The sequence below is a fragment of the Enterococcus sp. C65 genome (assembly GCF_040887165.1).
In the GTDB taxonomy this organism is placed as follows: Bacteria; Bacillota; Bacilli; order Lactobacillales; family Enterococcaceae; genus Enterococcus_B; species Enterococcus_B hirae.
Genome location: NZ_JBFOFG010000001.1, coordinates 288,358 through 346,028 on the forward strand (window position 1 = coordinate 288,358; position 57,671 = coordinate 346,028).

The 57,671-nt window shown below is 37.0% G+C and carries 55 protein-coding genes and 1 tRNA gene (1 of these 56 running past the window's edge); 48 read left to right on the plus strand and 8 right to left on the minus strand.

The annotated features are described in order from the left end of the window. The 5 genes from AB3I12_RS01200 to AB3I12_RS01220 form a co-directional block, all read right to left on the minus strand. Positions 1–152, minus strand: partial view of an AI-2E family transporter gene (locus AB3I12_RS01200; RefSeq protein ID WP_010737621.1) — the start only. The gene continues 874 nt to the left of window position 1, outside the view; the window shows 152 of its 1,026 coding nt (coding positions 1–152); it begins with the start codon at positions 150–152; its stop codon lies beyond the left edge, outside the window. 131 nt (positions 153–283) lie between these two features. Next, complete coding sequence (locus tag AB3I12_RS01205; protein WP_053765991.1) at positions 284–715, minus strand: MarR family winged helix-turn-helix transcriptional regulator; 432 nt, start codon at positions 713–715, stop codon at positions 284–286. A 58-nt stretch (positions 716–773) separates the two neighbouring features. Further along, positions 774–1,184 carry an organic hydroperoxide resistance protein gene (locus AB3I12_RS01210; protein WP_063627141.1) on the minus strand — a complete coding sequence of 137 codons (411 nt, stop codon included), beginning with the start codon at positions 1,182–1,184 and terminating at the stop codon, positions 774–776. 208 nt (positions 1,185–1,392) lie between these two features. Beyond that, entirely contained in the window at positions 1,393–2,241 is an 849-nt protein-coding gene (locus AB3I12_RS01215; protein ID WP_010719119.1) for a YitT family protein, read from the minus strand. A gap of 289 nt (positions 2,242–2,530) precedes the next feature. Beyond that, complete coding sequence (locus AB3I12_RS01220) at positions 2,531–2,920, minus strand: PaaI family thioesterase (RefSeq protein WP_010719120.1); 390 nt, start codon at positions 2,918–2,920, stop codon at positions 2,531–2,533. Between the two features lie 127 nt (positions 2,921–3,047). Between AB3I12_RS01220 and menB the strand changes: the two genes are divergently transcribed. The 38 genes from menB to AB3I12_RS01410 all read left to right on the plus strand — a co-directional run bounded on the left by menB (position 3,048) and on the right by AB3I12_RS01410 (position 42,995). Then, positions 3,048–3,863 (plus strand): 1,4-dihydroxy-2-naphthoyl-CoA synthase, encoded by an 816-nt coding sequence (gene menB / locus AB3I12_RS01225; protein WP_063627140.1) that lies wholly within the window; start codon positions 3,048–3,050, stop codon positions 3,861–3,863. Further along, positions 3,808–5,334 carry an o-succinylbenzoate--CoA ligase gene (gene menE / locus AB3I12_RS01230; protein ID WP_081248813.1) on the plus strand — a complete coding sequence of 509 codons (1,527 nt, stop codon included), beginning with the start codon at positions 3,808–3,810 and terminating at the stop codon, positions 5,332–5,334. The genes menB and menE overlap by 56 nt, the downstream gene beginning before the upstream one ends. Beyond that, positions 5,315–6,676, plus strand: coding sequence for an isochorismate synthase MenF (locus tag AB3I12_RS01235; protein ID WP_063627138.1), 1,362 nt, complete (start codon positions 5,315–5,317; stop codon positions 6,674–6,676). Before menE ends, AB3I12_RS01235 begins: the two co-directional genes overlap by 20 nt. Next, positions 6,673–8,421 carry a 2-succinyl-5-enolpyruvyl-6-hydroxy-3-cyclohexene-1-carboxylic-acid synthase gene (gene menD / locus AB3I12_RS01240; protein ID WP_063627137.1) on the plus strand — a complete coding sequence of 583 codons (1,749 nt, stop codon included), beginning with the start codon at positions 6,673–6,675 and terminating at the stop codon, positions 8,419–8,421. The genes AB3I12_RS01235 and menD overlap by 4 nt, the downstream gene beginning before the upstream one ends. Then, a complete protein-coding gene (menH, locus tag AB3I12_RS01245) occupies positions 8,414–9,250 on the plus strand; it encodes a 2-succinyl-6-hydroxy-2,4-cyclohexadiene-1-carboxylate synthase (RefSeq protein ID WP_053765996.1) in 837 nt (278 codons plus the stop codon). The genes menD and menH overlap by 8 nt, the downstream gene beginning before the upstream one ends. Further along, the gene (gene menC, locus AB3I12_RS01250) at positions 9,240–10,349 is read left to right on the plus strand and encodes an o-succinylbenzoate synthase (protein WP_063627701.1); all 1,110 of its coding nucleotides are present in this window, start codon (positions 9,240–9,242) and stop codon (positions 10,347–10,349) included. Before menH ends, menC begins: the two co-directional genes overlap by 11 nt. A 331-nt stretch (positions 10,350–10,680) precedes the next feature. After that, positions 10,681–12,450, plus strand: a complete 1,770-nt coding sequence (locus AB3I12_RS01255) for a glycoside hydrolase family 13 protein (RefSeq protein WP_053765997.1) — start codon at positions 10,681–10,683, stop codon at positions 12,448–12,450. A 98-nt stretch (positions 12,451–12,548) separates the two neighbouring features. Next, positions 12,549–13,808 (plus strand): extracellular solute-binding protein, encoded by a 1,260-nt coding sequence (locus tag AB3I12_RS01260; RefSeq protein ID WP_010737611.1) that lies wholly within the window; start codon positions 12,549–12,551, stop codon positions 13,806–13,808. A 393-nt stretch (positions 13,809–14,201) separates the two neighbouring features. Next, positions 14,202–15,500 (plus strand): carbohydrate ABC transporter permease, encoded by a 1,299-nt coding sequence (locus AB3I12_RS01265; RefSeq protein ID WP_053765998.1) that lies wholly within the window; start codon positions 14,202–14,204, stop codon positions 15,498–15,500. A 3-nt stretch (positions 15,501–15,503) separates the two neighbouring features. Beyond that, entirely contained in the window at positions 15,504–16,355 is an 852-nt protein-coding gene (locus AB3I12_RS01270) for a sugar ABC transporter permease (RefSeq protein WP_010719130.1), read from the plus strand. Positions 16,356–16,367: 12 nt separating this feature from the next. Continuing rightward, positions 16,368–17,183, plus strand: coding sequence for a maltodextrose utilization protein MalA (locus AB3I12_RS01275; RefSeq protein WP_034698022.1), 816 nt, complete (start codon positions 16,368–16,370; stop codon positions 17,181–17,183). Positions 17,184–17,332: 149 nt separating this feature from the next. Next, positions 17,333–18,499 (plus strand): class I SAM-dependent methyltransferase, encoded by a 1,167-nt coding sequence (locus AB3I12_RS01280; protein WP_010719132.1) that lies wholly within the window; start codon positions 17,333–17,335, stop codon positions 18,497–18,499. A 38-nt stretch (positions 18,500–18,537) separates the two neighbouring features. Further along, positions 18,538–18,717 (plus strand): hypothetical protein, encoded by a 180-nt coding sequence (locus tag AB3I12_RS01285; RefSeq protein ID WP_063627136.1) that lies wholly within the window; start codon positions 18,538–18,540, stop codon positions 18,715–18,717. Between the two features lie 460 nt (positions 18,718–19,177). Then, positions 19,178–20,527, plus strand: a complete 1,350-nt coding sequence (gene prdC, locus AB3I12_RS01290; RefSeq protein ID WP_178243843.1) for a proline reductase-associated electron transfer protein PrdC — start codon at positions 19,178–19,180, stop codon at positions 20,525–20,527. A 26-nt stretch (positions 20,528–20,553) separates the two neighbouring features. Then, on the plus strand, positions 20,554–22,449 hold the full coding sequence (gene prdA / locus AB3I12_RS01295) for a D-proline reductase (dithiol) proprotein PrdA (protein ID WP_063627135.1): 1,896 nt from the start codon (positions 20,554–20,556) through the stop codon (positions 22,447–22,449). 13 nt (positions 22,450–22,462) lie between these two features. Then, positions 22,463–22,771 (plus strand): CBO2463/CBO2479 domain-containing protein, encoded by a 309-nt coding sequence (locus AB3I12_RS01300; protein ID WP_010719135.1) that lies wholly within the window; start codon positions 22,463–22,465, stop codon positions 22,769–22,771. Then, positions 22,772–23,497: a D-proline reductase (dithiol) protein PrdB gene (gene prdB, locus AB3I12_RS01305; RefSeq protein ID WP_081248811.1), complete on the plus strand. Its 726-nt coding sequence runs from the start codon at positions 22,772–22,774 to the stop codon at positions 23,495–23,497. It begins immediately after the preceding gene. Positions 23,498–23,509: 12 nt separating this feature from the next. Further along, on the plus strand, positions 23,510–24,247 hold the full coding sequence (gene prdD / locus AB3I12_RS01310) for a proline reductase cluster protein PrdD (RefSeq protein WP_063627133.1): 738 nt from the start codon (positions 23,510–23,512) through the stop codon (positions 24,245–24,247). Between the two features lie 21 nt (positions 24,248–24,268). Continuing rightward, entirely contained in the window at positions 24,269–24,748 is a 480-nt protein-coding gene (locus tag AB3I12_RS01315; protein ID WP_063627132.1) for a glycine/sarcosine/betaine reductase component B subunit, read from the plus strand. Positions 24,749–24,761: 13 nt separating this feature from the next. After that, a complete protein-coding gene (locus AB3I12_RS01320; protein ID WP_063627131.1) occupies positions 24,762–25,778 on the plus strand; it encodes a proline racemase family protein in 1,017 nt (338 codons plus the stop codon). A gap of 116 nt (positions 25,779–25,894) precedes the next feature. After that, positions 25,895–26,767, plus strand: coding sequence for a sulfite exporter TauE/SafE family protein (locus AB3I12_RS01325; RefSeq protein ID WP_010737601.1), 873 nt, complete (start codon positions 25,895–25,897; stop codon positions 26,765–26,767). Positions 26,768–26,966: 199 nt separating this feature from the next. Then, complete coding sequence (gene selD, locus AB3I12_RS01330) at positions 26,967–27,998, plus strand: selenide, water dikinase SelD (RefSeq protein WP_080704582.1); 1,032 nt, start codon at positions 26,967–26,969, stop codon at positions 27,996–27,998. A gap of 69 nt (positions 27,999–28,067) precedes the next feature. Next, entirely contained in the window at positions 28,068–28,667 is a 600-nt protein-coding gene (gene yedF / locus AB3I12_RS01335; protein ID WP_063627130.1) for a sulfurtransferase-like selenium metabolism protein YedF, read from the plus strand. 10 nt (positions 28,668–28,677) lie between these two features. Continuing rightward, a complete protein-coding gene (locus AB3I12_RS01340; RefSeq protein ID WP_010737598.1) occupies positions 28,678–28,935 on the plus strand; it encodes a DUF3343 domain-containing protein in 258 nt (85 codons plus the stop codon). Between the two features lie 12 nt (positions 28,936–28,947). Further along, a complete protein-coding gene (selB, locus tag AB3I12_RS01345; RefSeq protein WP_063627129.1) occupies positions 28,948–30,843 on the plus strand; it encodes a selenocysteine-specific translation elongation factor in 1,896 nt (631 codons plus the stop codon). A gap of 1 nt (position 30,844) precedes the next feature. After that, entirely contained in the window at positions 30,845–31,969 is a 1,125-nt protein-coding gene (locus AB3I12_RS01350) for an aminotransferase class V-fold PLP-dependent enzyme (RefSeq protein ID WP_063627128.1), read from the plus strand. Positions 31,970–31,983: 14 nt separating this feature from the next. Beyond that, positions 31,984–33,384 carry an L-seryl-tRNA(Sec) selenium transferase gene (selA, locus tag AB3I12_RS01355; RefSeq protein ID WP_063627127.1) on the plus strand — a complete coding sequence of 467 codons (1,401 nt, stop codon included), beginning with the start codon at positions 31,984–31,986 and terminating at the stop codon, positions 33,382–33,384. Beyond that, positions 33,381–33,881 (plus strand): CD3072 family TudS-related putative desulfidase, encoded by a 501-nt coding sequence (locus AB3I12_RS01360; RefSeq protein WP_034697986.1) that lies wholly within the window; start codon positions 33,381–33,383, stop codon positions 33,879–33,881. Before selA ends, AB3I12_RS01360 begins: the two co-directional genes overlap by 4 nt. Further along, entirely contained in the window at positions 33,874–34,416 is a 543-nt protein-coding gene (locus tag AB3I12_RS01365) for a CD3073 family putative ECF transporter S component (protein ID WP_010737592.1), read from the plus strand. Before AB3I12_RS01360 ends, AB3I12_RS01365 begins: the two co-directional genes overlap by 8 nt. A gap of 110 nt (positions 34,417–34,526) precedes the next feature. Continuing rightward, a tRNA-Sec gene (locus tag AB3I12_RS01370) sits at positions 34,527–34,623 on the plus strand. A gap of 413 nt (positions 34,624–35,036) precedes the next feature. Further along, positions 35,037–35,915, plus strand: a complete 879-nt coding sequence (locus AB3I12_RS01375; protein WP_063627126.1) for a methionine ABC transporter ATP-binding protein — start codon at positions 35,037–35,039, stop codon at positions 35,913–35,915. Next, positions 35,908–36,561: a methionine ABC transporter permease gene (locus AB3I12_RS01380; protein ID WP_063627125.1), complete on the plus strand. Its 654-nt coding sequence runs from the start codon at positions 35,908–35,910 to the stop codon at positions 36,559–36,561. Before AB3I12_RS01375 ends, AB3I12_RS01380 begins: the two co-directional genes overlap by 8 nt. Before the next feature lie 12 nt (positions 36,562–36,573). Then, complete coding sequence (locus AB3I12_RS01385; protein ID WP_063627124.1) at positions 36,574–37,422, plus strand: MetQ/NlpA family ABC transporter substrate-binding protein; 849 nt, start codon at positions 36,574–36,576, stop codon at positions 37,420–37,422. A gap of 240 nt (positions 37,423–37,662) precedes the next feature. Beyond that, a complete protein-coding gene (locus AB3I12_RS01390; RefSeq protein ID WP_063627123.1) occupies positions 37,663–38,295 on the plus strand; it encodes a PepSY domain-containing protein in 633 nt (210 codons plus the stop codon). A 75-nt stretch (positions 38,296–38,370) separates the two neighbouring features. After that, positions 38,371–39,303 carry a dihydroorotate oxidase gene (locus AB3I12_RS01395; protein ID WP_010719146.1) on the plus strand — a complete coding sequence of 311 codons (933 nt, stop codon included), beginning with the start codon at positions 38,371–38,373 and terminating at the stop codon, positions 39,301–39,303. Between the two features lie 324 nt (positions 39,304–39,627). Beyond that, positions 39,628–41,076, plus strand: coding sequence for an amidase (locus tag AB3I12_RS01400; RefSeq protein ID WP_063627122.1), 1,449 nt, complete (start codon positions 39,628–39,630; stop codon positions 41,074–41,076). 233 nt (positions 41,077–41,309) lie between these two features. Continuing rightward, positions 41,310–41,999 carry a hypothetical protein gene (locus tag AB3I12_RS01405; RefSeq protein WP_063627121.1) on the plus strand — a complete coding sequence of 230 codons (690 nt, stop codon included), beginning with the start codon at positions 41,310–41,312 and terminating at the stop codon, positions 41,997–41,999. Between the two features lie 6 nt (positions 42,000–42,005). After that, on the plus strand, positions 42,006–42,995 hold the full coding sequence (locus tag AB3I12_RS01410) for a sce7725 family protein (RefSeq protein WP_063627120.1): 990 nt from the start codon (positions 42,006–42,008) through the stop codon (positions 42,993–42,995). Positions 42,996–43,069: 74 nt separating this feature from the next. Here the strand turns inward: AB3I12_RS01410 and AB3I12_RS01415 are convergent, their stop codons facing one another. The 3 genes from AB3I12_RS01415 to AB3I12_RS01425 form a co-directional block, all read right to left on the minus strand. Next, positions 43,070–43,627, minus strand: a complete 558-nt coding sequence (locus AB3I12_RS01415) for a guanylate kinase (protein ID WP_063627119.1) — start codon at positions 43,625–43,627, stop codon at positions 43,070–43,072. 202 nt (positions 43,628–43,829) lie between these two features. Then, on the minus strand, positions 43,830–45,011 hold the full coding sequence (locus AB3I12_RS01420; protein ID WP_010719151.1) for a NupC/NupG family nucleoside CNT transporter: 1,182 nt from the start codon (positions 45,009–45,011) through the stop codon (positions 43,830–43,832). A gap of 230 nt (positions 45,012–45,241) precedes the next feature. Further along, positions 45,242–46,744, minus strand: a complete 1,503-nt coding sequence (locus tag AB3I12_RS01425; protein ID WP_063627118.1) for a DUF1846 domain-containing protein — start codon at positions 46,742–46,744, stop codon at positions 45,242–45,244. Positions 46,745–46,900: 156 nt separating this feature from the next. On the opposite strand from AB3I12_RS01425, the gene AB3I12_RS01430 reads away from it, so the two are divergent. The 10 genes from AB3I12_RS01430 (at position 46,901) to AB3I12_RS01475 (ending at position 57,415) form a co-directional block, all read left to right on the plus strand. Continuing rightward, on the plus strand, positions 46,901–47,092 hold the full coding sequence (locus AB3I12_RS01430) for a hypothetical protein (protein WP_010719153.1): 192 nt from the start codon (positions 46,901–46,903) through the stop codon (positions 47,090–47,092). 329 nt (positions 47,093–47,421) lie between these two features. After that, positions 47,422–48,321, plus strand: coding sequence for a hypothetical protein (locus tag AB3I12_RS01435; RefSeq protein WP_053766018.1), 900 nt, complete (start codon positions 47,422–47,424; stop codon positions 48,319–48,321). Continuing rightward, positions 48,318–49,385 (plus strand): hypothetical protein, encoded by a 1,068-nt coding sequence (locus AB3I12_RS01440; protein WP_063627117.1) that lies wholly within the window; start codon positions 48,318–48,320, stop codon positions 49,383–49,385. Before AB3I12_RS01435 ends, AB3I12_RS01440 begins: the two co-directional genes overlap by 4 nt. Positions 49,386–49,523: 138 nt before the next feature. After that, the gene (locus AB3I12_RS01445) at positions 49,524–50,456 is read left to right on the plus strand and encodes a cation diffusion facilitator family transporter (RefSeq protein ID WP_063627116.1); all 933 of its coding nucleotides are present in this window, start codon (positions 49,524–49,526) and stop codon (positions 50,454–50,456) included. 192 nt (positions 50,457–50,648) lie between these two features. After that, the gene (locus AB3I12_RS01450; RefSeq protein ID WP_010719157.1) at positions 50,649–51,437 is read left to right on the plus strand and encodes an AzlC family ABC transporter permease; all 789 of its coding nucleotides are present in this window, start codon (positions 50,649–50,651) and stop codon (positions 51,435–51,437) included. Further along, entirely contained in the window at positions 51,430–51,747 is a 318-nt protein-coding gene (locus AB3I12_RS01455) for an AzlD domain-containing protein (protein ID WP_010737579.1), read from the plus strand. The genes AB3I12_RS01450 and AB3I12_RS01455 overlap by 8 nt, the downstream gene beginning before the upstream one ends. A gap of 154 nt (positions 51,748–51,901) precedes the next feature. Then, positions 51,902–53,515, plus strand: coding sequence for a polysaccharide biosynthesis protein (locus tag AB3I12_RS01460; RefSeq protein WP_010737578.1), 1,614 nt, complete (start codon positions 51,902–51,904; stop codon positions 53,513–53,515). Positions 53,516–53,672: 157 nt separating this feature from the next. Beyond that, positions 53,673–54,521, plus strand: a complete 849-nt coding sequence (locus AB3I12_RS01465; protein WP_010719160.1) for a DegV family protein — start codon at positions 53,673–53,675, stop codon at positions 54,519–54,521. A gap of 158 nt (positions 54,522–54,679) precedes the next feature. Next, positions 54,680–55,159 carry a DUF6530 family protein gene (locus tag AB3I12_RS01470; RefSeq protein ID WP_010719161.1) on the plus strand — a complete coding sequence of 160 codons (480 nt, stop codon included), beginning with the start codon at positions 54,680–54,682 and terminating at the stop codon, positions 55,157–55,159. Positions 55,160–55,180: 21 nt separating this feature from the next. Then, a complete protein-coding gene (locus tag AB3I12_RS01475) occupies positions 55,181–57,415 on the plus strand; it encodes an AAA family ATPase (RefSeq protein WP_063627115.1) in 2,235 nt (744 codons plus the stop codon). Positions 57,416–57,671 lie beyond the last annotated feature (256 nt).

Below are 57,671 nucleotides of genomic sequence, written 5' to 3' on the forward strand. Positions count from 1 at the left end.
TGCACTAAGTGAATCATTAAATACGTAAAAATAAAAGTTAGTAAAATTGTTGTAATCATGCTTCTTACAAGAAAAAGGACTACAATAATGATTAATAGAACAGTCATACGACGAATTTTTTCATTCGCCAAAAAGCGTTGGTAAACAGACAAATCAACAACCTCCAAGTAATTTAAGTCATAGCGTACATATTTGATTATAAAGCGGAAATAGGGAATTAGGAAGAAAAAAATAAAAACTGCAGACATTGATGAGCAATGTCTGCAGTTTGACTGTTTAGTTCCTAGTGTTTTTCCCGAAAATTAGTTAGCATTTTCTTGCTGAGTTTTTGCAAAAGAACAAGCTCATCCGGTTCAAGTGGAAGACTCGCTAATATTTTAGCAGGAATATCTTTTGCTTTTTCTTCTAAAGCTTTTCCATTAAAAGTCAGTGATAGAATCGTAATACGCTCGTCTTTATCTGCTCTTCTTCTTTGAAGTAGGCCTTTGTCAGCCATTTTTTTTATGACGGGCGTCAAGGTTCCAGAATCTAAACAAAGTAAGCTACCAAGTTCTTTCATTGTGACTTGTTGGTTTTCCCATAAAACAAGCATTACCAGGTATTGTGTGTAAGTTAAATCTAAAGGCTTCAGCAAAGGGTTGTACGAGCGAATGATTTCTTTAGAGGTGGCATATAAAGGAAAGCACAACTGGTTTTCTAAATATAAATCTTCCATTTTCTCCACCTCGATTCTCGTAGTTCCTTGTTAGCATAGCTGATTTTATAATAAATGTCTAGCTGTTAACAGCAGTCAATATCACTTCAATATTACCTGCAGTTGCTTTAGAATATGGGCAAACCTTATGAGCTGCTTCAAATAATTCTTGTGTTTCTTCTAAAGAAAGACCTTCAACATGACCTTCAATTTCAACGCCTAAAACAAAACTCATTTCATTTTCAGCATACAAAGATACTTGAGCACTGATGGTAGAAGCACCAGAGATATTTTTTTGATTTTTGATCAATTCTAACGCACTATTGAAACAAGCACTGAAACCTGCTGCAAATAATTGCTCAGGATTCGTTGCATCGGCTACACGACGTCCAGGAGCCGCAATTGCAAGTTCAAATGAATGATCTGGACTATGAACTTCACCTGAACGACCACCAGTATTGATCATTTTTGTAGAATACATTTTTTTCATAAAAAACACTCCTTTAAATTTGATTTTGTACAATTAAATTGTATACAACTTAATTGAGAAAGGCAACTAATTCGTTTCAGCATGGGCATAAAAAAACGAGCGACTACACGTTATGGCATCACTCGTTTTAGATCAATTATTTAAGCAGAATCAATTTTTAGAAGAAATACAAAAATAGAAGAGGAAGTATTTATGAATAAGCTTCTTATTACTCAATTGGATGGTAAGTGAAGCCACTACCAGTTACTTCAGCTACACTGCTGACAATCACAAAAGCAGTAGGGTCGATTTCTTCGATCAATGGTTTGACTCTTGAAAACTCCTGGTCTGTTACGACGATCAATAAAACTTCTTTAGATTTGCGGTTGTAGCCACCTTTTGCTTCTAATAAAGTTAAGCCACGACCAATTTCCGCACTTAAACGTTGGCGGATTTCTTCGATAGAGGTTTCGCTCATCACCATTATCGATTTTTTACGATTCATTCCTGTTTCAATATAAGACATTACAATCGAGGTAATGACGATCGAAAGAATGGCGTATAAAAATTCTTCAAACCCAAAAATAAATAAATTAAGTGATACAACAAACGCATCTGTTACCAATAAACCAATCGAAGTATTCAAATGAAAGTACTTTTTGAAGATCAGTGGTGGAATAGTTGTTCCGCCACTTGAAGAATTATTTTTGTATAAAATAGCGACACCCAGAGCAAAGATCGCACTACCAAAGATCACTGAAAGTAAACGATCCGACGTAACCATCATTTCAGGGACGACCGCAATAATCAGCGGAAAGACAAGACTTCCAAAAAGCACTTTGAAAAAAGGTTTTTTTCCAAGAAATACAAGAGCTAATACCAACATGATGATATTTAATACTAAAATGACCATTGCACGATCAAAACCTAAAGCCGATTCTAATAGAATACCTAAACCACTCACACCGCCTGCTGCGATATGGTGAGGCCCTAAAAACATATTGATACCTACGCCTAAAATGGTTAAGGCAAACATTATTTTTATGTATGTCCAAATCATCGTTTTCATTTGCTTCATCCATTCACATCCATTCATTATTGTATTTTAATTTTTTAGTGCTTTTTTCATTATAACGTAATATTCGCCTAAAGTTAACTAATATTTTAAAAAAATGTTAGGTTAGTCTAACATTTCAGGTCGAGAAATAGAGGAGTTATGAGTTCACTATGTTGCTATAGATAGTGAATATTAATATTTTTTATCGATTGAAATAAAAATCAAAGATGTCTTTTACTTTTCCTTATTTCGATAAAGAGCAAATAAAGATGGAAATTTAATGAATGAAAGGTTGGACATAAATGCAACGTCATGTCGATTCGTTACGAACAGTTAGTGTGCAAGAACCATTGGCAATAAGATGAGCAGGGGTTAGTTTGTTTTCTTTTTCTAAATAAATTTCAGCTGCCCAAAATTGGATAGAGCGTCCAATTTTAGTCGGACGTGCGATCACTCGTAATTGTCCATTTTGAGCGCTGTTAAGGTGGTTGACGTGTAAATCTACACCTACCGCATATTGTGGCGAGCTTAAATGTTGGTTAGCACCAATACTACAAGCGGTTTCAATCAAGATACCGTTGATTCCGCCATGAAGGAAGCCAAAAGGTTGGAGATGGATGTCAGAAATCGGTAGTAACAATTCAACCTGTTCTTTTGAGATAGACATTGTCTCAATCTGTAAATATTCGATTAAATTCATTTTTAGGTTTCATTCCTTTTTTTGTTTTTTGAATAGTATAACAGAAATTCTTAAAAAATATAAAATTACAAACGTTTTCTTTGGCTTTTGTGTATAATAAGAATGTTCAACTTAGAGGAGGAATAAAATGAGAGAATGGCAAACAATTAAAGACTATGAAGAAATACTTTTTGAAAAACATGATAAAATAGCAAAAATAACAATTAATCGACCGCAAGTACACAATGCATTCACTCCAAAGACAGTGTTTGAAATGATTGAAGCTTTTACTATTTGTCGAGAGCGGCAAGATATTGGTGTGATTATTTTAACCGGGGCAGGAGATCAAGCATTTTGTTCTGGTGGAGATCAAAAAGTTCGAGGAAATGGCGGGTATGTAGGTGATGATCAAATCCCTCGCTTGAATGTGCTAGATCTCCAACGCTTGATTCGGGTCATTCCAAAGCCTGTGATTGCTATGGTCAAAGGTTGGTCGATCGGTGGAGGCAATGTCTTACAACTTGTTTGTGACATCACAATTGCCGCTGAAAATGCGAAATTTGGACAAACAGGTCCGAATGTAGGAAGTTTTGACGGCGGTTATGGATCAGGCTATCTAGCTCGAGTGATCGGTCATAAAAAAGCAAAAGAAGTCTGGTTTATGACGAAACAGTATTCCGCAACAGAAGCTTTAGCAATGAATTGGATCAACACAGTGGTACCTTTAGCCGAAATTGAAGACGTAACGATAGAGTGGGCAGAAGAAATGTTGAAGAAAAGTCCTTTAGCATTAAGAATGATCAAGGCTGCAATGAACGCAGATACAGACGGACTAGCGGGGATTCAACAATTAGCAGGGGATGCCACTTTACTTTACTACACGATGGCTGAAGCTCAAGAAGGACGAGATGCATTCAAAGAAAAGAGAGAGCCTGACTTTGACCAATTTCCTAAATTTCCCTAAACAAAAACCAAATAGTTGGTTGCAACGACAAGCATTAGAACAGCCAGATCAGCCAGCCTTTTATACGAAAGATGTTTGTCTAACGTTTAGTGAATTGAATCACTATGTACAGCAACTTGCTTATTATTTCAAACGTTTTATAAGCAATCAACAAAAAACTATTAAAAGAGTAGCCATTTTGAGCGACAATCAGACAATGATGTATCAGTCGATCTTAGCTCTATGGGAATTAGGAATGGAGATCCAATTTCTAAATACAAGGTTAACCAGTGAAGAACTAGCTTATCAGTTAAAAGATGCCAATACACGACTATTGATCACTGAACATCCTGAACATTTTTCCTTTGAAAATGTAACCATCATTTCTTTCCCGCAAAAAAAGGAACTAATCGGGAGAATTAATGAACCACCAAATGATTTCGGCTATCAATTGGAGCAAATAGCCTCGATCATGTATACATCTGGGACTACTGGAAAGCCAAAAGGAGTACCTCAAACTTTTTCAAACCATCAAGCAAGTAGCCTAGCTACACAAAAAAGTATGGCTATCGAGTCTGGCGAGAATTGGCTTTGTTGCGTCCCGTTGTACCATATCAGTGGGTTATCGATTCTTTTACGTTCCCTTGTTTTAGGAATTAGCGTTCATTTATGTGAAAAATTTCACCCATCAGAAGTCAACCAACTGATTTTAAGCAAAAAAACCGCTTATTTGTCGTTAGTCACGAAAATGTTAAAAGATCTGTTGCCGTTTGTACCAGAAGACGGTTATCCTTCTTCTTTGAAGCAAGTTTTATTAGGTGGCGGTCCGATTGAATCTACCTTACTTGAAGACTGTTGCCAGTTGAAGCTACCCGTTATGTTGTCTTATGGCATGACAGAAACATGTTCCCAAGTTGTCGCAGGTAAAATCAATTTGCATTCAAAGTTTAAAGACACGGTTGGTCGTCCGCTAATGGGTGTGCAAATTAAAATCGATGGGACAGATCAAGCGAATGAATCTGGAGAAATTCTTTTAAAAGGTTCGTCGATCGTTAAAGGATATCTCAACGGACGAGATCGACATTCGTGGACGAAAGAGGGCTGGTTTTGTACTGGTGATTGGGGCTATTTAACAGATACTGGTGAACTAAAAATTCTTAGTCGAATGAGTGAGCGAATCATCTCTGGCGGAGAAAATATTTACCCTGCTGAGATTGAAGCAATTTTTTTAAAAAGTCAGAAAATTGCAGAGGCTATTGTTATTGGTAGAGCCGATCCTAACTGGGGGCAACGCCCAGTAGCTTATTTGAAATTAATAGATAAGGTCAGCGTTAATGAAATTTACAATCTCATGGAGCCACTTGCTTCCTACAAACATCCTGACGAAATTTTTGTCATCCATGATCTACCAAAAACAGCCTCAGGAAAACCATTAAAACGACTTTTTTTAACAGAAGAAAGAGTGAACTATATTGACTACCAACTTATTTAATCTAAATCTACAGGAAGTACCTGAAGCTGACTATGTATGTTATAGCTTTAAGATTCCTTATGAACCGTTAGCAAATCTCTTTGCAAAAGCGAGTGACTTTAAAGGCACACGTTTCTTTTGGCAAACGCCAGACAAAAATGTCGGTTTCTTGGGGTTTGGGCATAATCTTTTAAAGAAGCGTGGGAACTGGTCCACCGAAGACCTGATAAATGCTAAACAAGAGTTTTTTAAAAAACTTTCGTTTCTGGTTCCTGAAAAAGAGACTCCGATTCTTTTTGGAGGATTACCTTTTGATGCTGAAAACAAAAAACAAGCGCCTATTTGGGGAGAATTGGCAGAGGGCTGTTTTATTCTACCCGAACTATTAATCAAGCAAAATCATCAGCAACTAACCGTTGTAATAACCGCAAGGAATCATTTTAAAACTTTAAAAAAACTCGATGAGTTTATTAAAGAAAAAATGAGACTCATTAATGAAATGAAAGAGCGATGTGTTCCAGATTTTTCGCCAAGTCAAATATTAAAAGAAACTGAAGTAGCTGTTCCTCATTTCTTAAAAGCTGTTGAAGAGACGATCGAAGTCACAGCAAATAAAAAATCAGCACTTAAAAAAGTGGTTTTAGCAAGACAGATGCAATTAGTTGGCAAAGAATTTTCTGTTGAAAAAATCTTACTTCATCTGATTAGTCAACAACCAAACACCTATCACTTTGTTTTAGAAGCAAAAGGTCAAGCGTTTATTGGCGCAACACCTGAACGTTTGCTTCAGGCGACTGATACCCATTTCTTGACCGCTAGCATTGCTGGCTCTATCGCTAGAAGTTCAAACGAAAGAGAAGACGTTACATTGGGAGAAAAACTTTTAAAAGACTCTAAAAATATTGGAGAACACCAATTAGTCGTCGAACGTTTAACAGAACAGATGCACTCATTTATTAAGGGGAAACTAACAGTATCAGAAAAAAGTCTTTTAAAAAACCGAGACATTCAACATCTTTGTTTGACGTTGAAAGGGAGCCGTCAGGACGGTTTCTCATTTTTAGAAGTCATACGACAACTACATCCTTCACCAGCTTTAGGCGGTGTACCTAAACAGGCAGCAATTGATTGGATAGCGGAAAAAGAACCTATTGGGCGAGGGTTATACGGTGGTCCAATTGGCTGGTGTAGTTTAACTGAGGATGTTGGTGAATTTGCAGTTGGTATTCGTTCTGGAGTAGTGAGTGATACTGAGGTCCAGTTGTATGCTGGCTGTGGAATTGTGCCAAACTCAACGCCTGAAGCGGAATACTTAGAAACTGCTCTAAAATTTCAACCGATGATTCGAGGTGTAAAAGAATGACGAACACAAAAGAGCTGACTGCTTATTTATTAGCATTTATCCATGGATTGAAAGAAAGTGGATTAAAAGAAATGGTCATTAGCCCAGGATCACGCTCGACACCACTGGCCTTATTGGCTTATCGTGACCCGGAAATCAATTGCTATATCAACGTGGACGAGCGTTCGGCTGCTTTTTTTGCGCTTGGTTTAGCAAAAGCACAAAAGGAACCTGTGGGTCTGATTTGTACATCAGGAACTGCTGCAGCAAATTATTATCCAGCCATTTGTGAAGCTGAGGCGTCAAATGTTCCACTCGTTGTGTTGACCGCTGACCGTCCACCAGAGGCGCAAGGCGTAGGAGCACCACAAACGATGGATCAGCAACATTTGTATGGAAGCCATGTCAAAAAGTATATCGGAATGGCTTTGCCAGAAGAAGGAGAATCTTTTGAAAGATATGCGTTTTTTCAGGGTTGGGAGAGTGCGGCTGCTGCAATAAAAATTCCTAAAGGACCTGTACATGTGAATCTACCTTTTCGAGAACCTTTACTGCCGGATTTATCACAATCATTTACACGTCATTATTCAAGAAAAGGGGAAACGATCAATAAAGTAACTTCCTTTTCGTTACCAGAACTTGATTCTTGGTTGACCAAAAAAGGGTTGATTATTGTTGGAAAAGAATTGACCACACAACAGGCAACGAAAATGATTGAACTAGCTGAAATCGTAGGATGGCCTATTCTTGGTGATCCACTTACAAATTTAGGAAATTGCGGGAAAGAAAGCGACAATTATATTTCTCATGTTGATTTGATCTTTGCCGATCAACGCTTAGAAACACCCGAAATCGTTTGGCAGTTTGGTAACTTGCCATTGGCCAAAAACCTCATGCTTTATTTAAAGCAGTCAAAAGACCTGACTTATGTCATCATTGATGAAAGCGAATCTTGGAAAGACTGGTTACATCAAAGTAATTATGTTTTACCAATTGATCCACTGACGTTTTGTAGCATGGTTAAGAACATGAGCGATGAAGCATTTCATACTCATGCAGATAGAAACTGGTTATCCTATTGGCAAGAAAGAGCAAAGCTTGCCCGACAAACGATAGAAACAACCTTACCCTTAGATGCCTATAACGAAAGCAATGCCAGTAAGCGTCTTTTTCAATTGTTAAAGTTTGACGAAACACTCTTCTTGTCCAATAGCAATGCTATTCGTTTTATTGATCGCTACGCTGGTTTTTCAAAACAACGATTTTCAGTCTATGGGAATCGGGGAGTAAATGGTATTGACGGGATTGTTTCAACAGCTGCAGGTATTTGTGCGGCTAAGAAACAGCAGATGTTTTTGTTGATTGGTGACTTAGCTTTGTTTCATGATATGAATGGATTACAAATAATCAAAGAACTTGAGCTGCCGGTGACTGTGATCGTTTTGAATAATAACGGTGGAGGTATCTTTTCTTTCCTTCCTCAAAGGGAATTAGATAACTCCTTTTTTGATCCTTTGTTTTCAACACCCTTACATCTAGACTTGGAGAAAGTGGCAGATCTCTACTGCGGCGCTTATAAAAAGCCCAAATCGCTGACTGAATTTGAACAAATAGTTTGTGAAAGTCGAGAAAGAATAGACAGTAAAGACAGTAGAGAAGAGAAAGAAAATTCAACTTGGACGTTGATTGAAGTCGTTGGCGAACAAAAAGCACCAGCAGAGCTTTGGCAACACATGATTGAGGGATACGGTAATCGAAATGAGTGAGGGAAAAATAAAAATCAATGGTGTTAATTATGCTTATCGTTGGTTACAGCGAACATCTCCAATGAGACCTACTATCATTTGTTTACACGGATTTACCGGAACTTCCATGAGCTTTTCTTTGCCTTTTCAAGATTTAAATGTTTTAGCAATCGATTTGATCGGGCATGGTAAGACGGATGTTTATGTTCATCCTTATCGCTATAAGCTTCCATTACTTGTTCAAGATTTAGCACAATTGGTTTTGCAATTAAAGATCGATGCCTTTTATTTGTTGGGGTATTCCATGGGGGCCCGTACCGCGTTAACTTGGCTGATTGAACAACCAAAAGGAATTTTAGGCATCATTATGGAAAGTGGTACACCAGGCATCAGTTCGCTTAGCGAAAGACTCATACGTCAAAAAAAAGATCTTCTATTAGCGCAAAAGATCATGACTGAACCATTGTCTGGTTTTGTGGATTATTGGGAATCGATTCCATTATTTGAAAGTCAAAAAGAACTACCTGATTCGACAAGAAGAAAGATTCGCCAAGGAAGACTTATGCAACAACCAATTGGTTTGGCGCTTAGTTTGATGTACATGGGAACTGGGCAACAGACGAATTACTGGCCATCGCTTAGAAATATCCAAAGACCGATCCTTTATTTAGCAGGAGAATATGATGATAAGTTTCAAAAAATCGGAAAAAAATTGGTTGAAGAAAATAGTCTGTTTTCCATGGCCTTGGTTCCCAAAAGTGGACACTGTATTCATCTAGAACAGCCAACGAAATTTGTTTCCCTAGTAAATCAATGGATAATGGAGAAAGAAAAAAGTGATACAAATTAGAAAAATCGAGCAATTACAACTTAAATTACCTTTGACTACCCCTTTTGAAACGAGTTATGGAATTTTAACTGAAAAAGCGTTTGATTTATTGATAATCGAGGATGAATTAGGCAATCAAGGAGTAGGAGAGTTGGTTTCTTTCCAACAAGCGGACTATATTGAAGAAACGATCGATATGAGTCGCTTGATCATCAAAAATGAATTGATTCCTTTACTTACTATGTCTCCAATCAAAGAGCCTTTCGAAGTTCAGCGACGATTGACGAAAGTGGAAGGGAATTTTATGGCAAAAGCAGCCATGGAAACTGCTATTTGGGATTTATATGCCAGACGAAAGAATGTCAGTCTCCGAGAAATTTTCAAAAGTACGAAAACAGAATTAGCAGTTGGGATTAGTTTAGGTATCCACACAGATTCTGCAAAATTGTTAAAACAAGCTCGAATGTATGTTTCTCAAGGCTATACGCGGTTGAAGTTAAAGATCAAACCAGGTTACGATATCGAACCATTAACCTTATTACGAAAGGAATTTCCTCACTTGCTTTTGATGGCAGATGCCAATTCTGCTTATACATTAAAGGATCTACCGGTATTGTTAGAATTGGATCGATTAAACCTAGCGATGATTGAACAGCCTTTTAATCAACGGGATTTTATCGAGCATGCGTATTTACAGAAACAATTAAAAACACCAATTTGTTTAGATGAGAATATTCGTACACTAAATGATGTTAAAACCGCTCATACCTTGGGAAGTTGTCGTGGGATTAATCTAAAAATCCCCAGAGTGGGTGGAATCGCTGAGGCATTATCCATCGTAACATTTTGTCGTGAACATAACTTGACGGTGTGGCTAGGTGGAATGTTTGAATCGGGAGTAGGACGTTGCTTAAATATACAATTTGCCAGCCAAAATGACTTTACTTTCCCTGGCGATATATCGGCATCAGATCGCTATTACTACGATGATATCATCAAAAATAAAGCTTGCCTCACTGATGGGAAACTTGCAGTTCCCTTAGGAAAAGGCAATGGGGCAGTCCTTGATCAAGAAAAAATCGAACGTTATTGCTACAAAAAGGAACTCCTTTTTTCTTAATAATAAACGTTTGACAAATAATATAATCACTGTGGTCGTCGTAGAGAGATACACCAAGTAATCATAAAGAATCCAAAAGCAGCTCTTTCTCTTTTGGATTCTTTCTTTTTGTTGAACTTTTTTTATATGAATCAGCAAGTAGCGAGTATAAAATTACGCTTTCTACAATACCGATAATTCAGCTAATGTCGCCATTGACCTAACTTCTCCTTTTGATGAGATAATCATGGGAAACAGAATTCTGTTACCGATAACATAAATGAAAGCGTTGTCTTTTGTTGTTCACTCTTTTATAGTGAACACGTAATCTTAAATATGAAGGAGGAAATACATGAACACTGCAGCAATTTATCATCGACCGGAAAGTGAATATGCTTTTTTATATACAGCTGATACTTTCAGAATTCGTTTACGTACCTGTAAAGACGATGTAAAAAAAGTTTATCTTATTAGTGGCGATCCTTATACGATTGATTCACAAAAATGGTATCTGGAAGAAATACCAATGAAAAAAAGTCTGAGTACTTTAGTTCATGATTACTGGGAAGTGGAACAAACAAGCTCGACTAGAAGGTTACAATATGGGTTTCATATCGTAGGAATTGATGGCACAGAATGTTTTTACGGGGATCAAGGGATTTTTGCGTATGAACCAGCGAACTTAGCAGAAGCAAATTACTATTTCCGGATACCCTATTTTCATGAAATTGATCGTTTCAAAGTGCCGCAATGGGCAAAAGAAACGATTTGGTACCAAATATTTCCTGAACGATTTGCGAATGGCGACTCAACTAACGATCCAGCTCATACGCTACCATGGGGAAGTAAAGCACCTGACCGAGATGATTTCTTTGGTGGTGATTTACAGGGTGTGATTGATCACCTCGATTACTTAGTCGATTTGGGAATCAATGGTATTTATTTTTGCCCGATTTTCCAAGCTATGTCTAATCATAAATACGATACGATCGACTATTTGAAGGTTGATCCAGCCTTTGGTGACGAACGTCTGTTAAAAGAATTAATCGAAAAAGCGCATAAAAAGGGTATCCGCATTATGTTAGATGCTGTTTTCAATCATATTGGTAGTGACTCGCCCCAATGGCAAGATGTGATCAAAAATGGCGAAAAATCAATTTATAAAGATTGGTTCCATATTCATTCTTTTCCAGTGGATGCCTATCAAATGACGAATTTACCCGAAACAGCAGCAAATTTATCTTATGATACGTTTGCTTTTACACCTTTCATGCCTAAACTCAACACAGCAAATCCTGAGGTTCAATCGTACTTACTAGATATTGCTGCTTATTGGGTGAAAGAATTTGATATTGATGGGTGGCGTTTAGATGTCGCTAATGAAGTCGATCATCATTTCTGGAAATTGTTCCATGAAAAAGTCACTGCAATCAAACCAGATATTTATATTTTAGGCGAAATCTGGCATTCATCCCAAGCTTGGTTACAAGGAGATGAGTTCCATGCTGTAATGAACTATGCGTTTACAGACTCAATCAAAGACTATTTTGTTAAACGAAAAATCACTGCTTCACAAATGGCAAGTGGCATGAACCATCAGCAGATGCTGTACCAAGATCAAGTAAACGAAGGAACATTTAATTTATTAGATTCCCACGATACTGCGAGAATCCTAACATTGTGTAATGGAAATAAAGAGTTGATGAAAGCTGTACTTACTTTCATGTTTTTACAAAAAGGCGCACCTTGTATTTATTACGGAACGGAAATCGGATTGACTGGAGAAGATGATCCTGATTGTCGTAAATGTATGATCTGGGAGAAAGAGCAACAAGATACGGAATTATACGGTTTTATTAAAGAATTGATTTATCTTCGGAAACGATTATCTGAAATTTTAATCACAGGTACGATTTGCTGGGAGCTAATTGATGATAGTCAAGACGTGATTCATTTTTCTCGTGAATTGAACGGCCAAAAGATCCATGCTATTTTTAATCAATCTTCTACAGGTTATTTGGTTGATCAGAAAAATGAAATTATCTTAAGCCAAAATAGTGAATTATTAAATGATGGGAAAGCTGAAATTCAACAATTCGGATTCATTTTGATGTGTGAATAACTTGTTACCGGTAACAAGCAGAAAGCGTTTGCAAGTTGTCGTTTTATAACAGTATACTCTTTATACAAACAACATTTATGGAAGTGGAGGAACAAAAAGTGAAGAAAAACTATGTTAAAAAATTAGGGTTGGGTTTATTGTCACTTGGTATTTTAGGTGGATTAGCAGCTTGTGGTAATGGAAAAGCTGATACAGCTAGCGGTGGAAATGATGAAAAAACATTAACTGTATCGGTAGATTCTGGTTATAAAGATTACATCAATGAGATCAAGGGTGATTTTGAAAAAGAGAATGATGTCAAAATCAAGCTAGTTGAAAAAGATATGTTCGATCAATTAGAAGCGCTTTCTTTGGATGGGCCTGCCGGTAAAGGACCAGATGTGATGATGGCAGCCTATGATCGAATTGGTGCGTTAGGACAACAAGGCCATTTAGCGGAAGTCAAATTAGGAAATGAAGCCGACTATGATGAAACAGATAAAGCACAAGTGACCTATGACGGAAAAATTTACGGCGAACCAGCGGTGATCGAAACATTAGTCTTGTACTACAACAAGGATCTAGTAGATGCAGCACCAACCACTTTCAAAGAATTAGAAAATCTAGCCAAAGACAAACGCTTTGCCTTTGAATCAGAAGCAGGAAAAAATACTGGATTCTTAGCAAAATGGACTGATTTCTATTATTCTTATGGTTTACTAGCAGGCTATGGCGGGTACGTTTTTGGTGACAACGGAACTAATCCATCAGATATTGGTCTAAACAATGCAGGATCAATCGAAGGAATCACTTATGCTACAAACTGGTTCCAAAATGTTTGGCCAAAAGGGATGCAAGATATCAAGAGTGCAGGCGATTTCGTTAGCCAACAATTCATGTCTAACAAAGCAGCAGCAATCATTGATGGTCCTTGGCAAGCACAAACTTATAAAGACAACAAAATCAATTATGGGGTAGCAAAAATTCCAACATTGAACAACGGCGAATCTTATCAACCGTTTGGTGGAGGAAAAGGTTGGGTAGCAAGTAACTATTCTAAAAACAAAGAATTATCACAAAAATGGTTAGACTATGTGACAAACACAAAAAATCAAGAAAAATTCTTTGAAATGGTCAATGAGATTCCAGCCAATCAAGCAGCACGTGAAACAGCTAAATCAAAAAATGATGAATTGACAACTGCGGTGATTGATCAGTATGAAACTGCGCAAGCAATGCCAAATATTCCAGAAATGGCTGAAGTTTGGACTGGTGCTGAAAACTTAATGTTTGATGCAGCTTCAGGTTCTAAATCGCCAAAAGAATCTGCTAACCAAGCAGTGAAAACCATAAAAGAAGCGATTGAGCAAAAATATTAAAAGTAACAAAGCGATCTCTATTCACGATCAAATGGATATTTTTACTAGATGTGGTGATAGTAGACCACTAAATCTCATTTGGTCAACCAAATCATAAAACAAGTCATGGATCAATAGGTGAAACAGTTGAACGGTGTATTTTCTTTAACTGTTTCACATTGATTCGTGTGAATAACATCCACGAGCAGAGTTTTTTATAGCAACTGAGTGAGGACTACAAATGAATGGAAAATGGTTTTTGATAGCAATTATTGATGACTGTCATGGATAGCTACTATTTATAGTTACTATGTATAACTGCTATGAATAGTTACTTATAGATGGCTATTATGGATAGCCGACTGATTCATTTCCTTGCGCAAAGAATAAAATAGTAGTACTGGGGGTATCGTTATGCAAGACGAACAAAATAATATCAATGTAAGAAAAATTACACTTATGTCTCTCATACCTGGCTTAGGGCAATTTGCTAATGGTCAAGCGTTCAAAGGAATCGTATTTCTAGGTATTTTCGTAGCATTTATTCTACAACTGATAGTTGGTGGCTTCCAATCTTTGATTGGCTTAGTCACACTGGGAACGGTTCCGATGGAGGATCACTCCTTATTTATTTTGATTCAAGGAACGCTGCAACTAATCATTACGGTTATTTTTTTTATTTTCTATGGACTGAATCTGTTAGATGCCAAACGTGTCGCAGTTTTACGCAAAGAAGGTAAGAAAATCAACCGAACGATGAAGGAAGTTATACATAATATTGGTGATGAGGGATTTCCTTATTTGCTTACACTTCCAGCCTATCTTTTGATGATTTTTACGATTATTTTTCCAGTTCTAGTCACATTATTTACAGCATTTACCAACTATGATTTCAAACATATCCCACCTGCTAGTTTGATTGATTGGATCGGAGTAAAAAACTTTTTTAGTATCTTCTTCTTAAGTTCTTACCGTAATACCTTTTTCTCTGTGTTTTCTTGGACTGTTATTTGGACACTATGTGCAACGACACTTCAAATCACATTAGGTATTTTTACAGCCGTTATTGCTCACCAAAAATTTATTAAATTTAGACGATTTTTTGGTATTATTTTCCTTTTACCATGGGCGGTACCAGCATTTATAACAATTATGAGTTTCTCTAATATCTTCAATGATAGTGTGGGGGCGATCAACACCCAAGTGATTCCTTTTATCAATCATCTGCCATTCGTAGACATTAGCGCGATTTCATGGAAAACAGATCCATTTTGGACGAAAGTTGCGATCATTATGGTTCAAGGGTGGTTAGGATTCCCTTATATCTATGTCATGGTAACAGGTATTTTACAATCCATTTCTGAAGATTTATATGAAGCAGCAAAAATCGATGGTGCAAATGCTTGGAAACGTTTCTCTAATATCACGTTACCGGCTATTTTTCTAGTAGCAGCGCCAACGTTTATTACTCAGTATACTGGTAATTTCAACAATTTCTCGATGATTTATTTATTTAACAACGGTGGTCCTGGAAGTGTAGGAGGGGGCGCAGGTTCAACAGACATCTTGATTTCTTGGATCTATAAACTAACGACGGGAACCTCGCCACAATACTCCATGGCTTCAGCCATTACACTAATTATTTCTGCAATTGTCATTTGTGTTTCTTTACTTGTGTTTAAAAAGACTAATGCATTTAATATGGAGGACTAAGCGATGAAACAATTTAATTCAAGTGCTAAATTCCAACGAAGATTGTCACAATTCTTGACCTATGTTTTTTTGATTCTTTTGTCGATCATCATTATCTATCCATTGTTGATTACAGCCAGTACAGCATTTAAATCAGGTAATATCGCTGCTTTTAGTCTGGATTTATCCAGTGACTGGACACTAGAAAATTTTAGACGGCTATTCTCAGAAACGTTATATGGTACTTGGTATAAAAATACCTTGATTATTTCCATTTTAACAATGGTTATCCAAGTGACTGTTGTAACATTGGCTGGTTACACTTATAGTCGTTACCGTTTCATTGGGCGCAAATCAAGCTTGATGTTTTTCCTAGTGATTCAAATGGTTCCAACGATGGCTGCATTGACTGCTTTTTACGTCATGGCTTTTCTACTTAACGCCTTAGATCGATACTGGTTCTTAACAATGATCTATATTGGTGGGGGAATTCCGATGAATACTTGGCTAATGAAAGGTTATTTTGATACTGTTCCACTTGATTTAGATGAATCTGCTAAATTAGATGGAGCTGGTCATTTCCGGATTTTTCTACAAATCGTTTTACCGTTAGTTAAACCAATGATTGCCGTTCAAGCATTATGGGCCTTTATGGGACCGTTTGGAGACTTCATGCTCGCTAAATTTTTACTACGCACACCAGAAAATCAAACAGTGGCAGTTGGTTTGCAAACATTCATTTCTGATGTGACAAATCAACGGGTTTCATTATTTGCCGCAGGAGCGATCCTCATTGCATTACCGATTTGTTTATTGTTCTTCTTTTTACAAAAAAACTTTGTCACTGGTTTAACTTCTGGTGGCACAAAAGGTTAGGAGCAGGTTTTGATGCAAACATTTCCTTTGAATTACTTTTCTCATTTAAATAGTCCTAGACGTCTATTTGCTGGTAGAAGACAGTTGTCATGGCCTAAATTGAGTCTGATCTTTCTTTTCTTGGTCGCGTTGATGGTTATGCCGATTACCATGTATTATACCAATCAGGTAAAAGCAATCCCTATGGAGCAATTTTTGACAGTTCACCAACTAATTGATCAAGATGGAGTAAATAAATTTTCAGAATTACCCATGGAGAATGGGCAAATAAATCACTCACCAATAACGATTTATCAGAATAACGAAATACTGATTGGGTCAGGATTGACGAAAGAACAAAAAAACGAAAAAAACGCCTTTATTGATTTCGCAAAAAATCATTGGACAATCCAGCAAAAAGAACAGGGGCGTATAAGAACCTATCAAATGAATTACCAAGCATCTTTCAATCCCGAATCAGTCCGAACGCCACAAGAGTTTCAAGCATTTTTAGAACAGGAATTTTACGCCAGTAATCGTCCAATGATTATTTTATCTTATAGTATGAGTTTAGGAATCATCTTATTTATAATGACTAGCTTCATTTTATTTGGTGCTTCTTTCTTTTTATGGCTAACTAGAAAGAGTCGTTTTTCTTCCATCCAAACATTCAAAGAAAGTGCCAATTTAATGTTGAATGTGATTGGAGTTGGCTCCATTATTGCCACGATTGTTGGATTCTTTTATTTTGATTTTGTTTTGATGTTAGGTATTCAATCAACTGTTTCAGTTCTTTTATTGCTATGGATTTTTGCTAAAACTGGCTTTAAAGATGAAGTCAAGGCCTAAGATCATCAACTAATTATGAGAAAATAAATGTGAAAATAATGAAAATTTGATAGGTAACAAAGATTTTTTTCTGAAAAATACCCTTCTGAGTTGATTCTTTTAATTTTTAGTATTAACGTTAAATAGTAGCAATTCTAAGGAGGAAAATCATGTTAGAAAAAACAGTATATAATCAATTATTTTCACGTTCTTTCTCCCTTCCAGTCGAAGTTACTTACTGGGATGGTACGACAAAACGCTATGGAGATACTGACAATCCTCCCCAAATCAAAATTAAGATCCATGAAGAAATACCAATGAAAGAAATCACAAATAACGCCTCTCTAGCTCTAGGTGAAGCTTACATGGATCATCGTATTGAGATTGAGGGAAGTATTCAAGCGTTGATCAACGATGCTTACCAACAAGCAAACAGCTTTTTAAGAGGGAGCGACTATTTAAAATGGCTTCCTAAAAAGCAAAAACACACAAAAAAACAAAATCAAGCAGATATTCATGCACATTATGATCTAGGAAATGATTTTTATGAAATGTGGCTAGATCCAACATTAACCTATTCTTGTGCTTATTTTGAGACACCTGAAGATACATTGGAACAAGCCCAAATCAATAAAGTCCACCACATCTTAGATAAACTTTTTATCAAGGATAATGATACGTTATTAGATATCGGTTGTGGTTGGGGAACCTTGATGTTTACAGCTATCAAAGAATACAATGTAAAAGCAACTGGTATTACCTTGAGTGAAGAACAATATAACCATATTACTAATCGGATCAAAGAAGAACATCTGGAAGATAAATGTCGGGTCTTATTAATGGATTATCGTGATCTAAAAGATGAAACGTTTGATCATATTACAAGTGTCGGGATGTTTGAACATGTGGGAGCAGACAACTTAAAAGAGTATTTTGGTGTCATCCAAAAATTACTAGCTCCTAAAGGAACAGCGTTGATTCACGGTATTACTCGTCAGCAAGGTGGGGCAGTTAATGCTTGGATCAACAAATATATTTTCCCGGGTGGATACATTCCAGGATTAGCAGAAATCGTAACAGATATTACGGATAATGATTTACAGTTAATTGATTTAGAAAGTTTGCGCCGGGACTATCAGCTTACTTTAGAACATTGGACAAATAATTTCCATAAAGTACAAGACAAGGTAACAGAAACTATGGGCGATTCCTTCTATCGAATGTGGGATCTTTACCTTCAAGCTTGTGCAGCATCTTTTGAATCAAGTAACATTGATGTTATCCAATACTTACTTGTTCAACCAAGTAATAATGATCTTCCAATGCATCGTGCATAAGGGGAGAAACCTAATAAAAAATATGAATTAAGATTCGCATGAAAAGAGGCTTTGAAAGAAGCAACTCCTCCCTTATTATTGAGGAGTTGCTTCTTGAACGCCGTGAATCAGAGGTCGTAAAAACATCGGGTAGCTCTGATGACAATAAGAAAGAATTTTTTGAAACAGCTTCTCATGTTTTGAAAAATTCAGGCTTATTTCAAGGGGCTGATGTTTGAACACCGTTTATTCGTTTTTAGAGATACTAGAAGAGACTGAGACAACTTTTGTCCCAGTCCCTTTTTTATTGTGAAAATGTCTATTGCTCTCTAACATATTTTTTTTATTTTTTATTAGCTAAAAAGGAGATGATTATCGAGCTGATTTTGCCAATAGAATAGAACAGATATTGAAAGAGCAACCGTGCTAAACTGTATTTTTTGATGAATGAAAATGAAAAAATTATGATAATCAAAATTGCATAGACTTTATGTGTTGTTTAATAAAGTGAAAAAAGATTTTCCATCAGTTCTCACTCTATGTATATAATCATTAAGTACATATTGTTATTTTTTATCTATATTTAAATAAAAAACAATACATATATTTTCGTTGTTATAAAAGCATTTATAGAACTATAAATAACAATTGTTTATAAATAAATCGTTCATCAAACCTCCATATTGTGATATTATAAACATGAGCTGTGGGTGGCTAGTTTACTCAAGTTCAAGTAAAACGAGGGAGGTGAAAAGAGTGGAAAAAATTCTTATACCATTAAAACAACATGTAGGCGCTTCATCAAAGAGTATGGTAAAAATAGGCGAATATGTGCAACGTGGACAAAAAATTGCTAAACCAGATGGATTAGGAGCAAACATTCATTCTAGCTTTTCAGGCGTTGTATCAGAAGTAACCAACGATCAGATTGTGCTAAAGATTGATGAAAAGCAAAATTTTTCAAGTTATCTTCCTATTCCAGAAACATCCTCTTATATTCAAGCAATCAAAGAAGCCGGAATTGTCGGAGCTGGTGGAGCTGGGTTTCCGACAGATATAAAATTATCTTGTGAAATACCAGAAGGCATCTTTATCGCAAATGGTGCAGAATGTGAAGCTTTATTACTTCACAATGTAAAGCAAATGAAAAGTCAAATCAAACAATTGATTCGTGGAATAAAGTATTGCATGAGCATTACGAAAGCACCCAAAGGAATCATTGCCGTTAAAGGAAAACATCGAGAGTTAGTCATACAATTGTTAAAGTTTACCAACAATGAACCGACAATAGATGTTTACCAATTACCTGACATCTATCCTGCAGGCGATGAACGTGTAGTGATTCGTGAAGTGTTGAACATCACTTTAGACCCTGGTCAACTACCAATCGAAATCGGAGCAGTAGTGGATAATGTTGAAACAATTAAACGCATTGTCGAAGCGATTGAACAGCGAAAACCATTTATTGATAAAGATCTTACGGTATCTGGTCGTGTAAAACAAAAGAAAACAGTCTTTAAAGATGTCCCAATTGGAACACCTGTCAAGCAATTAATTGATCAAGTTGGAGGTTTTATTGAGCCCCATGGAGAAATTGTGATCGGTGGACCAATGACTGGTCATAGCGGCACGGAAGAAACCCCCATTACGAAAACCAGCGGAGGGGTATTGGTTGCTATGCCATTTCCTCAAGAACATCGAAAAATAGGACTATTACTTTGTGAATGCGGCGGTTCAGAAGAAAGAATGACTGAAATAGCTGAAAACATGGGTGCTGAAGTTGTTGCTACACAACGCTGTAAGCGAATGGTAAAAGTGAATGGAAGATATAGATGTACCTTGCCAGGTATATGTCCAGGACAAGCACAAACAGTCTTTGCTTTGAAAAAAGCAGGTGCTGAAGTTGTGATGACTGGAACTTGTTCTGATTGAACGAACACCGTTATTGGTGTAGCTCCTAGGTTAGGAGTTCCGGTTTATCATCATACAGATCATGTACTTCGGGCAGATGGGCACAGACTATATCGTAAATTACCTACAACGAAATAAATTTAAATTTTAGGAGGATTTAACGAATGTCTATTACGGCTGAAACTGCCCAAGAACATGCAAAAGATCTAGCTGTACTCTGTTGTCGTGCGGAAGCAGGCACAGTGATTACGCCAGAAAGTCTAGAGGACCCCGCAATTTTTCTTGATCTAGAAGAATCAGGGTTGCTTGAATTTTCTGAAGATGTGTTAACAATTGAACAAGTACTTGGTACAACATTAAAAGAAACAACGGATGCGTTGATTCCATTGACAAAAGAATTACTGGAAGGTGTATCTGAAGGAATGAAAGAAGTTCATTTAAATGAAAAAAAAGAAGTTGAGACTTCTGAAACAATTGCGACGCCAATTCAAACTGCTTCATCTTCTGTAACAAGTGGTCAGACTATTAAAATTCATATTGCTGAAGGAAAAGGAATTGATTTAGAGCTTCCTTTAATGATGGCTACTCAGTTAACCGAAACGGTAAATCCTGCACCGGAATCAATGATCCCTGAGCAAGTAACGCCAGTAATACCAGCACCGGTTTTGGAAAACTCAAATCAGGTGAAAGAAAAAGTGATTCGTTCTGTACGACATGATCATCTAAAAATTGATCAGGTGATTTTTGGGGAAGAAACAAAAATCGAAGGAACAACTTTAATTTTACGAAAAATGACAGAAATTTGTGCTGAAGCAGTTGAACTGGAACAGCTCGTTGAAGATATGACTTTAGAAATCATTACACCAGATAAATACACTGAATATAGTGAAACGATTATGGACGTTCAGCCAATTGCCGCAAAAGTTGAAGGTGATCTTGGGCATGGAATTACCCGAGTACTGGATGGTGTCGTCATGGTTGTTACAGGGACGGATGCTAATGGAGTTCAAATCGGTGAATTTGGTTCTTCTGAAGGAGAATTAGATCGTAACATTATGTGGGGACGACCTGGAGCACCAGATAAAGGAGAAATCTTTATTAAAACCCAAGTGACAATCAAAGAACACGCGAATATGGAACGTCCGGGTCCGCTAGCCGCTCACAAAGCTTCTGATTACATCACTCAAGAAATTCGTGAAGCCCTCAAAAAAGCGGATGAATCATTGGTGATACATTCAGAAGAAATTATACAGAAACGTCGAATTGGCAATAAGAAAGTTTTGATCATCAAAGAAATAATGGGGCAAGGTGCGATGCATGATAATTTGATTATGCCCATCGAGCCAGTTGGAACATTTGGCGCAAAACCAAATGTTGACCTTGGCAATTTGCCAATCCTATTGGCACCAACAGAAGTATTAGATGGAGGAATCCATGCGTTGACTTGTATTGGACCGGCTTCGAAAGAAACTTCACGCCATTATTGGCGGGAACCGCTTGTTAAAGAAGCAATGGCAGATGAAGAAATTGATTTAGTCGGTGTTATGTTCGTCGGCTCTCCACAAGCGAATACTGAAAAATATTATGTTTCAAAACGTTTAGGAATGACTGTCGAAGCCATGGACATTGATGGTGCCATTGTAACCACTGAAGGTTTCGGAAATAATCATATTGATTTCGCTTCTCACATGGAAGAAATTGGAAAACGTGGAATCAAAGTGGTTGGCGACTCTTATAGTGCTGTTCAAGGAGCCTTAGTTGTTGGTAATTCTGAAATGGGCGCAATGGTTGATAATAATAAATCAAAACAAGGGATTGAAAATGAAATTTTATCAAATAATACCTTGTGTAGAGAAGACGCCATTCGTGATTTAGCTATGTTAAAAACGTTAATGGGTGGAGGAACAATTAAACCAGCTGAACGTAAATGGAATCCGAATGTCAAACAAAACAACATTGAGATTATCGAAAAAACAACAGGAAGAAAAATAGACCTGGAAGAAAATGAGCAATCTTTGCCGAAAAGTAAAAAACGTCAAGAAATTTATGAAAAAGAATAAAATAAGGTGCAAAATGGATAGAATCGAAAAATTAAAGTATGTCTCTACTGAACAAATGTTTGAAGGGATACTTGTTGAAGTTCGAGATGCGAGCGTAACTATTGATATCAAAGGACGACTAGGTCAATTAAAAATTCCGCGGCGCATGATTATTTCAGAGTACGATTTAAAAATAGGACAAGAAGTTGGATTTTTGATGAGTTATCCAGAGGTTTTGGAAGAAGCAGCCAATACTCATTACGTGGAAGCAATCACAGAACATGAACGTCGACGTTTAAAAAATCAACAGAAGAAAATAAAAATGAGAGAGGAAAATGAGTAAATGAGTTTAACAGTATTCGAAGGATTACAGTCAGAAATTTTTGTACCAATCACACCCAAATCCGTCTTTACGCCCGTTAAAAAAGAGCTGAAAGAGATGCGGATTGCTTTAGCAACGGCAGCTGGTGTCCACTTAAATAGTGATACACGTTTTAATTTGGCAGGAGACACAACGTATCGTGAGATTCCAGATGGAGTACCAAGTGAGGATTTAATGGTCTCACATGGTGGATATGACAACGCAGACGTTAATCGGGATGTCAATGCAATGTTTCCGATTGACCGATTACATGAATTAGTAAAAGACGGCTTTATTAAAGAAGCTGCCCCTGTACATTATGGCTTTATGGGAGGCGGCGGTGACCAAGATGCCTTTAATGAACAGACGGGACCAGAAATCGCACAAAAACTCGTAGAAGAAGAAGTTGACGCAGTTGTTTTAACTGCTGGTTGAGGGACCTGTCATAGAACTGCCGTGATCGTGCAGAGAGCAATTGAGGAAGCAGGGATTCCTACTATTTTAATCGCCGCATTACCACCAGTAGTACGGCAAAATGGTTCACCTAGAGCCGTAGCACCACGTGTGCCGATGGGCGCTAATGCCGGAGAACCACATAATATTGACATGCAAACGGGTATTTTAAAAGATACTTTAGAAAGCCTAGTTTCAATTGAAACACCAGGGAAAATTGTGCCATTACCTTATGAATATATCGCTCATGTGTAAAGAGGGATCAGCATGCAAGGAGAAACATTAAAAATGAAAGTTTTCCATATGGAAAAAGTTTCCATAGGAAATCAATTTAAGCTTGATCACAATCAACTACAGATAAAAACTGAATTTGATTGTCTGTGTGAGGATGTCAAATCCTTGACAATCCGATTGTTAGAACCCCATCAGTTAGACCTCAACACAAATACTATCATGGATATTTTACCAATTTCTGCTAAAGTATTAGGCGTTTTGGGGACGGGTATCACCCATACATTAACGGGAGTGTCGGTCATAATGACCGGCACAATCGATGAGGGTGAACAGCTCCATGAGTTTGGTTCTTCTGATGGTGTATTGCGTGATCATTTATTTTTAAATCGACCGGGCACACCTAACGCAGAGGATTACATTATTTTGATTGACTTACTTGTCAAGAAAGGAACACCTTTCGATCGTGAGTTATGTTTAAAATTATTTCGGATAGTTGACAATTATCTGCAGGAAATCCGAGAACAATTAAAGTTGCTAGATGGTAAGGAAGCAACGGAAACACATATCTATGAAGAAAAAAGAAATCCGGGAAAGCCAAAAGTGACGTTGGTCAAGCAGGTAGCTGGCCAAGGTGCGATGTACGATATGTTATTATTTCCAGATGAACCTAGTGGGTTTAAGGGTGGTCATTCGATTATCGATATGAATAATATGCCCATCTTTTTATCTGCCAATGAGTATCGTGATGGTGCCATTCGTTCAATGGTCTAATTGTTAGAAAAGGGGATTTTTATGGGAATAGGACCATCAACTAAAGAAACTTCGATGCACCTTTTTAAAGATCCTTTACTGGATGTTTTAAGCAAAGATCCTGACATTGATTTCCAAGGTGTTATTATTATTGGCACGCCTCAAAGCAATGAAATGAAGCATCTAGTCGGACAACGAACAGCTACTTGGCTAGAAGCGATGGCTACAGATGGCGTTGTTTTATCAACAGATGGTTGGGGAAATTCAGACATCGATTTTGCCAATACCCTAGAAGAAATAGGTTGTCGTGGCATCAGTGTTATTGGGCTCAAATTTATTGGGAAACAAGCCAAGTTTGTCGTAGAAAATGATTATACAAAATATGTGCTGGATTTTAATAAATCACAAGCAGGGATTGAAACGGAAGTGGTTGGAGAAAATACGATCACTTTCTATGATGCAGTTAAAGCGCTCGCTTTTATAAAACTAAAGATGCGTAAAGATAATCAAAAATTGAAGTAACGTGGAGGTTAGTATGAAAGTATCAAAAATGATATCAGTAGTAGATACCCATACAGCTGGTGAAGCCGCTCGGTTAATTGTAGGAGGCATTCCTAAATTTCATGGAAAAACGATGGCGGATAAAAAAATATACCTGGAAACACAAGCAGATGATTTACGTAAAATGCTAATGCATGAACCACGAGGGCATAAAAATATGTTCGGGGCTTTTATTTGTGAACCGGTTCATGACGAGGCAGACTACGGGATTATTTTCATGGATTCTGGTGGCTATTTAAATATGTGCGGTCACAACACCATTGCGGCAATGACAGCAGCTGTAGAATTGGGCTGGGTAGATGTAGGAGAAGGCACCCGTGTGGTTAAAGTAACGCAAGATACACCTGCGGGGATTGTTTGCGGAGAGGTTCTTCTGGATGAAGATTACTCTGCGGAATCAGTCTCTTTTGAAAACGTGGAATCCTTTCTATATAAAGAAAATGTGGCAGTGAGTGTGCCTGATATTGGGACAGTTCATGTGGATATTTCTTTTGGCGGAAGTTTTTTTGCCATATTAAAAGCCGAAGAAGTTGGTTTAACAATTGAGGCGAAGAATGCGTCAAGATTTACTGAAGCAGGTCTAAAAATCCGCGAAGCGATTAATCAAAATATCGAGATCCAACATCCCCGATTAAAACATATTAAAACCGTTGACTTAGTCGAATTTTATGGTCCTGCTAAAAGTCCTGAAGCTACTTATCAAAACGTCGTGGTATTCGGGGATGGACAAGTTGATCGTTCACCTTGCGGAACGGGAACGAGTGCTAAATTAGCAACTTTGTATGCAAAAAATGAGTTGAAAATTGGTGAAAGTTTTGTCTATGAAAGTATTTTAGGAACGATGTTTAAGGGAGAAATTACAAAGGAAACACGTGTAGGAAATTATCAAGCGATTATTCCCAAAGTGACGGGATCTGCTTATATTACAGGATTTAATCAATTCCTTGTCGATCCTAAAGACTCATTAAAAAATGGATTTTTACTTGATTAAAATACACGGTATAACCATCCAAAATGTGAATTGAATTCTCTAGTCCTAGCCATTAACAGATGGTTACATAAAAAATGATGGGTTAGTAAAACTCTGCTTACTATTAAGGAGGTATCATGGTACAACTACTGTTGGGTTTATTAAGCGTTTTATTACTCTATTTCTTATTCTTTTTTGTTCTCGACTTACTTGCAAATAAAGGAAATTGGGGTGGAGGAAATTATCTTATTTCTGGAACAATTGGGTTAATTACCGATTTTTTAGATACATTAGGGATTGGTAGTTTTGCGCCAACAACCATGTTACTAGAATTTACCAAGCAATTAGATAACGATCGACAATTACCAGGAACGCTCAATGTGGCACACTCTATTCCGGTAATCATTGAAGCTTTTATTTTCATTACGGTTGTTAAAGTATCACCAATTACTCTGTTTTCATTAGTTGCAGCAGCAATTGTGGGTTCGTTTGTGGGTTCAAAAACAGTCAGTAAGCTACCTGAAAAAAAGGTGCAGTTTTTTATGGGACTTGCTTTGATTGTGACAGCAATTTTAATGGGGCTAAAACAAGCTGGAATGCTAGATCTCTTAGGCTCTGGAAATGAAGCGACTGCTTTAACAGGTCTTAAGCTAATCATCGGCGTCATCGGTAATTTCCTCTTAGGTGCATTAATGACGATTGGCGTAGGTTTATATGCACCATGTATGGCATTAGTATACATGTTGGGGTTAAGTCCACTTGTTGCTTTTCCCATTATGATGGCTTCTTGTGCAGGATTGATGCCCGTTGCTTCAGGTAACTTTATTAAATCTGGTGATTATGCGCGTAAAGTTAGTTTGGCAATTACGATTGGTGGAGTGATTGGGGTAATTATTGCTGTTAAATTCGTCACAAGCTTAGATTTGAATATGCTGACTTGGGTAATCATTGCTGTAATTATTTACTCAGGAATTACATATATGCGAAAAGGAATGTTTTCTAAAAAATAGAAAAGCTTAATCTAGTAGCAAAATGTGAAGGAGTGGAAAGAACTGTACAGCCACTTCTTCATTTTTAGTACACCAAACTAGCATAGTTATTTTAATGATTTGCCCGCTATTTTCTGATTGTTGGTGTAACTATAGAAAATGAAGCAGTAAGCAGTAGAGGAAAAGTCATCAATTATTACACTATATGAAAAGGAAGTGGATGCCAATGAAAAAAGAAATCGAACAATTAATTATTTGTGGTGGATGTAATGCTAAGATTGGTCCTGGAAATCTAGGGAATATTTTAGCAGACCTCCCTAAATCCCAAGATGAAAAATTGTTAGTGGGCTTTGATGCAACAGATGACGCAGCCGTTATTAAATTGACCGATGAATTAGCAGTTATTCAAACGTTAGACTTTTTTCCTACTATGGTGACAGATCCTTATTTATTTGGCAAAATTGCTGCTGCCAATGCGATGAGTGATGTTTATGCGATGGGAGGGGATGTATTATCTGCCTTAAATATTGTTGCTTTTCCTGAAGAAAAAGAACTACAGGTTTTAAAAGAGATTTTAAGAGGTGGAGCTGAAAAAGTTCAAGAAGCAGGTGGAATCTTAGCAGGTGGGCACTCAATCCATGACCGTTCAGTCAAATATGGACTTTCTGTAACTGGCACAATTCATCCAAACAATATTTACAAAAATAATACTTGTCAAGAAGGAGATCACTTAATCTTAACAAAACCTCTAGGTGTAAGCATTATCACCATTGGTTATAGCGCCGGGGCAATAACCAAAGAAGGGTTTGCCAAAGCAACAAAAAGTATGGAAACCTTAAATAAATATGCGATGGCTATCATCAGAAAATATCCAATCACTAGTTGTACCGACGTAACAGGATTTGGGTTAGCAGGACATCTTCATGAAATGTTACATGACAATTTTTCAGCTGAAATCTATTCAGAAAAACTGCCATATTTTGAAGAAGCTTATGAAGGAGCAAAAGCCTTTCTTTTTACTGCTGGAGGACAACGAAACCGAAATTTTATGGAAAAAAAGATGGCCTTTTATGTCGATGACTTAGGGATCGAAGAGTTGCTATATGATCCACAGACATCTGGAGGATTATTGGTAAGTATCCCGGCTAAAGAAGCAAAAAAATTAGAAGAAGAGCTGAAATCAGCCAATATCTTAGCCAAAGATTTTGGCGTTGTTACGAAAAAAAAGACAGCAGAAATCATGGTTTATTAAGAAAAAAATTGTTCGATTAGTCTAACAAACTGATCCCATGATTAACTACACATGGAAAGGAGAATCAAAATGGTTAAAATTAACGCATTGGGAAAAGTATGTCCCCTTCCAGTGATTGAAACAAAGAAAGCTTTGGAAGAAAACGATACAGTAGAAACAACTGTCGATAATGAGATTGCTGCACAAAACCTAAAAAAAATGGCGGGACAACTAGGTTATGATTATCAAGTAGAGCAAAATGATGCACAATCGTTTACTGTACGTATCTCCAAGAAAAAAGGAGAGGTAGCTTCTATTTATGAACAAGAACTTACAAGAGAGAATGATATTGAAGACAATTATATAGTTGTTGTCGACACGAATACGATGGGGCAAGGGTCGAAAGAATTAGGGAAACAATTATTAAAAATGTTTATTTATTCTTTAACCGAACAACCTGATTTGCCCGAAAAAATCATTTTCTACAATGGTGGGGTCCATTTAGTAAGCGACAACTCGGATTCCTTGGAGGATTTACAGATTCTTGCGGAAAATGGGGTAGAAATTTATGCTTGTGGAGCCTGTCTTAACTATCATAATCTCAGTGAAAAATGTAAAGTCGGTGAAGTGACCAATATGTATCATATTGTTGAAATGATGCGACAATCTAAAAAAATCATCAAACCTTAAGGAGTAAACAATGAAGTCATATGGAGTGGTATTATTTCATTCGACACGTGAAGCAATGAGAGCTGAGCTGATGTGCCAATCAGCTAAACTATCTGTAAGAATCATTCCTACACCCGAAAAAATATATCTTAGCTGTGGTTTTTCTTTAAAATTTCCGCTAGAAGCTGAAAATCAGATACGTCATATTTTAGCTAAAAATAATGTGTCATCAGAAGGTTTTTATAAAGCGCTTCAAGTTGGATTGGATGTAACGTATTACTTATTATAAGGGGTAAAAGAAATGGCAAATATTGTAATTGGAACAGCTGGGCATATTGATCATGGAAAAACAACATTGATCAAAGCGCTGACTGGAATAGATACTGACACAACAAAAGAAGAAAAAAAAAGGGGCATGTCGATTAATCTAGGATTTGCTTACTTAAATTTACCAAATCAACAACGTGTGGGTTTCGTAGATGTTCCTGGCCATGAAAAATTTATTAAAAATATGGTTGCTGGACTACCTGGTCTTAATCTTATTTTATTAGTCATTGATGCTAGTGAAGGAATCATGCCTCAAACAAAAGAGCATATTGATATTTTGAATTTATTAGGAATCCACCATTTTTTAATTGTATTAACAAAAATTGATACGATTGATGCTGAATTGAAAGAACTAGTCATCGAAGATATACGTGATCAATTACTTCACACGCCTTTAGAAAAAACGGAAATAATTGAAACCGATGCCATTAGCGGAAAAGGGATCAAACAATTACTAAAAAAAATCGAAGCCTACACGGAGCAAACATCAGAACAAGTAAGTAGTGGAACACCAAGGTTAAATATCGATCGGGTTTTCAGTGTAAAAGGCTTCGGTACAGTAGTTACAGGCACTTTGCTGGAAGGGGAACTAACCGTTGGAGAAAACTGCTATCTCTACCCAAATAAGCGAAAAGTTCGGATAAGAAATCTGCAGGTACATGAAAATAACGTTCAAAAAGCATATGCTGGACAACGAACTGCTATCAATTTAGCAAACATTACCCGTGAAGAAGTCATGCGAGGGGATGTTTTATCAACCGCGGATTCTTTAGAGGAAAGCTGGATGCTGGATGTTAAGGTATCTTGTTTGGCAGGGACGGATGGGGGAATTAGTCTATGGGATCGGGTAAGAGTGTTGATCGGAACAAAAGAAGTAATGGCTCGTACTGTTCCATTAGGATTAGATTGGATTGGACCAAACGAAGAAGGCTTTTTGCAGTTAAGATTAGAAGAAAAAGTTTCTGTAAAAGAAAAAGATCGTTTTATTCTACGCTCTTATTCACCCATGCATACGATTGCTGGAGGCGAAGTCTTAAACGCCGTTCCCAAAAAACATCGCCGATTCAAGCAGGCGGTTTTAGAAAGCTTAAAAGCAAAAGAAAATGGCAATCTAAACAGTATGATAATTGATTTTATGTTAAATAAGAAACAGCCATTTACAGTAGAAAAAGAATTGTTGGCCTATCTGGGTGTCACCCTTGATCAACTAAGCCATTCATTAGAAGAACTACAGGATAAAAGTCAAATCTTCTTTACCTCTTGTGGTTTTTTACTTTATGAAAGATACCAACAATTAGCAGGAAAAGCACAAAAGATCTTAGAAGAGTATCACAAAAAATATCGTCTACGGGATGGTATGCCTTTAGAAGAATTTCGTTCTAAAATACGAAATGGCTTGACCGAAAAAGAAGTTTTCGTCTTGATTCAATTATTAAAAAAATTCAACGTAATCAAAGAACAACAGAAACGATTATCTGTTTATGATTTTCAAGTACAATTTAATAGCTATCAACAAGTCGCCAAACAAAAAATTGAACGTTACCTAAAAAACAGTGGTTATATGCCGATAAAAAAAGAAGAGTTAGCCCTTTTAGACAAAAATGCTGAAGAAGTATTGGAAGCTTTAGATGCCACCAGCGCTGTTTTTTTAACCCACGAATATGTTCTGTCAGGAAAGATTTACCAACAAGCTATTCAACAAATCCGGACTTATATCAAGAAAAACAAGAAAATGACACTGGCTGATTTTCGTGATATGACAAACTCGAGCCGAAAAGCTTCCATGCTTATTCTAGAATCAATCGATAAACTAGGCATCACGAAACGAGTAGAAAATTATCGGATTTTAGGGAAACAAGAAGGAGACTAGTATGACTATTTATTTAGATAATGCAGCTACGACAGTCCAAAAGCCGGTTTGTATGAAACAAACAATGCTGGATGTGCTTGAAAGTGAGAGGTATGGCAACCCAGCTCGTGGCGCTCATAGCTATTCCATTCGTGCTTATCAATTAATAGAAATGGCAAGAGATACACTAAAAAGTTTTTTTCATACCGGGGATTTATATGAAATTATTTTTTCTGGAAGCGTGACTATTGCTCTTAATGCAGTATTAAAAGGGTTCATTCAAGCTGGTGATCATGTATTGACCACAAGTTGGGAACACAATTCCGTGCTGCGACCACTCTATCAATTAGAAAAACTAGGCGTTTCCTACGACATTATCAGTAGTCATCCGATCACTGGACAGTTGAATTATGAAGAATTTACTGAAAAATTAAACGCAAAAACCAAAGTAGTGGTCTGCAATCATGCAAGTAATGTGACAGGGAATCTTTTAGATATTGAATGGATAAAACGTTTTTGCCACAAACATCAGCTGTATTTAATCTTAGATATTTCTCAAACAGCTGGTCATCTACCAATTGACTTAAGTGATGGGAAGGTCGCAGCGGCTTGTTTCACTGGACACAAAGCGTTACATGGACCACAAGGAACTGGGGGCATCTGTATTCACAAAAAACTGAAACTTACACCGATAATAACTGGTGGTGATGGTATGAATTCCTTTTCTAAGGAGCAGCCGGATGAATTGCCAGCAATGTTGGAGGCTGGGACAGCAAATGTGCCAGGAATTGCTGGATTAGCAGCCAGTGTAGGTTGGCTAATGTCCCAAGAGACACCATCATTGGGAAACTACTTCTACCAAGAAGCGACGAAGATTTCAGAATTAACGTTTTATGGAGATTTTACGAAAGAGCATATAGATGTTTTTTCGTTAAATATCAGATCTGCAGAATCAGCTTTAATCAGTGACATTCTGTGGGAAGAGTTTGGCATTGCCACACGTTCAGGCTACCATTGTTCACCGCTAATACATCAATATTTAGGAACTAAAAATACTGGAACAGTTCGGATATCTTTATCCCGTTTTACAACAGAAGAAGAAATAGAAAAAACCATAAAGGCGTTGAGAATAATTGCAAAACGATAGAAAGCAGGTAAACGATGGCTAGAGAAATACAACGACGATTAGCAGATTTGCCTTCAGTGGATCGTTTATTAAAAACTCCTGAATTGCAAATATTAGAAAAGAAGTATTCTTACGGAGTAGTCAAACAACAGGTACAAAGTGTTTTAGAACAAACTAGAAAAACTGTTTTAAAAGAAGAAGTGTTACCTCCAGCGATTGAAGAACTCTGTATTCGAGTGATTGAAAAAGTGAAACAACGAACATATTCGTTACAAAAAGTAATTAATGGGACAGGTACGATTCTGCATACAAATCTAGGACGTTCCTTACTTAGTAAGAAAATTGAGGAACAATTAAAGACAATAAGTTTTTCCTATTCAAATTTAGAAATGGATTTAACTAGTGGCAAGAGAGGTACCAGATACAATCATTTAACGCATATTCTAAAAAAACTTACTGGAGCAGAAGACGTCTTAGTGGTGAATAATAACGCAGCAGCTGTTATGTTAATTCTTGATACTTTGGCTACTGATAAAGAAGTATTGGTTTCTCGAGGGGAACTTGTTGAAATAGGAGGGTCCTTTCGTATCCCAGAGGTAATTACCGCAACAGGTGGGAAAATTAGAGAAGTAGGGACAACCAATAAAACGCATATTAGAGATTACCAACAGGCTTTGACTTCTGAAACTGGAGCGATTTTAAAAGTCCATACCAGTAATTATCGAATCATTGGATTTACAGAAACTCCTCACTTATCAGAGTTAGCTCTCTTAGCACAAAAACATCAAGTCCCGTTAATCAATGATCTGGGTAGCGGTCTACTCATTGACATGCGACGCTTTGGCTTACCGTATGAACCGACTGTTCGAGAAGTAATCGAGCAAGGGTGTGATGTGGTCTCCTTTAGTGGAGATAAATTATTAGGCGGACCACAAGCCGGAATTATCGTAGGTAAAAAAACGTATATTCAGAGGATGAAAGAAAATCAGCTACTGCGTGCATTAAGAGTCGATAAAATGACTCTAAGTGCACTAGAAGCAACTTTAGAACTTTATCTTGATGAAGAAGAAGCCATTCGATCCTTGCCTACTTTGCAAATGCTATCGGATAAGATCGAAAATTGTTTGAATCGAGCCCAAATATTAGCTGAAAAGTTAAAAAAAATCGAGCAACTCGAAGTCGCTATCGAAAAAGATTATAGTACGGTTGGTGGTGGAACGTATCCAGAAAGCTTATTACCTACCTATGCAGTAACAGTAAAAAGTAAGCGATGGCATGCGGAAGAGCTGCAACGAAGACTAAGAAAAGGAATTGTTCCAGTGATTAGTCGGGTAAAAAATGAGCGAAACTATTTAGATATGCGCACGATTTTTGAAGAAGAACTTCATCAGGTGTTCGTCAGTTTAGAAAAGATTTTTTGTGAGGAAATAACATGAAATTAAAGAGAGAATTTGTGGTTGTTTCACACTGCATCTTGAATCAACATGCGGTGATACCTGGATGGGAACGGGCTCGTGGTGCTTTTCCTTTGGCCATTTCTTTATTAAATCAAGGCGTTGCGTTGCTACAATTGCCTTGTCCTGAATTTTTGACCTTAGGAAAAGAGAGACCACCAATGACTTATCAAGAATATGTTGCTATACCAGGCTATCGTCAAAAATGTCAAAGTATGTTGCAACCAGTCATTCAACAAATCAAAGAGTATCAAGCGAATGATTATCGCTATTTGGGAATCATCGGGATCAATGAAAGTCCTAATTGTTCCATCTCAGCACAGCGAGGCGTACTTATGGAAGAGTATTTTGAATTATGTAAGAATCATGGGATTGTTAATCCTTATTTTGAAGTTCCAACTTGGTATACAGAAGAATCACAAGGCGATTTATATCAGAAATTAAAACTATTTTTAGAAGGAAAAGTAAACGATGAATAATAAAATGAAAATATTGACTTTATGTGCAATGGCCGTTGTTTTAAATGTTGTTTTAGGTGAGGCTGTTTCACTAATGAAAATCCCCTTATTATTTTTAGATACGATGGGAACGATTTATATTTCAACCAATTTTGGTATGAGTTATGGGGTAATGACTGGGATTGCCACTAATTTATTAATGGGGATCATCAGTGGACCGTTGGCTGTTCCTTTTGTATTCGTAAATATTGTTGTAGCAATTATCTGTTCTTTACTAGCGAAGAATGGATTTTCTTACAAAAAAGCGCTAATAGCAGGGGGACTATTAGCCGTTGTTTGTCCAATGATCGGTGCGCCGATCCGTTTAGCTTTATTTGGTGGTTTTACCGGTTCAGGAACGGACATCCTCATTTTTGCTTTCAAGGCTTCCGGTAAAGAAATGATCACTGCAACTTATTGGGCAACTGTTGCAGGAAATATTGTGGATAAGATGCTTTCTTGTTTACTCGTTGCTTGGTTTATGAAACGTTTACCGCAACGTATCCTAGTAAAATAAAAAGAGAACAACTAACAGATATTAAAGCTAGTCAAGTCTTTTATAACTACAAACATTCTAGCATTTGATATTGATTGAACAAACGAAAAATGTTAGAATGTTTTTATTAGGGGAGTGGATGGGTTCTGGTGTTCCCTCTGGTCTTCAAAACCAGTATGAGGAGTTAAGAGCTTCTTGGGTAGGTTCGATTCCTACACATTCCCGCCAATTGAATACATACAAAGCTAAAAACATAGATACAGAGCTGTTCTGTTGATGTTTTTAGCTTTATTTTTTTGTCGCCACTGCATTTGATTATTTTTTGAGGTAGTTCATTGCTTGATCACTGTTTTCATCAAGTGTAAGAAAGGAACATTCTGCTTCTAGCTTTTTATCAATGCTCATGTGATTAAAATCACATATTAGTCTCGACATGGCTATTTTTCCATGCTATATTTAATTCGAAAAGAAGAAATTAAAATATAGATGTGCGCATCTACTACATAAAAAGACTTAATTATTAAGGATTTTTATCGTCTTTCTATTAATTCCCACATAGTTAAAGTTTTTATATGAATGCGCCGGAAAGGAATGAGAGCTTGATTTCATTTGAACATGTTTCAAAGTCTTTTGGAGGTACCATGATCCTAAATGATCTCAATTTATTTATACCAAAAGGTAAAATCTTTGGTGTCATTGGACGAAGTGGTGCAGGAAAAAGTACAATGATTCGTTTAATAAACGGATTAGATCAACCAACAACAGGTAAGGTATCTCTATCACAAGATGTGAAAAGCAGCACAATATTTCAACATTATGCCTTATTGCAGTCAAAAACTGTCGCTGATAACATTCGACTTGCTCTGAGATTTAGCAAAGTCAATAAGCAGGAATACGACAAAAGAATTGAAAACGTTTTACGTTATGTATCGATGATAGAGAAAAAAAGTACATATCCCTCCCATTTATCTGGTGGGCAGAAACAACGAGTGGGGATTGCTAGAGCGTTAGTAACGGAACCTTCGCTTTTATTATGCGACGAAATTACTAGCGCTCTTGATCCAACCGCTAAAAAAAGTATTTTAAATTTGTTAAAAAAAGTGAATGAGGAACTAGGAACCACCATCATTTTGGTCACCCATGAAATGGAGGCGATAAAAGAAATTTGTGATGAAGTGGCTGTCATTGATTCAGGAAAAGTTATTGAACAGGCAACAACCAAAAAAATGTTTTTAAGCCCTCAAAGCAATTTAGTTCGTGAATTTTTAGCCGATATGATTTATCCTAAGTATCCAAAAAAAGAATCGATTTCCTTTAATTATGTCCTTTACTTCCTGATGAATGCCACAAATTATGCTCGTTTTCAAGAAAGTAAAATGGAGGGGACGGTCTATGATATCAAAACCATACATATTAGCGGAGAACGTTTTTTTGCGATGTATTTTCTAACAAATAAAATTCCTGATAATGAATTTATTGACCAACTAATTAGTTATGAGAAGGTGACCGTTGATGTTTGAAATACTTTCATCAGAGATCATTCTCAAAGCAACTTATGAATCGATTTATATGGTCAGTATTTCTTTGGTGTTCGCTATCGGCTTAGGAGTTCCTTTAGGCATACTATTAGCAGAGACCAGAAAACAAGGTGTTTTAGCTAATTCTCTTATGTACAAGGTGTTACAGACGCTTATCAACATCTTGCGTTCAGTGCCATTTATCATTTTATTGGTGGCTATTTTGCCTTTTACTCGCTTAGTTGTTGGAACTTCCATTGGAACAACTGCTGCTATTGTCCCTTTAACGTTATATATTGTTCCCTTTATGGGCCGTTTAATCGAGCAAGCCATTCTAGAAATCCCTCCTACAATTATCGAATGTGCGAAAACATTAGGGGCAAACCGATTGGAAATCATTCTTTACTTTATTCTACCTGAAGCTCGACCGGCGATTATATTAGCCATTACTAATTCAATGATTGGACTAATTAATGCCTCTTCTATGGCGGGAACTGTTGGTGGAGGAGGAATCGGGGATTTAGCTATTTCCCAAGGCTATCAACGATTTAATAGTGGGATGATTGTTGTAACGGTAGTTATCTTAATTGTTTTAATAAACAGTATCCAATTTCTGGGAAATTATCTTTATCATAAAATTAAATATTAAGGAGTAAACTTCATGAAAAAAATAGTGACTATAGTCTGTCTGTTCGTATTGGTTCTCATTGGGGGTGGTTGTCATTCAAAAGATCAATCATCACACGCTCAGAAAAAACATGAAATTGTCATGGGGGTAACTGGAGGACCGTATAACGATTTATTTGATGATGCGATTGCACCTATATTAGAATCGGAAGGATATACGATTAAACGAATTGAATTTTCTCAATTTATCCAATCAAATACTGCCTTAGGTGAAGGAAAGATTGATGTAAACGTTGCTCAACACTCCGCTTATATGAATGTTTTCAATAAGGAGAATGGGACTGACTTAGTTCCTTTAGTTGCTACACCCTCTGTTCCGTGTAATTTGTACTCCTCCAAATATACAAGTAAAGAAGAGGTGAAAAAAGGAATGATAATTGGGATTCCCCAAGATCCGAGTAATGTAGCACGAGCCTATGCAGTTCTTGCTAAAGCTGGTTTTATTCAAGTGGATAAACAAGTGAAAAGTACCGACTTGACTGCAAAAGCAATCACAAATAACCCCTATCAGTTAAATATCAAAGAGATGGACACGAACACTTTACCACACGTGTTGGATGACCTTGATTTTGAAGTCATACCTGGAAGCACAGTTGAAGATGCAGGAATTCGAGAACAACTTCATTTGATCGAGCTAGAAAAAATGGTGCCTGAATTACAAATCGTAGCTGCTGTGACAAAAGAAAATGAAAAAACGGATTGGGCAAAATCAATTAAGAAAGCCTACCAATCAGAAAAATTTCGTACATATATCAATAGTCATAATAAAGATAATTACTGGATCATACCTGACATTTCTGAAACTGAGAATAGCAGCCAATAAACATGTTACATATTAGCAATTGAAAGGAAGCACTGCGTTTTTACTTAAAACACGTTTTGCTTGTTCGTAGAAGCGGAGACAATTTTTTTCTTATTTTGATTTTTTAGACAAGACTGATTACTTTTTTAGTCTTGTCTTTTTTTGCTATTTAATGATTGATTTGTTCAAAAATGACAGAACAACTTTACTTGTGTATACTTAAATTAAAGTGATTTTTATTCAAGAAAGGAAATAAATTTTATGAAAACTAATGTTATTTTTTGTGGTCTATTCTCATTACTATTATTAGCAGGTTGTCAATCGAATCAGTCCACGCCAGAATCAACGCCAGCGCCAGCGACTACGTCAACAAGTACTGGTCAACAAACAACTTCTTCAACCGAAGCATCAAATCAAACAATGAATTCTGGGACGAATGCAACAAAAGAGATCAAAGTATCTGCACAAAAAGTGATTGAGTTGTTTCAAAAAGAATATCCAAATGCAGCGATTACCAGTTTAGAATTAGATAGTAGTTGGGGAAGTTTCTTCTATAAAATTGATGGTGTTGATGATCAAAATGAATACGAAATGAAGATCAATGCAGCAAACGAAGAAATCCAAAAACAAAATCCTGAGCGTTTAGATCAAGATGAACAAAATGGACAGAAGAAACAAGAAGATGCTTTGGACACAAGTAAACTTCTAAGTATTGAAGAAGCAGCGAAAATCGCTGAAAAACAAGTGGGTGGGGGAACAGCCACTGATTGGGATCTTAGTAAAGAACTTGGTACCACTTACTGGGAAGTGAAAGTGAAAAACGGGAATAAGAGTACTCAAGTAAAACTCAATAGTCAAACGGGAGAAGTTTTAGCAACTGAAAATGATGATTAATTGTCTTGATCCTATTTGCTTTTGCTTGACTTGATGATAAACTAGAAAAAATGATTCATCAAAGGAGAGAATGACTTGACCTTAGAAACGACTTTTTTTAATCATACTTTTGCTAACCCTTTTATGAATGCCTCCGGTGTTCATTGCATGACAACGACAGAACTAGTTGAATTGGAACAATCCAATGCTGGCGCTTTTATCACAAAGAGTTGTACACTGAATGAACGTGCTGGAAATCCAGAACCTCGTTATTTCGATGTACCTCTTGGAAGTATTAATTCCATGGGATTACCTAATCGTGGATTTGATTATTACTTAGATTATGCATTGAACTATGAAAAACAGCAGACACAACCGCTATTTTTCTCTATTGCAGGCATGAGTGCAGCAGAAAATTTGGAAATGTTGACAATGATTGAAAAGAGTGACTTTCAAGGAATCACCGAATTGAATCTTTCTTGTCCGAATGTTCCTGGCAAACCACAGTTAGCCTATGATTTTGAGGCGACGGAAGATTTGTTGCAACAAGTTTTTGCCCGTTTCACCAAACCATTAGGAATCAAATTGCCCCCATATTTTGATTTGGCGCATTTTGATCAAATGGCTGAAATTTTGAATCAATTTCCTTTAACTTATGTAAATTCTATTAATAGTATCGGCAATGGTTTGTATATCGATCCTCAAAAAGAAGCGGTCGTGATCAAACCTAAAGAGGGTTTCGGTGGACTTGGTGGAGAATATGTGAAACCAACCGCTTTAGCGAACGTCCGTGCTTTTTATACTCGCTTGAAACCAGAGATCAAAATTATTGGTACTGGAGGCATTCGGAATGGACAGGATGCTTTTGAACATTTATTATGTGGAGCAACTATGCTACAAATCGGTACCGAACTTCACAAAGAAGGACCGAAAATTTTTGATCGCATCACGAAAGAACTCGAACAGATCATGACAGAAAAAGGGTATCGAACCATCGATGAATTTAGAGGGAAACTAAAAACGATCTAATCGTTAACGATTCTCTAAGTGATAAAATAAAAGACAACAATAAAAATAAGCCAAAGAATCCAAACATAGTTTCTCATATTTTGGAAATCTTTGGCTTATTTTTATGCGATCCGGTGGTTTTAGAATAATAACTGGTGGTTAGCTTTTAGTCTATTCGTTGGTTTGCCATGAATAGTTCCTTAGCTATTAGGATTCAATAGGTGTATATAATTACTGATAATAGCACCACCGTTTCTAACATGAAGCGTAATCATTCTTTTTGTTTGTTGAATAGAAATATGAGAAAATGGCACAAAGGTATGACAAATAAAAGGAGGGATTTACTTGAAAGATGGCATGGAGATCGTGAAGGGTCTAAAAAAGAAGCAGTTCAGTTACAAGGAATTAGTCAAAGAGGTTAGCCAAAAAGTAGCAAAATTAAATCCAGAATTAAATGCGTTCGTTACTTTTGAAACAGATCAACCGATTAAAGATGAGGCACCAATTCTAAAGAATGAACAGCCTTTAAGCGGCTTACCGTTCCCGTTGAAAATGTTAGGACAGGAAAAGCAAGGTTGGTTAGCTACATCAGGCTCAAAGCTTTTTCAAACTCATCGCTCATCTAGAAATTCAAATTTTGTTTCGCAAGTTGAAAAAATTGGTCTTATCCCACTGGGGCAGACGAATGCACCAGAGTTTGGTTTTAAGAATATCACCGACCCACAACTTTATGGTCCAGCTAAAAATCCTTGGAATCTTGCGCATTCGCCAGGTGGTTCAAGTGGTGGGGCAGCAGCCGTTGTTGCTTCTGGCATTTTACCGATCGCTGGTGCTAGTGACGGTGGAGGATCAATTCGCATACCTGCTTCCTTTTGTGGTCTGATTGGCTTAAAACCTTCACGAGGAACGATGCCAGTTGGTCCTCATGCTTGGCGAGGTTGGCAAGGAGCAGCGATTGATTTTGGTTTGACCGTTTCTATGAGAGACACCAAAGCTTTATTTGCAGGACTGCGAAGTATCCATTCAGGAGCGCCTTATCAAGTTTCGCCAGCGGAATGGCAAGAGCATCTACCAAAAAAACGGTTGAAAATCGCTGTTTGCACAGAATCACCGATCCACACAAAAATCAGCGATGAAGCACGACAAGCAGTGACCAATGCGGTGACATTTTTAGCACAAGAAGGCCATGAAATCATTGAAATCAATTACCCTCTTGATGGAAGAGCCTTGATTCAGTCTTATTATCAAATGAATGGAGCAGAAACAGCTAGTATGATTCACTCGATTGAATCTGGGTTAGGACGGTCGGTTGCTCAAAATGAACTTGAACCGATTTCTTGGGTACTACTAGAATACGGCAAGAAGGTTTCTGCAGCGAACTATATCCAGTCGCTTCATGTTTGGGATCATGCAGCAATCACAATGGAAGAACTATTTCAAACTGTTGATCTTTTTCTTTCACCGACAACAGCATTTACTGCTCCAGAAATTTCCACTGATCTTCAAAGCGATGAAATTCGGGCAAAAATGGCTGGAATCAACGAGTGCAACGAACAAGAAAGTTTAGCAGTTATTTCTGAAATGTTTCAGGAAAGTTTAAAGATCACGCCTTACACCCAACTGGCAAATTTGACGGGACAACCAGCAATCAGTTTACCCACACATATTAGTGAGGAAGGTCTGCCTTTGGGTATCCAATTCATGGCTGCCAGAGGACGAGAAGACTTGCTCTTTCACATTGGCGAAATCTTTGAAAATCATCAAAAATTCTATTTACCGCCAAGTTATCAATAGTCGTCAGTTAAAGAAAAGCAGTTGGGACTAAGAAAAATTTAGACTCGACTGTTTTTTCTGGCTGTCAGCTACCTCGTGACGATGTTTTGTCCCATTCATTTCGCAGGATTAAAGTGAACAAAAACTAATTCTAAATATTTTTAAGTAAACGATTCAAATAATAATTAACGATAGATTTTTTGTTGGATCTAAGGTAGAATGGGTAGGCGAAAATATGTTCGGAGGTGGAGGAATTGAAAACTCCTTTAACGATCGAGATGGAAACTTCTCTTTATCAATACTGTATCGAACAAGGGGGCATTGTCGTAGAAGAGGTGACCATGCCTGACGACCATGGTATCGTAGATACATTAAGTTGTCTTACAAAGTTTGATGGTACAAGAGAGTGGCGTTGCTATGAGTTGAAAGTATCAAAAGCGGACTTTCGTTCCACTGCAAAATTATCGTTTGTCGGGAATTACAATTATTTTGTATTACCTCAAACACTTTTTGATGAAGTCAAAGCTGAAATCCCCACTGGTATCGGTGTTTTAGTTTATCGACCTTACGGGATAGCAGAAGAGATGCCAGCTTCTGGTACATTCATTATTGCTAAAAAAGCAATGAAGCAACCGTTAGCAGTGGCGGAAGAGGCGCTGCTCAACCGTTTTATGGCTTCATTATTTAGAGAAGTAAGAAAAGCCAAACAGATGGAACGAGGCGTCAAATATTTTCCAACTGATCAGTTGTATAAAGAATTAAAAAAACGTTCAGATTCTCAAGATCCATTTGCCAAAGAGCGTTACTATGAACGCTTTATTGAAGAAACAGAAAATCAAGCGATCCAAGATTTACAAGCAGAAATCAGGGTTTTACAGCAAGACTATGAGAATCTGCGACAAAAGCAGCAAGTTAGACGCTTGCCAACAGAGCCATTGGAGTGAATAAGTATGTACTATCCTTATTTGAGAGGGAAACAGTTTGATCTTTTAGCATTAAAAGAAATGATTCAACAAAATCTATTATCTAAAAAGGTTGTTCCTATCATCGAACCAGTTCGTGATTCAGCTACCTTTAAAAACATTGTCGAACTATTCCAAAAAGCAAATCACCCGCTGATCATCATCGATAATCCCCAAGTGGGTCAGTTCAAACTTTTTGATGAACATTTACATTTATGGGAAGAAAAAGAAAATAGTTCCATTCAACATGCAATGATCATCACATCCGATAATTACCAACAGATCATGGAGCAACCACCTAAATTGATCATTTTCGATGGACAACATCAGCCTCGTGATCCAAAAATATGGAAAGAACTTTCAAAAATGGATACTCATTTTTTGTTACCAGACCATAATCGGTTCCATATCTGGTTACCAGAAAACAAAATCATCATAAAAGAAGCCTTTAAACCAAGAAAACACGTAGAAGATTATAGCGAAAAAATAGATGATTTTTTTAGCGACGACTATTTGTTTTTTAAAGAAGAGGGGAATCATGGCTTTTCAGATTTTACGATTGAAGGAAGTCGCTATTTTGATAAAGGCTTTCCTAGTCGGGCATTGGTACTTCATCTGACCTATGTTGATGCATATGGTAATCTCAGAGTAAAACATTTTATTTCTGATACGAACGATTCAGCTAAGGATCAAGCACTAAAGTTTTTTGAAGCTGTTGAAAAAATGCAACAGTGGGTATTGAGGAACCAAGATCAACTGTTGATTACAACGGGTATATTAGCCCTGCTTTCTTTGAAACAACAAAAAAAATTTCCTGGCTTAGGTGTATTGAAAAAATGGACATTGGTCCATCATTTAGAACTGCTCAGTTTATTATTAGACCAGCCGACTAATTGGTTACGCATGTATTCTAAAGTAGAGGAACTACATTCGCTGATTTGTGGTATTGGACATACAGAACGACAAAAATTGGTTTGATTCCCCTCACTAGTTTATGTTTTGAAGCTAGTGAGAGATTTTTTTGCTAATCAATCCTGTTTATCAAAATAAGATCATTCTTTGAGCGTTTTTATTTGTCGCTTAAATTGGTTTTTGGTGGATTCTAACCCTTCATTATTTGCTAAAACAATGAGGTTTGGTAGTTTTTTTAACTCATCTAATTCCTTCGTGTCTTGCTCAAAAAGAGCGAGCCTTTTTTTGATTTGATCCGGAGCATCTCCACGTTGTTCTAAGCGCTGCTTCAATTTGTTTTTAGCGATAGTCACAAATACTGGTTGGATCTGTTCCCCAAATGCATGATAGAGTGCCCAAAAACCAGCAGCTGTTAAAATTGTATAACAATCACCATTTTTCAACTTTTGAGCAATCTCCCTCTTAGTTGAACCATATTTATGTCCCGCATATTCATCCCATTCCACAAATGCCTGTTCAGTGATCAACTGTTCAAATTTGTCTTCAGAGAGAAAATAGTAATCTTTTTGATCGGTTTCACCTTTTCGAGGAGGACGAGTCGTTGAAGTGACAATTTTTTCTTTTGGTTCAAAAAGAACATTAGCAATGGAAGTTTTTCCTGAACCAGAAGGACCAATAAATACATAACATTTGTTCATCATGGATCTCCTTCAAATCTTTATTTCCTTTATTAAACGATACACGAGAAAGTTTCTTTTAGCAATTGTTCTTTTCGCATAGATATTCCAGTTGTACGACAATAAATTTTGTCTTATAAAAAACACTCTCTTGAGTCTTTAGAAAATCTTCTAAAGAGCAAAGAGAGTGTTTTAAATATACAGTTCAATTAAATTTAATCATTTAGACTAGTAAACCAGTGACGATCGCACTTAAAAAGCTGACTAATGTGGCAGTCAATAAGATTTTTAATCCATGTTTCGCAACTAAGTTTCCTTTTTCTTCATTTAGACCTTTCATAGCACCCGAAATGATTCCAATGGAAGAGAAGTTAGCAAAAGATACTAAAAAGACAGATAAAATAGCTGTTGTACGTTCAGTAAAATGCAGGTTCCCAGTAGCTAGTTCTGTCATCGCAACAAATTCATTTGTCACAAGTTTCGTCGCCATGATACTACCCGCATCCACAGCTTCTTTCCAAGGAATCCCGCTGATAAATGCAAGTGGAGCAAAGATGTAACCAAGAATTTCTTGGAAAGAGATCCCAAAGATTCCACTAAAAATGGCATTGATCATAGCAATAAGAGCAACGAATCCAATCAACATAGCAGCGACTGTAATCGCTACATGAAAGCCGTCAAGAATATATTCTCCAAGCATTTGGAAGAAAGTTTGTTCTTTGTTTTCTTCAATGATCAACTCATCTTCTTTTTCTTCTAATTCATAGGGGTTAACGATGGAGGCCAAGATATACCCACCGAATAAGTTCAATACCAGCGCAGTAATTACATATTTAGAATCGATCAACGCCATATAAGAACCCACGATCGACATCGAAACAGTCGACATGGCAGAAACGCTCATGGTAAATAAACGTTTTTCAGATAAGAAAGGCAATTCTTTTTTTATTGAAATAAAAACTTCAGATTGACCTAGTATTGCTGAAGCAACACCGTTGTAAGATTCTAATTTCCCCATACCATTGATTTTACTTAAACCCAATCCAACTGCCTTCATGAATAATGGCAAGATCTTGATATAACGCAAAATCCCGATGATTGCAGAAATAAAAACAATCGGCATCAAAACATTTAAGAAAAACGGCGCACTGCCTTTATTGGCTACCCCAGCAAAAACGAAATTAACTCCTTCACCTGCAAACGCCAGTAAATGATCGAATACTTTCGCTAACATGGAAACGACTGCTGTACCAAAAGTCGTTCGTAACAAAATAAAACCAAAAATAAATTGCAACACGATCATCAATAGTAAAGGTTTTACTTTGATGGCTTTCTTGTTGGTACTAATCAAAAAAGCAAGGCTAAAAATAAAAAGTAATCCAATAATTCCTAAAATCTGACTCAAACTATCACTCCTAATCAAAATTCCGTTTAATTTTACACGTTTTATCGTTAAAATACTAATTTTTTGCTAAGATTATCATCGCTTTTTTAGACTGAAGCGCATACATTTCAATTGAAACGGATACAACAAAATAAAACTCTTAAAAGATTATCAGTTGCACTTTTTCAGGTGCAATTTAAATAAAATCTTTTAAGAGTTTATTCAGCTATTTGTTTATAAAGAAACAATGCTTATTGATAAAATAAATTTTCCGATGGATAGAAGGGAGCACTTGTGATATCAATACCTAATTGTTTCAACGTTTGTTCATCATTTTTATTGACGATGACTGTCGAGTGAGCTTGAGCACCATCTAATTCAGCAAGTTTGTCATAAGCTACTTGAGCGATAGGGTTGGTTACCGCACTGATCGAAAGAGCAATCAGTACTTCATTTAGGCTCAATGTATCAACGGAAGAATGCAGTGCGGAAGACTTCATCCCTTGAATCCGTTCTAGAACAAGTGGCGACAACAATGGAATATTATCTGAGATATGTGCCAAATGTTTGATCGCATTTAAAATGACGGCAGCAGAAGCATTCATTAAAGAACTGGTGCGTCCTGTAATGATCACTTCATCAGGTAATTGGATCGCGATCACCGCAGAAGGATCGTTGCTGTCATTTTGAACAGTTTTTGCATACTCGTGAGCAGGCAATACCACTTGACGGTCTTCAGGTTGAAGACCTACTTCTTCCATGATCAATTTAATTCGATTTACTGCTTCCTCATCGATCAATCCTTTTTTGAAATCACACTCTGTTTGGAAATAGCGGCGGATGATTTCTTGTCGAGAAGCTTCTTGCACAACTTCATCATCAACGATTCCGAATCCCACACGATTCACACCCATATCGGTAGGGGATTGATAGATTGATTCTTTACCAGTGATTTTTTCAATGATCCGTTTGATTACTGGAAAGGTTTCAACATCTCGATTATAGTTTACAGCAACCTTGCCATAGGCATCATAATGGAAGGAATCGATCATATTGACATCTTTTAAATCCACAGTGGCAGCTTCATAGGCAATGTTTAGTGGATGTTTCAATGGGACATTCCAAACAGGGAAGGTCTCAAATTTTGAATAACCTGCTGATTGTCCTTTTTGGCTTTCATGATAAAGCTGATTCAAACATGTTGCTAATTTGCCACTACCAGGTCCAGGAGCAGTAACAACAACGATTGGCTTACTGGTCGCAATATATTCATTTTTGCCAAAGCCGTTTTCAGAAACGATTTTTTCAACATTAATTGGATAATCTTCAATTTCTGAATGTTTGTAGACTTTGATATTACGTCTTTCTAATTTATTGACGAAGACATTCGTAGCTGGCTGACCATTGTAACGAGTAATGACGACACTATTGATAGATAATCCGTAGCCACGCATTTCGTCGATCAAGCGTAAAATATCCATGTCATAAGTGATACCATAATCCCCACGAATTTTATTACGTTCAATGTCTCCAGCGTAGACGCAAATCAAGATTTCTGCTTGGTCTTTTAATTTTTGTAACAATTTGATTTTTGCATCTTCTTCAAAGCCAGGCAAAACACGTTTGGCATGCTTATCATCGACCAATTTGCCTCCAAATTCTAAATATAATTTGTCATAGTGATTCACTCGTTCAAGGATATATGCTGATTGTTCTTCGATATATTTCTCTGAATCAAAACCGATTTTTTTCACGAGATTCCCTCCTTAAGTACTAAAGCATTTTTTCATTTTTTTTGATTTTCGTCAACTAGTAACTAATACCGGATTAAAACAACAGATAAAATCTCAAATCTGGCTTGTTTCATCTTAAATTCATTGGTATGATAGTTTTGATAAGGAAGGTGTCACATGAAAAAAAGACAGAAAAAGAAAAACGCATATAAACAATATATCCGTTCGATTTTTACCGGTTATGAAAAAATGCTCGAAAATACTGATTTAGAAGAGATGAAGTTTACTTATTTGAATGAAGAAACACTATTATCTCGTGATGAAAATCAGCGCATTCACTTCACAACCAGAGATCTGCCTCAAAAATAAAAAAATTACTGAGTGAAAAAGAGTGGGGGGATCTGTAGTAACCCCCAAAAGTTAGAATCTAACTTTTGGAGGTCGCTTCAATCCTCTTTCCACTCTTTTGTTTTACTCTCGATACGTAAGATTATTCAATAGTGAAAGTACAATAATCAGACCTTATCAAAACGGTGGATAATCAATGAATATTGATTAAAAGATACATAGAGGAGGAAGCCCTTTGTAACATTTTTTTCTATAAAATGGTACTATTAAATTATCAATTCAATAGTAAGTAAACTCAACCTATTGTGCTTCTGTCCAAGAAAGTGGATAACTGTGAGGAGGTAATCAAAATGAAAGAAACACCACAAGAAAATAACGAAGAAATCATCATTCAGCAAGAAGATGACACTACTTTTTTTGATATCAAAGAAAAAGCTAGCACGAATCTATCTCAACTGTTAGAGGATTTACAAGCATTTGAAAGAGCTGTTCGTGAAGAAAACATTCCAGAAATCTATCAACTGTATAATGGTCATTTAAATGAGGAATTGAAAAAAAGTTCGAATGAAAACCATGAAATCGATCAGCTATTAATGCGGAAAATTCATGATCGCTTTATTCAAGAATTTCCATTTATGGAGCTAGTCGAAAAGATTTCTCCTACGATGAGTTATTACAAGATCGGTACGTATTATCACGAAAGGCCAACAATTGGCATCGATGCTAGTCTACCGGAAATTTTCGTTTTGCCCCAAATTGACGAAGAGTGGGGCACCTATGCAAACCAAGAACCGGATGACTACAGTCAACAAATTAACGAACTTGATGCTAAAGTCATCACTGCAAAAGCCGAGATCGATCGTCTGGATGAAGAATTAAAAGAAGTGGATCGCCAAATCTCTGATCTGGATGACACTAAAGGATTCTTAAATCGTAAAAAAATTGATGAAGAAATCCAAGAACTAAAAAAACAAAAACAAGCATTATCGAATGAAAAATTAGGCTGGATGCCTTATCTTGAAGCACCTGAAAAAATCCAAAATCAAAAAGCTGCTTTACTTAACGAAGCAAAAGCGAATCAATTACGTGCAGCGATCGTTGAAAAAGAACAACGACAAATCAATCGCTACTTCGGTGGGATAGAAGGGTTCAGTCAAACCATCCATCATTTCCTAATGAATTACTTAGGTAATGTTGATCCACATGAAAACCCAGAAGTATCGATGCAAGAGGGAGGGGTAGAGGAATGAATGAGCATGAAGAGTTAGAAAAAAATGAAGAGCTGGAAGCACAATCGTTAGCAGAAACGACTGTGGCGGAAGAAGCAATAGAAACAGATCCTGAAAACTCCAGCAATCACTCTGCTTCTGAAGATGATTTGCTTGATGAAAATGAACAGGTCACTTCTGAACAATTAGAGGCAATTGAATCCAGTCATCCACATGAAGTGAGGGAAAATCAAGTCTATTTAGAAACAAAGGAAAAAGACCATCAAGACATTGTTCTTTTGATTGAAACAGCAGAGGCAGAATTAGCGGATTTACGCTTACGGAAATATCTACTTGAATCGGACTTTTCACAATTATTAGATGCTTTTGAACGCTATATCTTAAAAGCAGAACCTATTTCCCCGATTGGTAAGACAAGTTTGATCGAATACTTTACTTATGAGTTGCTAAAACCTTTAAATGATATTGGTTTGAAATTCTCTAATACCACTTATGATACTTGGGAAACACGACATTTTTCGATCAACTATCGTTTGAATGAGTCCAATCAATTAGTATTTTCTTTTGTTCTTCCGACGATTGATCAACGATACCAAGTGGAATCACTCAACTTATTGGAAGTTTCACCAGAAACGATGGAAATCACGGTTCAGGATGACCGTGTGTTATCTTTGATTCGTTATTGGTCTGTTGAACGGGTATTCTCTGCTGGTCAACTGACTATTTTCAACCATAAGTTCAACCAAATATTAGCTCATGCACGTCACTTAGGTTTCTTAGTCAAGCAAACCTTACTAGATAACACCCAACCGTTACATCTGAATCTTCAAAGTCAATTTGAATTGACTGACCAGGTACTAGATGACATCTTTATCGTAGCGATGAAAAATCCTCAATATGATTTTGAAAAAATTGGAGAAGAAAAATACCAAGTTCTATTAGATAAAGGACAATCCATGATCATTTCCAAAAATCAGAAAAACCAAACAATGCTTGAAGTTTCTTCTGGGGAGTACCATCGATCAGTGATTGATTTCTTTATCAATTACGAATTTTTGGTTCCTTTGATGGTTCGAAAGGCTTAGACAGGATATAAACGTGTGGCAATCCTTAGAGAGATTGTCGCATGTTTTTTGTTCCGTCTGCAGGCAATAGATCACACGGTTCTTCCGAGAGATAGTTAACTGAGAAACTGTTGAGAAGAAAAGAAAGAAGGAAATAAGATGGAAAATTTTAAAAAGAGCGGGATGTTCTCTGTGATTGCTGCATTAGGTGCGAATATTTTAGTTGCAATCAGTAAATTTGTCGGTTATGCCATTAGTGGAAGTGCGGCAATGCTGAATGAAAGTATTCATAGTATCGTCGATTGCAGCAATCAAATCCTTTTGCTTTTTGGGGATAAACGAGCGAATAGAGGGCAAAGCGAATTACACCAATTTGGCGAAGGAAGAGCAAAATATTTTTTTAGCACAATTGTGGCAACCATGCTCTTTTTTGGTGGGGGAGCTTTGGGAGTCATGGAAGCTTTTGAAAAATTGACCCATCCTGCGCATGAAGTTGATAACTCATTGATCGTTATCATTATTTTAATTTTTGGATTAGCCATTGAAGGAACGTCATTACGTATCGCTATGAAAGAAATCCATGAGTTGAATACCGAAAAGTTATCATTGATGAAATTTTTGAGAGAAAGTCGTCACAGTGAAATTTTGATCATCTTTACTGAAGATTTTTGTGCTGTGATCGGACTCATTCTTGCTTTATTAGGAACAGTCTTGACGATGGTAACAGGAATTGCGGCGTTTGATGCGATTAGCGGCCTATTGATCGGATTATTGTTGATGGGAGCTGCCATTTTCTTAGCAAAAGAATTTTATAGTTTGATTGTTGGTGAAAGTGTGACAACGAGTGACTTGATTAAAATCAAGCAAGCCTTTGAGCGTCCGGAAGTCTCTCGTTTGATCGATGTAAAGACCGTTCATCTGAGCCCAACTGAGGTATTGGTAGCTGCTAAAATCGATATCTTTGAACACCCAGAGAATGAATCGTATGCAATCATCAATAACATTGAAGAAACGATTCGTCAGTCTTTAAATGATAAAAAAGTTTATATTTATATTGAAACTGATAAATATGACCCTGATTATCGAAGATGACCATGCTGATTCTTCAGCAAAACAATGCTTTTATGTTGCATAAAAATAACTTGTTTATGATTTGAAATTTCAATATTCAAGCTTAAAATGAGAAAAATATAATATTGTTTTTAGATAAAACGGCTACAATTTCGTTTTTTTATGTTACAATGAGTCCGCTGTTTATTTGTTGTAATTGAAGGAGACATTTTGATGAATAAAAAGAAAAGTGCGCCATGGCTTCAGGCTTTGCACGCAGTAATGCCACTTTGCTTAAGTTATATACCAGTTGGGTTAGCTTGTGGTGTCTTATTGCAAAAAGTGGGTTTTGATCCAATCTTAACCGGTCTGTTGTCCATATTAGTATTTTCTGGTGGAGCGCAATTTTTAGTTGCTTCGATGCTAACAACTCAAGCATCTTTTGCAACGACACTTTTGATGGTATTTTTCTTGGAATTACGTTACACATTGTTAGGGTCGAGTCTTTCAGGTTTTATGAAGAAAGAAAAGAGACTATTCTTGGCGGTATTTTCACAATCGTTAAATGATGAAAATTATGCGGTTAATTATCTTAAATATTCAACTGATCCTACATGGAATAAGCGTAAAGCTTTATATGTAAATTGGTTTTCGATGGCTTCTTGGACAGGTAGTAACATGATTGGAAACATGTTTGGTTCTGTTATCCATGTAGATGCTGATCTCGTTCACTTTGCACTGACTGCGATGTTTATCTTCATGTTTGTCATGCAAATGAAAAATAAGCTGCTCATTTTTACAGGATTGTTTTCTGGTGTATTAGGCGTTACTTTCATGGTCATGTTCCAAAATACATTAGGTTTAATTGCTGCGACGGTGATCGCCTCTTTTGCAGGGTTTGCTTTAGAGAAAGCTTTCAAAAAAGAGAAGGCAAAAAAATTAAAACGATTAAAAAACCGTGGCAAACATGTCAATGAACCACTATTCAACTTCCCAGAACAGGAGAGTCAACATCATGACTAAGACGTATCTTATTCTTTTAGTACTTAGTTTATTCGTGGTGGCTTATGTGCCACGACTATTCCCGATGCTCTATTTTACCCATCGGAAAGTCCCTTCATGGTTTAGTGAATGGATGAAATATGTGCCTGTTGCGCTATTCGCAGCTTTAGCATTCAAGGATGTCTTTATTACCCATGAACATTTAGCCATTGCTTGGAATATCAAAATCTTAGCTATGGTTCTCGTAGTTGGCGTGGCGTATAAAACTCATTCTATGGCATTATCAGTAGTAACTGGACTTGCTTCGGTATTTTTGCTGTCGATGTTTTAAACAGTTCCAAAATTTTGCCTTCTCTTAGTTTTAGAGAATGGCTTTTTTTTTTTTGCCTTTTTTATTAAAATTTTAAGGATGATTTGTCCTTCTTTGAATTTTTGCTATAATGGGAAAGGTATTGATTTAAATATAGATAGTTGAGGAAAATTTAATGAATAAAAAATTGATGCAAGGAACATTTTGGTTAACCTTTGCTAATTTGCTTTGTAAGGTATTAGGTGTTGTTTACTTGATCCCATGGCTAAGTATGATGGGGAACAATCAAGAAGGAATGTTAGCGACCACTTTATACAATGTAGGTTATTTACCTTATGGCTTGTTCCTGATGCTGGGAACAGTTGGGTTTCCTAATGCGATTGCTAAAAAAGTCGCTGTAGCAACGAAAGAAAATGATGAACAGGGCTGTCGAACGATTTTTCGCAGTACCATCAATATCATGTTTGTCATTGGAATCATTTCTGCTGTGCTGATGTATCTTTTTGCCCCGATGCTTGCAGGAATCAGCCCAATTGCAAATGTAAATAATGGGATCTTAGCAATTCGTAGTTTGTGTCCGTCATTGATCGCCATTCCAGTTCTTAGTGCAATGAGAGGTTATTTTCAAGGGAAAAACAATCTGAGACCTTATGGGACCTCACTAATCATTGAACAAGCGGTTCGTGTCCTGGTCATTTTAGCAGGAACGTTTTACTTACGCGTCTTGACCGATGGAACGATTTTAGAAGCTGTTCTGATCAGTACAGTGGCATCCTTCTTTGGTGGGTTAGCAGCAATTATCCATATGTATTTCGTTGGAATAAAAAATGATTATTTCAAATTAAAAGATTTCTTGATCTCTAGTCGCTATTTCAAGCATGAAAATCGGGCAGAGTCGGTATCGATCATTCGTGAAACTTTACCTTTCATCTTTGTGGGATCTGTTATTACCATCGTGCAAATGATTGACCAAGTGACGATGAAGCCGTTGTTGCATTTTTTCAGACCTGAAATCACGAATCAACAATTGGAATTTTTATTTAGTCGAGCGTCAGTTAATCCCAACAAGTTGACATTGATCTTGATTTCTATGGTTGGTACAGTCGCAATCAGTAGTTTGCCGATTTTAAGTACTTTGAGAAAAAAAGATCGTTTGCAAATTGAAAAGACAGTAGGAGATAGTTTTTCAATTGCTGTCTTGATTTTACTTCCTTCTCTTGCGGGGATGTCATTATTGGCGGGTCCATTGTATACCTTATTTTTTGGATATGATCCTGATAGTGTCGGCTATTTCCAATTTGCCTTACTCGCTTCATTATTCTTTTCATTGTTCACGATTCTTTCGACGATGTTACAATCACTTAGCCATCATATGATTGCGATTCGGCTGACCGTTGAAGCGATTATTTTGAAAATTGTCTTTCAAGTGATCGGATTAGCACTATTTGGCGGTTATGGTATGAGTTTTTCAAACACAATGGCTTTTGCGATCGTGTTTATCAGAGGTTATTTCTATATGTGTAAAGAGTATCGAATCGCACCTCTAGCTAAAATCAGATTTTTCTTTCTTAAAACATTCCGTTCAACCTTGTTGATGCTGGTTCTTTGTTCGATTGTATTTATCCTATTGAACCTCCAATTGACGATGACGTCGAAAGCCCATGCTGTTGTTTATTGTGTTGGCCTTGGTGGAATAGGTGGGCTGACATTTCTCTTTGCTCAATTTGGCAGAAATGGGCTCCAATTACTTAAAAACTTCCAGCATCGGCATCACTCAACCAAAAATTAGGAACAACATCCAGTTCATGATAATTTTTTAAAGCTACAGAAAGTGAGAGGGACGTGATTGTTTCTCTCACTTTTTGAGTGAGAGGTTCAAATGTCATCTTTCTTATGATATAGTTAAATAGACTGGTAAAATTCTTTGAAATGAGGAAATTAAATAAATGAAACTTGCAGTAGTTACTGACAGTACGGCTTATTTGCCTGAACGAATCCAAAATCATCCTGATTTGTTCGTTATTCCGATCCCTGTCATTTTGGATGGGAAAATCTACAATGAAGGAATAGACATAGAAGCTGACGAATACTATGGGCTTCTAAATAAAAGCAAAGACTTCCCGACCACTTCACAACCTGCAGTTGGAGAAGTACTGGCGCTTTACGAAGAACTGAAAAGAAAAGGATACGATACCATCTTAAGTATCCATTTATCCTCTGGGATCTCCGGCTTTGTCAACACATTACATGCTATGAAAAACGACATTGATGGTGTAAAAATCGTTCCTTATGATTCTAAGATCACGAGTATGCCAATGGGTCACATGGTAGAAGCTGCTCTAGATTTAAATCAAAAAGGTCAATCTCTCGAAGAAATTATCGCACATATCGATCGTATCCGAGATAATACGTATGCTTATCTCATCGTGGATGACTTGAACAACTTAGTACGCGGTGGACGCTTGACCAATGGGGCTGCATTGATAGGTGGATTGCTTAAAATCAAACCGATTTTGACTTTTTCAGAAGGAAAAATCGTTTTATTTGAAAAAATCCGTTCAAGTAAAAAAGCTTTCGCTCGTGCCGAAAAAGTCATCGGCATGCGAAATGAGGAAATTGCACCACCTGTTAAACTTTATGTGATTCATGCAAATAATTTGGAAGTTGCCATACAAGAAAAAGAAAAATTACAAAAGCAATACCCGCATGCTGACATTGAGATTGGTCATTTTGGTCCAGTGATTGGTAGTCACTTAGGAGAAAAAGCAATCGGGCTTGCCATCTCTGCGCAATAATTTAGATTATTCAATTCAATGCAAGCATCGTCTCTCATTCATTGGGATACGATGCTTTTTTTGCATTTTTTCTATATAAGGCGTATAATCCTTAAAAGTTTAGTAAATGAGTAAATCACTAGGTTAGTAATTTACTAAAAGAGAAAGGATGGATTTAGATGGAAATCCCAACAAATTTAAAACACAAACCTGTTATTGTCGTTGAAGACTATGATCAAGTTGATGGTAGAAATGCTTTGCATACGGATGCTAAAGGACTATCTTTAGGGTTAGCACAATGGAATGATCGTGGAAAAGTTGATATTTCAGGCAAGGTATGGCGCCATACGGGTGAAAAATGGTCACGCCAATCGGAAGAACTACCAATCACTCGGATCTTAGATCTAGCAATTTTAGCTGCGCAAGGGAGTTTGTATTTTCAAGATGCGTATCGCTATGAAAAATTTTATGATCCTGAAAATCCAGTTGTCGATATTATTGGACTTCAAGGAAATCGAATGACGGTTGAAGTGGATACCAAAAATCCTAAGATCGATGAAGATATTATGCTCTATTATGACACGTTACAAAAAGATGGCGAATTGATCGGAGAACGTTTCCGAATTTTGAAACGTCTATTAGATGATTTAGGGTATTAAGGAAAAAAGGAGTGAGGTACATTGGAAGATTTCTCACTGACAAAAGACCGTCAATTTTCAAGTGTTGAAAAACAAATGATTTGGCAAAAGCCAACGAGTCATCGAACCAGTCAAGAAGAACAAAGAATCGCAGCTGAAATCTTTGAAAACTGGAATGATCCTGAAATGAAGATCAGTAACATCTTGCTTGAAGGGGATGCTGGGTCAGGAAAAACGCAACTGGCTAAAGCTCTTTCGGCTGATTTACAACTTCCTTATACGAAAATAACTTGTTTTGCGGATATGGATAAATCAGATGTCTTTGGTGCGCTATTGCCTATTGTTGAGTCTGACGTAGATGAAGATCAAGAATTGATTGATGCAATCAACCAAACAGAGACATTAGAGGCTGTCTTACGGTTAATAAAAAATCACTATAATCTTAGTACAGAAATGGCTAAATCCAAACTGGCTGATTTCATCAAGCGGATGGAACATAATGAAAATAGTAACGTTCGCTATAAATATTATCCCTCTGAAATTGTTCGAGCGATCGAAAAAGGGTATTTGTTAGAAATCCAAGAGCCAACGGTGATCCGTGATGCTTCCGTATTAGTTGCTTTAAATTCCGCTCTTGAGCCAAATGGATTATTGAATTTACCCACGGGTGTCGTCGTCCGTCATCCAGATTGCGTCATCATCATCACAACAAATCGGAACTACCAAGGTAATCGTCCGTTGAATGAATCTTTGAGAGATCGGATGCAACATGCTGAGAAGATGGATTTACCTTCACTTGAAGTGATGGCTGAGCGAGCCTTAGGTAAGACAAAGATTCAACAACCTGAACTGCTCTTGAAATTAGCGGAGATCATTCGTTTATTAGATGATACTGCCAAAGCGAATGCCATCAAGGGAGTGGCTGGTATGCGTTCTTACTTTTATTGGGCAAATACTTGGAAACAAGGGCAAGATCTTTTCCAATCGATTTATCCTAAAATTCTCTATAAATTGACCACTGTTCCAGAAGAATTGGAGATATTAACCCAAGCATTAGAACAAAGTGGGCTTCTTGAAGAACTTCGTGAATTATTACGGCAAATAAAGTGGGGACGTCTTTCAGAAGAAGCTTCAAGAAATCGAGGCAGAATCCTTAACGATGAAGAAGCTGATGAACGTAATATCGATCAACTAGCAGAAGAAACGTTGTCTTTAATGGAGAATGAGTCGCCTGAGATCGAAGAAGAAACTCCACCAGTGGAGAATGCTGAGATTGAAGAGGAAAAAAAGGCAGAGTCTTTCTCATTTGAACAAGAACGAAGTCAAGAAGTTTCAGGTCAGGGGCAACAGGAGCAACAAGCAGAAGATAATTCAGAAAAAATGTCTGCCTCTGATATGGAGGCTTACGACAAAGAAATCAAACGTGAGTTAACGAAAGAAGCACGACAAATAATGAAGGAGACGATGCACGAAAAAGAAGGACTGATCGTTCATCGACCAAAATTTGAACTCAAAGCACAAGAAGCAGAACAAATCAGACAACAAGTTTTACCGATCGTTGAAACATTAAGCCGTCAAATTTTAGATTTGTTGGAAAATGATGAATCAACGACTTATCAAAAAGGAAAATATGAAGGTCAACGGTTCAATGCGAGTCGTGTGGCCTATAATGACCTAGGTTATTTCGATAAGAAAAATCCACCCCACGAACAACCTTCATTGGCAGTGGCTTTAAGGATTGATGAATCTGGTTCAATGATTCGAGATGAACGAATCGAAGCAGCAAAAAAAGCAGCGATCGCCATCGCAGAATTTGCTAAACGTGTAAATATTCCTTTAATGATTTATGGAGATACAGCAGATGTCTCAACGAGAGAAAAGACCTCAATTTTTTCATATAAAGAATTTAGTGATGATTTCCAATGGTTAGATGAGAAGTTAGTGACGATGAAACCACGACAAAACAATCGTGATGGTGCCAGTTTGAGACTAATTGCTAACAAACTAAGCCAAGAAGTTGCCACGACTAAATTGCTGATCTCGATTAGCGATGGCCAGCCTAAAGCTTTACCAGACTATACTGGGAAGAAGGCAAGGGAAGACATCCAAAGTGTTCTGTCTGAATATGACCGTCAAGGCGTCATCTTTGTGGCTGCTGCGATTGGACAGGATCAAAAAGAAATCAAAGAGATATATGGGGAAAATCGTTTCATTGATATGACAGACATCAACGAGTTACCACAGCAATTGATCCAATTGATTGCTCGCTATTTGTAAATAGCTGAAAATAGCTGGAGTCACGTATAAGTCCATTCATCGACTAAGAGAGATTGTGACAGAAGTTCCTAGCTCTGAGAACAAGCCGAAGAATTCGAAAATAGTTCCTATTTTTGGATTTTCGGCTTGTTTTTTTGTTAGAGCGACTGCTGGAACAACGGGAAGAGGTTATGAACGCATTGTAGCGTATGGTTAAACACCATTTAGTTTATCTATCAGACTCTTTTTGATCGTTAATCGACTGTTAAATCCTCAC

Bases quoted from the DNA above. Each gene is read 5' to 3' on its own strand.
- AB3I12_RS01205 (WP_053765991.1), bottom strand. From the start codon at position 715: ATGGAAGATTTATATTTAGAAAACCAGTTGTGCTTTCCTTTATATGCC.
- AB3I12_RS01210 (WP_063627141.1), bottom strand. From the start codon at position 1,184: ATGAAAAAAATGTATTCTACAAAAATGATCAATACTGGTGGTCGTTCA.
- AB3I12_RS01215 (WP_010719119.1), bottom strand. From the start codon at position 2,241: ATGAAGCAAATGAAAACGATGATTTGGACATACATAAAAATAATGTTT.
- AB3I12_RS01220 (WP_010719120.1), bottom strand. From the start codon at position 2,920: ATGAATTTAATCGAATATTTACAGATTGAGACAATGTCTATCTCAAAA.
- menB (WP_063627140.1), top strand. From the start codon at position 3,048: ATGAGAGAATGGCAAACAATTAAAGACTATGAAGAAATACTTTTTGAA.
- menE (WP_081248813.1), top strand. From the start codon at position 3,808: ATGCATTCAAAGAAAAGAGAGAGCCTGACTTTGACCAATTTCCTAAAT.
- menD (WP_063627137.1), top strand. From the start codon at position 6,673: ATGACGAACACAAAAGAGCTGACTGCTTATTTATTAGCATTTATCCAT.
- menH (WP_053765996.1), top strand. From the start codon at position 8,414: ATGAGTGAGGGAAAAATAAAAATCAATGGTGTTAATTATGCTTATCGT.
- AB3I12_RS01255 (WP_053765997.1), top strand. From the start codon at position 10,681: ATGAACACTGCAGCAATTTATCATCGACCGGAAAGTGAATATGCTTTT.
- AB3I12_RS01265 (WP_053765998.1), top strand. From the start codon at position 14,202: ATGCAAGACGAACAAAATAATATCAATGTAAGAAAAATTACACTTATG.
- AB3I12_RS01270 (WP_010719130.1), top strand. From the start codon at position 15,504: ATGAAACAATTTAATTCAAGTGCTAAATTCCAACGAAGATTGTCACAA.
- AB3I12_RS01275 (WP_034698022.1), top strand. From the start codon at position 16,368: ATGCAAACATTTCCTTTGAATTACTTTTCTCATTTAAATAGTCCTAGA.
- AB3I12_RS01280 (WP_010719132.1), top strand. From the start codon at position 17,333: ATGTTAGAAAAAACAGTATATAATCAATTATTTTCACGTTCTTTCTCC.
- AB3I12_RS01285 (WP_063627136.1), top strand. From the start codon at position 18,538: ATGAAAAGAGGCTTTGAAAGAAGCAACTCCTCCCTTATTATTGAGGAG.
- prdA (WP_063627135.1), top strand. From the start codon at position 20,554: ATGTCTATTACGGCTGAAACTGCCCAAGAACATGCAAAAGATCTAGCT.
- AB3I12_RS01300 (WP_010719135.1), top strand. From the start codon at position 22,463: ATGGATAGAATCGAAAAATTAAAGTATGTCTCTACTGAACAAATGTTT.
- prdD (WP_063627133.1), top strand. From the start codon at position 23,510: ATGCAAGGAGAAACATTAAAAATGAAAGTTTTCCATATGGAAAAAGTT.
- AB3I12_RS01315 (WP_063627132.1), top strand. From the start codon at position 24,269: ATGGGAATAGGACCATCAACTAAAGAAACTTCGATGCACCTTTTTAAA.
- AB3I12_RS01320 (WP_063627131.1), top strand. From the start codon at position 24,762: ATGAAAGTATCAAAAATGATATCAGTAGTAGATACCCATACAGCTGGT.
- AB3I12_RS01325 (WP_010737601.1), top strand. From the start codon at position 25,895: ATGGTACAACTACTGTTGGGTTTATTAAGCGTTTTATTACTCTATTTC.
- selD (WP_080704582.1), top strand. From the start codon at position 26,967: ATGCCAATGAAAAAAGAAATCGAACAATTAATTATTTGTGGTGGATGT.
- yedF (WP_063627130.1), top strand. From the start codon at position 28,068: ATGGTTAAAATTAACGCATTGGGAAAAGTATGTCCCCTTCCAGTGATT.
- AB3I12_RS01340 (WP_010737598.1), top strand. From the start codon at position 28,678: ATGAAGTCATATGGAGTGGTATTATTTCATTCGACACGTGAAGCAATG.
- selB (WP_063627129.1), top strand. From the start codon at position 28,948: ATGGCAAATATTGTAATTGGAACAGCTGGGCATATTGATCATGGAAAA.
- AB3I12_RS01350 (WP_063627128.1), top strand. From the start codon at position 30,845: ATGACTATTTATTTAGATAATGCAGCTACGACAGTCCAAAAGCCGGTT.
- selA (WP_063627127.1), top strand. From the start codon at position 31,984: ATGGCTAGAGAAATACAACGACGATTAGCAGATTTGCCTTCAGTGGAT.
- AB3I12_RS01360 (WP_034697986.1), top strand. From the start codon at position 33,381: ATGAAATTAAAGAGAGAATTTGTGGTTGTTTCACACTGCATCTTGAAT.
- AB3I12_RS01365 (WP_010737592.1), top strand. From the start codon at position 33,874: ATGAATAATAAAATGAAAATATTGACTTTATGTGCAATGGCCGTTGTT.
- AB3I12_RS01375 (WP_063627126.1), top strand. From the start codon at position 35,037: ATGATCCTAAATGATCTCAATTTATTTATACCAAAAGGTAAAATCTTT.
- AB3I12_RS01380 (WP_063627125.1), top strand. From the start codon at position 35,908: ATGTTTGAAATACTTTCATCAGAGATCATTCTCAAAGCAACTTATGAA.
- AB3I12_RS01385 (WP_063627124.1), top strand. From the start codon at position 36,574: ATGAAAAAAATAGTGACTATAGTCTGTCTGTTCGTATTGGTTCTCATT.
- AB3I12_RS01390 (WP_063627123.1), top strand. From the start codon at position 37,663: ATGAAAACTAATGTTATTTTTTGTGGTCTATTCTCATTACTATTATTA.
- AB3I12_RS01410 (WP_063627120.1), top strand. From the start codon at position 42,006: ATGTACTATCCTTATTTGAGAGGGAAACAGTTTGATCTTTTAGCATTA.
- AB3I12_RS01415 (WP_063627119.1), bottom strand. From the start codon at position 43,627: ATGAACAAATGTTATGTATTTATTGGTCCTTCTGGTTCAGGAAAAACT.
- AB3I12_RS01430 (WP_010719153.1), top strand. From the start codon at position 46,901: ATGAAAAAAAGACAGAAAAAGAAAAACGCATATAAACAATATATCCGT.
- AB3I12_RS01435 (WP_053766018.1), top strand. From the start codon at position 47,422: ATGAAAGAAACACCACAAGAAAATAACGAAGAAATCATCATTCAGCAA.
- AB3I12_RS01440 (WP_063627117.1), top strand. From the start codon at position 48,318: ATGAATGAGCATGAAGAGTTAGAAAAAAATGAAGAGCTGGAAGCACAA.
- AB3I12_RS01445 (WP_063627116.1), top strand. From the start codon at position 49,524: ATGGAAAATTTTAAAAAGAGCGGGATGTTCTCTGTGATTGCTGCATTA.
- AB3I12_RS01450 (WP_010719157.1), top strand. From the start codon at position 50,649: ATGAATAAAAAGAAAAGTGCGCCATGGCTTCAGGCTTTGCACGCAGTA.
- AB3I12_RS01455 (WP_010737579.1), top strand. From the start codon at position 51,430: ATGACTAAGACGTATCTTATTCTTTTAGTACTTAGTTTATTCGTGGTG.
- AB3I12_RS01460 (WP_010737578.1), top strand. From the start codon at position 51,902: ATGAATAAAAAATTGATGCAAGGAACATTTTGGTTAACCTTTGCTAAT.
- AB3I12_RS01465 (WP_010719160.1), top strand. From the start codon at position 53,673: ATGAAACTTGCAGTAGTTACTGACAGTACGGCTTATTTGCCTGAACGA.
- AB3I12_RS01470 (WP_010719161.1), top strand. From the start codon at position 54,680: ATGGAAATCCCAACAAATTTAAAACACAAACCTGTTATTGTCGTTGAA.